Genomic DNA, 57,671 nt, shown 5'->3' on the forward strand with positions numbered 1-57,671 from the left:
GTCCGGAGCCTGCGGCCGCCGCCGGGGCGCCGCCCGCCCCCGCCACGGTGAGGGCGGCCACGGCGGCCACCACCGGGCAGCGGGCGCGCCGTATCCCGCCCGGACGCCGCTTCCGCCTCGGACCTGTCGTCGGTGTGGGTGTGCCGTACCCGGCGGACATGGATCACCCCCGTGATCGTCCGTTGTGGACCGGTCGGTACGTCATGACCGGCTGTTCCCGCATTCAGGACGCTTGTCCTGCCGCGGGTGGTTCCGGGGCGGGCGCGCGCGGGGCGTGCCGGGTCCGGAAGTCGTGCGCCAGATGGTCCTGGAGGCTGGCGTGACGGAACTGGTAGACCGGACCGGCCCGGCGCAGCACGCCCCGGCTGCGGGCGTCGTCCAGGAAGGCGATCAGGGCCCAGGGCAGGCGGCGGGTGAGCGGCAGCCAGATCCGGGCGAGGGCCACCCACTGGCCCCACGCGGTGAAGCTCAGCCCGTATCCGAGGCCGCCGCCGATGGCGCCCTCGATGCCGAAGACCAGCCCGGTCAGCACCCCGCGGACCGGCCCCTCCGTGAGTCCTGCGGCGAACCCGCCGGGGATTCCGAACAGCAGCAGCCAGACCAGCAGATGGGCGACGACGTTCCGGCGGTTGGTGTGCAGCAGGTCCGCGGCGCTGACCGCCGTATCGGTGGCGAGGGGGACCTCCAGGCGGGTCATGATGCCGAGCACCAGCCCGGCGCCCAGCCCGACCTGGAGCGGGAACAGGAGCACGCCCCGCAGCCCGCCGTCGAGTCCGTCGTGGAACCCGAGCGGCGCCACCACGCACCGGTCGACCAGTACCAGCGCCAGCCCGGCCGGCACTCCGAACGCGACGCCCAGCAGGAAGCGGCGGCCGAACGGCACGCACCGCTCCCGGTCCCCGCCGAAGAGCTGTATCCGCAGGTGCGAGGGGGTGGCCGGGGTTCCCCGGGCGAGGCGTCCGTACACGATGCCGAAGACCAGGCCGGCGATGGCGCCGTGCAGCAGGCCGACCAGGATGCCGCGGGTGACGGCGAACCCGGGGCCGTACCCGGTGGCGACGAGGTCCACCGGGATGTTGCCGATGCCGGTGGTCAGGCCGAAGGCGAGCGCGGCGAGGAAGCCGATCACGCGCGTACGGGCGGCGCGGGACATGGTGGTGCCCACCTCCCACCAGGCGAGATCGTGGGTGCCGCGGGCGTTCAGGTGGGCGGCGAGGTGGCCGAGCCAGTGCCGGGCGCGGTCCGCCCGCCAGCGGCGTCCGGTGGTCGCGCGGCCGTCCGGTACGCGGTCGTAGACGGCGGGGAGGAAGGCGGCGATGAGGTGGGCCCGCAGGGCCGCGGGGCCGGTGAAGCGCGCAGTGTCCAGGAGTTCGGCGGGGTCGCGTCCGGGGGCGTCGCTGTAGACGGCGCGGGCGAGGGAGACCATCAGCGGGGTGGTGAGGACCTCCTTGAGGCGGGCCGCGCCGGGGTCGGGCCGCGCCGCCCGGAGCCGCCGCAGGACCGGCCCCCATCCCTGGTCGTCCGGGGCGTCGCGGGCGGACGGCCGGGTGGCCCGGCTCAGGTAGTGGCCGTAGTCGTCGACGGTGAGGGGGCACAGCTCGACGACGGCGGCCCGGCCGAGGACTCCGGTGGCCTCCACCGCCGCGCGGTACTCGTCGGGGCGGCTGGTGAGCAGCAGGGGCAGATCGGTGTGGCGCAGCACGTCGAGCGCCCGGGGCCGCAGCCCCTCGGCCAGTTCGTCGAAACCGTCGAGCACGGGCAGGATGCGGCGCGCGTCGACCAGGGCATCGGCGAGCGTGCCGCCGTGCGTGGCCGGGGAGGCCAGAAAGGGGTGGTCGCGCACGAGTTGGCCGCTCATCCAGTCGCGCAGCGGGACGGCGGACGGGTCCCACGCCCCCAGGCCGAAAAGCACCGGTACGGGTGCGCCGGGCTCCCGCGCGGCCAGCCGGTCGAGGACGAAGCGCAGGGTGAGGACCGACTTCCCGGCCCCGGCCTCGCCGAGCACCACCAGGCGGCCGGACGGCAGCGACGCGTGCACCGCCGCGATCTGCCCGAGCCCGCCGTCCAGCGGGAGCGGCCCCGCGGCCCGCGCGGAGGAGATGCCGCGGATGGTCTCCCAGTGGTCGTACAGGTCCCGGGCCGGGGTGCAGCGGAAGCGCACGTCCAGCGGGAAGGGATGGTGCACCTTCCGCAGTTCCTGTTCCTTCCGCCACTGCCGGTCCAGGTCGCGGACGAGCCGCCCGGCGGCCTCGCGCACCTCCGGCGGTTCGTCCGGTCCGGGTGCGTCCGGTCCGCCGCCCGGCGGCAGGGCGGTGAGCGCCTCGCGGCCGGACGGCAGTCCGATCAGGTCGCACAGCGCGTCGCGCCGGTCGCCGGGCAGCCGGTACCAGCCCGCCACCGGGCTCGCCACGAGGCGGCCGGGGCCGTCGGCCGCGGGCTGTTCGCTGACCACGCCGATCAGCCGGCCGCCGCTCCACACCGCGGCGCCCGACATGCCCTCCCACGGCGAGTGCCCCGGATCGCTCCCCGGCCCGTCCACGGTGATCTCCAGCAGTCCGGCGCGGAGATACGACAGCGGGGTCGCCGAGCCGCGGGCGTGGTGGGTGTCGCGGTAGCGGGACGGGGCGCCTTCGGCGGCCGCGGGGTCGCGGCGCAGCCGGAAGCGGGGGAACCCCAGCGCCTCGCACGGCACGGGCGCCGTGAGACGGGCGAACCGTACCGGCGGCGCCCAGGGGCCGCCCGGCAACTCCGCTCCGTCCGCGATCCGCAGGACCGCGACATCGGTGCGGGCGTCCGTCCAGACCGGCTCGGCGGGCAGTTCGGCCGCGCCGCCGTCCTCGGTGAGGAAGCGCAGCCGGATCGCCGCCGCACCGCTGACCACGTGGGCGGCGGTGAGCACGGCGTCGCCGCTGACCCGGTAGCCGGAGCCGCGCCACCGGGTCCCCGCGCTCCGTTCGGTGAGGATCTGGACCACCCGCCGGGGGTCGGGGCCGCCCGGCGCGTACGTCCCGGAGGTCACGACTCGTCGGGCGCCGCGGTTCCGGCCACGTAGGCCGGGCGTTCCGAGGCGTCCGGGCCGGTGAGGGCCGGCCGCAGGGCGAGGGTGAGGCGCTGGGTCGAGGTGGCGGTGGCGGTGGCTTCCGCGCCGGTCTCCACCACCCAGAACTTGACCTTCGCCCCCGCGTTCCCGGTGCGCTCCAGCGCCACCGAGACCTCCAGCTCGATCGTTCCCAGCTCGAAGCGGAGGGTTTCCCCCTCGGCCGCGGTGACCGCCCGTTCCAGCTCGTCCCGCAGATCCTTGATCACGCTCGACAGCTCGATCACGCCGTTCCCCTTCGCCGAGCACCGGTGGGCCAGGACTGTAGCGGGGCGGCGGGGCGGCGCACAGCGCTCCTTCGGCCGCTTCGGGGGCGGGGCGGCGCGACGGAGCGCAGGGGGCGCACGCCGGGCGCGGCACCCCACCCCTCCATGACACCGAGTGCACTGCGATCCCCCGCCATCCGGCACTCGGTGTCGTACATACGTCCACTTCGTCTTCATCGGACCTTCACCATCAGCCCCGGCGGCCGTGAGAGAAAGCCAGGCATGTGCGACGACGAACTGATCCCGCCGCGGGCGGACATGACCGAGGACCAGTGGCTGCGGGACGAGGCCGTGCGGCCCGCGGAGGGGGCGGCGGCGCCGCGGACGACCGGACGCACCGTGCCGTGGGTGAACCGCCGGACGCTGCTGGGCGGTGCCGTGGCGGGCGCCGCGCTCGGGGTGTTGCCGCTCGGCGCGGCGGGCCGGACGGCCGCCGCCGCGTCCCCCGCCGGCGAGGACGGCGCGTTCCCGTTCCCCGAACGCCCGGGCCGTGAGGGGGAGTTCGCCGTGCTGGTGACGGGCGACGCGGGCACCGGCGACGAGGCGCAGTACGCGGTGGCCGCCGCGGCGCGCGATGTGTGCCGGGCCGAGGGCGTGGGGCTGGCCGTCGGGCTCGGGGACAACATCTACGAGAACGGGCCGGAGTCCGACCACGACTCGGAGTTCCAGGACAAGTTCGAGAAGCCGAACGCCGGTATCGACGTGCCGTGGCTGATGGTCCTCGGCAACCACGACTGCTCCGGACTGATCCCGGGCAGCGGCGGCGATCCGTCCCGTGGCGACCGCGAGGTGGCGTACGCGGCGACGTCGCGCCGCTGGTACATGCCGGAGCGCTACTACAGCGTGCCGGTGCCGGCCGACCGGCCGCTGGTGGAGTTCTTCGCGATCGACACCATCCCGTGGTCGTCCTACGTCGCCCAGACCGACCCGGAGTACCGCTGGGACGGCCCGTACATGCGCGGGCAGCGGGAGTGGCTGGACGGCGCGCTGCGCGCCTCGCGGGCCCGCTGGAAGATCGTCCTGGGCCATCACCCGTACCTCAACAACGGTAAGCACGGCAGCGCCGGCGCGTACGACGGCTTCACCATCGGGCACTACACCAGCGGCGTCCACCTCAAGGAGATGTACGAGGAGGTCGTCCTCGGGCGCGCCGATCTGATCCTCTCCGGGCACGACCACACCTCGCAGCTTCTGGAGCCGACGGCACGGACCGGCGGCACCCGGCAGGTGGTGTGCGGCGCGTCCGGCAAGACCGGCGACGGCAAGGCCCACTTCGGCCACCCGGCCGCCTGGCAGAACTTCTCCGACCACGGCTTCATGCTGCTGAAGGTGTCGGGCGCGGCGCTGACGCTCGACGCGTACACCGTCGACGTCGCCACCCGCAAGGCCACCCGGGCCCACCGGATCCGCACCACGACGCCGGTGGGCGGGGCGCGGGTGGGGGCGCCGGTGTGACGCACGCGCCCGCACCCGCCGGGTGCGGGCGGACGGTCCGGCACGGCACGGCAGCCCCGGCGGTGCGCCTGCCGGAAGCCTGTAGCGGCGTAGCGGCCCTGTCCGCCACGGCAGTTCACCGTCCGGTCCGCGCGGCGGCGCCCCGGGCCGGCCAGACGAAGGTGACCGACGCGCGGGCCGGGAGGCGGTAGACCGCGTGGTGGCCGTGCCAGGTGAGGACGGTGCGGCGGGGCGTGTCGGTGGCGTTGTAGGCGATCACGGCGGTGGAGCCGTCGGGGTTGCGCCAGGCCACGTCGGGGACCTCGGCGCTGGTGGTGGAGGCGATGCGGCGGGCGCCCGGCCGGACGAACTTCGTCAGATGGCCCATCGTGTAGTACTCGACGGTGCGGTCGACGCTGCCGTGGGCGGCGTCACCGCGGTGGACGGTGACCAGGCCGGTGCAGGTGGCGCAACCGCCGTGGTGCGGACCGCCGTTCTGGTCCACCGCGAGGGACCACTTGACCCAACTGCTGCTCCAGTTGCGGGTGGCGGCGATGAGGTCGCGCAGGTCCTCGCGGTGCTGGTCGGCGACCCACGCCCCGCCGGAGTTCTCGGTGCCGAACGCCGCGAGGCGCGGATGGCGGTCGTGGACCCGGCTCTGCTCGGCGACGTCCCCCGCGTAGCCGTGCCAGGCCACGCCGCCGAAGTTGGGGTGCCCGCGGATCGCCGGGTCACCGACGACGGGCGCGCCGAAGCGTGCGTAGCGGTCCCAGTTCCAGTCCAGCGCGAGGACCTTGGTGCGCAGCCCGGCGCCGCGCAGCGCGGGCAGCAGCGCGTCCCGGGTGAAGCGTGCGAGCCCGGCGCCGGTCCAGCGCATCGACGGCAGACCGGCGCAGCAGGTGGGTTCGTTCTGCGCGGAGACGTACGCCACCGGGACACCGTGGGCCCTGTACGCCTGGAGGTACTTGACGAAGTAACGGGCGTAGGTGCCGTGGTACCGCGCCCGCAGCCGTCCCTGGTCGAGGCTGCCGTTGTCCTTCATCCAGGCGGGCGCGGTCCAGGGGGAGGCCATGACCGTGAGCGCCGGGTTGAGGGCGCGGGCGCGGGCGGTGAGCGGGAGGATGTCGGCGAGGTCGTGGCCGACGGAGAAGTGGCGCAGGTCCGGGTCGGTGCGGCCGGCGGGCAGATCGTCGTAGGTGTAGCCGTAGCGGGCGAGGTCGGAGGCGCCCATGGGGTTGCGGAGGAAGCTGAGGCCGATGCCGTGGCGGCGGTCGAAGAGGGCGCGCAGCGTCGCCTCGCGGGTCGCGTCGTCGAGGGTGCGGCTGCTGCCCAGCAGCCACGCCGCGGTGTCGGTGAAGGACGCGCCGCCGCCCCGGAACGTCTGGTACGTCCGCGACGGATCAACGGTGATCCCGCCGCCGGGCCCGGGCCGGAAGGTCAGCGGGCGCTGCCGCTCCAGGCCCTTGCCGACGGTGCGGCCGCCGGGGTCGGTGGTGGTCGTCAGGTAGACCTGGACCCGCGGCGGGGCGGCGGGACGGCGCGGTCCCGGGTCCTGGCCGGCCGCGACCAGGGCGGTCGCCCCGGCGAGCGCGGCGACCGTGGTGGCGGCGAGGAGGCGGCGGAGGCGTCCGGGGGGCATGGGCGTGCCTTCCTGGGGCGGGCGGCGGCCCGCCGGGGTGCGCCGTCGCCCTGAGGGCGCCGGGGAGACGGGCCGGGCCGTTCCATGGTTCGAGATCTGACGGGCCCACGTCAAGAATGCCCTGGGCGGGGCAGCGGGACATGCGGCCCGGCCCGGCCCGGCCTAGGGTTGAGCGCATGTCCTGCTGGATATCGGCCCTGGTCAACGGCGCGCGGCCGGGGGCCCGGGGGCCGCTCGCCCGCGCGGCGCCGCACCGCCCGGAGCGGGCGGCGGTGTCGTCCGTCCCCCCGTCCTGTACGCCCGCGCCGGCCGGGCCACGGGCGCTTCGGTGACCGCCGGGAGCGGCGGCGGTCACGGTCGCCGCTACGATCCGCTGGCCGCCCCGGGGGTGCGCACGGTGCCCGAGGAGGTGCCGGACGTCTCGCACCACGAGCCGATCGGGCTGCGCCGCCGCCTCGACCTCAACCTCATGGGCACCTTCGACTGGGATCTGTCCGCCGGCCGGATGGACCTCGACGAGGGCGCGCTGCGCCTGTACGACCTGCGGGCCGACGAGTGGGACGGCGAGCCGCTGTCGCTGGCCGCGCGGGTCCCGCCGGAGGAGGGCGCGCGGCTGGACCGGGCGGTGTCGCTGGCGCTCCAGGACGGCGCCTCCTCGTACGGCGCGTACTTCCGGGTGCGGTTCCGTGACGGGACGATGCACTGGGCGCACTCCCAGGGCCGGATCCTGCACGACGCGGGCGGTATGCCGTACCGGGTCATCGGGGTGGTGCGCGAGGCGTCGAACGAGCTGGCGGACTCGGCGCTGCTGCGCTCGCTCCAGCAGGAGCGGCAGCGGCAGACGGTGATGGTGCAGCAGACCACGGCGGCGCTGGCGCGGGCGATGTCGGTGGCCGATGTGACGCGGGTGCTGACCGGTCCGGGCGGGGCGCGGCGGTTCGGGGCGGACGCGCTGATCCTGGGGCTGGTGGCGGGCGGCCGGTTCGAGGTGATCGCGGCCACCGGACTGGAGGGCGACGTGCCCGAGGACATGCTGCGCTCCCGGCTGGACGACACCCTGCCGCTGTCGGACACCGTGTCGTCGCGGCGCCCCAGCTTCCTGCGCACCCGCGGCGAGCTGCTCGCGCGCTTCCCGCGGCTGCGGCCGTACGGGGAGATGCTGCCGCCGGGCAGCGCGTCGTTCCTGCCGCTGGTGGCGCAGGACACCGTCATCGGCGCGCTGGGGCTCTTCGGCAACGAGCCGTCGGGGCAGTCCGCCGAGGCACGGAACCTCGCGCTGGCGCTGGCCGGGGTGGTGGCGCAGTCGTTGCAGCGGGCGACCCTCTTCGACCAGGAGCGGGAGTTCGCGACGGGCCTCCAGGCGACGATGCTGCCGCGCCGGGTGCCGGAGATCCCCGGCGGCGAGGTGACGGTGCGCTACCACCCGGCGAGCGTGGGCCGCGACATCGGCGGCGACTGGTACGACGTGATCGCCCTGCCGCAGGGCCGTACCGGGCTGGTGGTCGGTGACGTCGAGGGGCACGACACCCACGCGGCGGCGGTGATGGGGCAGTTGCGGATCGCGCTGCGGGCGTACGCGAGCGAGGGGCATCCGCCGGAGACGGTGCTGGTGCGGGCGTCGCGGTTCCTGGCGGAGCTGGAGACCGACCGGTTCGCGACGTGCACATATGTGCAGGCGGATCTGGACTCGGGGGCGCTGCACGTGGCGCGGGCCGGGCATCTGGGGCCGTTGGTCCGGGACGGCTCGGGGCATGTGGACTGGCCGGAGATCCGCGGCGGGCTGCCGCTGGGTGTGGCGACCGCGTTCGGGCACGACCACTTCCCCGAGACGCAGTTGTTCCTGGAGCCCGGCTCGACGCTGCTGCTGTGCAGCGACGGGCTCGTGGAACAGCCCGGACAGGACATCTCCCTCGGCATCGACGCGCTGACGGCGGCGGTGCGGGCCGGTCCCGAGGAGCTGGGACCGCTCGCCGACCAGCTCGCGGAGCTGCTGTGGTCGGCGCCCGGGTCGGAGGACGATCTGGCGCTGCTGTTGCTGCGGCGGCTGCCGGAGCCGGGCACCAGCGCGGTGCCCCGGCTGCGGCTCCACGTCCACCAGGCCGATCCGGCGGGCGCCGCCGACGTCCGCTCGGCGCTGCGGCGCACCGTGGACCAGTGGCGGGCCGGGCCGGTGATGCACGACGTCGAGGTGGCGGCGAGCGAGCTGATCGCCAACGCGCTGACGCACACGGACAGCGGGGCGCTGGTGACGATGGAGCTGCTGCCGGAGGAGCCGCGGCGGATCCGGCTGGAGGTCGAGGACCGCTCCAGCCAGTGGCCCCGGCGGCGCAGCCCCGGTGAGACGGCGACGTCCGGGCGGGGCCTGATGCTGGTGGAGGCGCTGGCGGACTCCTGGGGCGCCGAACCGCGCGGCTCCGGCAAGGCCCTGTGGTGCGAGTTCGTGGTGCCGGACGGGGAAAATCCTCCGGACGGGGAGGCCCCCGCGGACGGCGGGTGAGCGCCCGCACCGCCCGGCCCGCGGGTCAGTTGCGGCGGCCGAGCGCCTTGGCCTGGTCGTGGGCCCAGCCGGCCAGCAGGACGGCGAGCGCGGTCCCGGCGAGGTAGAGGCCGAGGGTCACCCCGAATCCGGCGTCCAGAGCGCCGAGGATCCCGGTGTGGCCGTGGTCGATGAGCAGCCGGATGGCGCCCTGCCCGAAGATCACCACGGCCACCGCCCCGATGATCTGCAACACGTCGTACTTCACGTCGCTCTCCCCCTCCTGCGTGGCACCGGCGGCGCGCGCACCGCGCCGCCGCACCGACCTGCCGGACGCCTCTGCGCCCCGGTCGGCGACGTTACGAACGTATCAGTGGGAGATCCCGGAAAATGGGCCCGAGAGGCCATTACGTCACACATTTTCACCGGGTACTGTGGCGATCGTGCGTGACGAAATTACGGAGGCCGCGGGGCGGGGCTGCGGGGAGTGCGGGGAGTGCGGGGCCGCGTTGCCGGGGGGCGGGCGGGGTCGGCCGGCCCGGTACTGCTCCCGGAACTGCCAGGCGCGGGCCTACCGGCGGCGCCGGAATCCGCCGCTGCCCCGGCCGGTGGCGGCACCCGCGGCGGACTCCCCGCGGCGGCGGCAGATCGCCGGGGCGGTGTGGCGGATCGCCGCCGCGCGGGGGCTGCACGCGGCGAGCATGCGGGAGATCGCCGCCGAGGCCGGGGTGTCGCTGCGGACCGTGCAGTACCACTTCAGCGGCAAACACCAACTCCTCGTCGACGCGCTGCGGTTGCTGCACGACGACAACGAGCGGCGGGCCCGCGCCCGTATCCGCCACGGCCCCGGGGACCCGCGCGGGCTGCTGCGGGCCGTGCTGGAGGAGTTCTTGCCGCTGGACGAGGAGCGGCGCACGGCGCTGCGGGTGCTCGCCGCGTACTACTCCCGCAGCCTGACCGATCCGGCGCTGGCCGCGGTCTTCCTCGGTCCGGAGCATCCGCTGGAGGATCTGGTCGCCGGGTTGCTGGAGCACGCGCGCGCCCAGGGGCGGTGCGCCCCCGGGGTGGACCCGCGGCACGAGGCCGATCTGCTGGTCTCCGGTGTGACGGGGCTCGGCGGCGACCTGCTGCACGGCCGCCGCTCGCCCGAGGCGGTGCTGCGCGTCCTCGACTACCACCTCGACCGGCTCGTCCCGCCGGACGGGCCCCGGGACTCCGCCTGACCGGACATGTGCCCCGGGCCGGCGCCCCCTACGGGCCGTACCCGGTCGCGGCCGGCCTACGGCCCGTACCAGAGGGTGGTGACGTTGCAGAACTCGCGGATGCCGTGGCCGGACAGTTCGCGGCCGTAGCCGGAGCGTTCGGTGCCGCCGAAGGGCAGGCCGGGGTGGGAGGCGGTCATGCCGTTGAAGAAGACGCCGCCGGCGCGCAGATCGCGGGCGAGGCGGTCCTGTTCGGCCTCGTCGCGGGTCCAGGCGTTGGAGCTGAGGCCGAACGGTGTGTCGTTGGCGACGGCGATCGCCTCGTCGAGGTCGGCGACGCGGTAGACCGAGGCGACCGGGCCGAACGCCTCCTCGTGGTGGATGCGCATCTCGGGGGTGAGGCCGGTGAGCACCGTCGGCTCGTAGAACCAGCCCGCGTGGCGGTCCGGCGGGCGGCGGGCGCCGCAGAGGGCGGTGGCGCCGCGGTGCACCGCGTCGTCGACCAGTTCCTCCAGGTCGGAGCGGCCCTGTTCGCTGGCGAGCGGGCCGACGTCGGTGTTCTCGTCCATCGGGTCGCCGACCGTCAGCGCGGCCATCGCGGCGGTGAACCGCTCGGCGAACGCGTCGTGGACGGCGGTGTGCAGGATGAAGCGTTTGGCGGCGATGCAGGACTGGCCGTTGTTCTGGACCCGGGCGGTCACCGCGGTGCGGACCGCGGCGTCGAGGTCGGCGGAGGGCAGCACCACGTACGGGTCGCTGCCGCCGAGTTCCAGCACGGTCTTCTTGATCTCGTCGCCGGCGACGGAGGAGACCGCGCGGCCGGCCGGTTCGCTGCCGGTGAGGGTGGCGGCCGCGATCCGCGGATCGCGCAGGACGCCCTCCACCGCGCCGGAGCCGATCAGCAGGGTCTGGAAGCAACCGGCCGGGAACCCGGCCCGGCGGAACAGTTCCTCCAGGTAGAGGGCGGTCTGCGGGACGTTGGACGCATGTTTGAGCAGTCCGGTGTTACCGGCCATCAGGGTCGGCGCGGCGAACCGTACGACCTGCCAGAGCGGGAAGTTCCACGGCATCACGGCGAGGACGACGCCCAGCGGGCGGTAGCGGACCACGGCGCGCGCGGCGCCGGAGTCACGGACGTCGGCGGGGTCGGGGTGTTCGTCGGCGAGGAGGGCGGCGGCGTGGTCGGCGTACCACCGCATGGTCTTGGCGCACTTGGCGGCCTCGGCGCGGGCCTGCGCGAGCGGTTTGCCCATCTCGGTGGTCATGGTGCGGGCGATGGCGTCGCGGTCCGCGTCCAGCAGTCCGGCGGCCTTGTGCAGCCATCCGGCGCGCGTGGCGAAGGAGGTGCGCCGGTGCGTGTCGTACGCCTGCTCGGCGAGGACCAGACGGTCTTCGAGTTCGCCCGGGTTGAGCGGTTCGAAGGTTTTCAGTGTCTCGCCGGTGGCCGGGTTGACCGTGGCGATGGCCATGGAGCGCCTCCTCGGTGGGGCGGGACGGGGCGGGGCGGGCCCGCGGCGGGACCCGGCCGCCGGGCCGCCGTCCGCGCGGTGGCTCAGCTCAGCGGCGACGGGGCCGGTGAGGGGTCCGGTACGGGATCGGGCCCCGGCGGGCGCGGGATCGGCGACGGTTCGGGACCGGGCGGTCCCGGGGCGGGCCCCGGTGGTGGTCCCGGCGGCGGTTGGGGGGCGGGGCCGGGCGGCGGACCGCCGGGCTCCGGGGCCGGGCCGTCCGGATCGGGCGGCGGACCACCGGGATCGGGCGGCAGCGGCACGGGCGGCTCCGGCACCGGCGCGGGACCGCCGGGGTCGGGCGGGGTGACCGCACCGGGCGCGGCGGACCCGCACCGCCCGTGGCCCGGAACACCGGACGTCTCCCGGCCGCGGCCCCGGTACGGGATCGGTTGCGGCTGCACGGCGTGCCTTTCGCAGGGGGACGGGGCTTGCGCCAGGGGTGAGGCACCGCGCGCCCGGGCGGACGCCGCGGACCTGCCCTGGGCCCCGTATCCGAGTCTGGCCCGTTCCCGGCCTGCCCGCACGCCCGGCCGGGACCGGGGCCCGGGGCGGGCGGCCGGCGGGTGCGGGGCTGTGCGGGGCTCTCCCCTACGGCCGGTCCCGGCTCCCCGACGGCCGGTCCCCGGCGGCCCCGCGCCCGCTCCGGCCGCATCCGCCGGGCGGCCCCCATCCGCCCGGCGGCCCGCTCCGTACGGCACGCCCGTCCGCTACGGCACGCCCGTCCGCTACGGCTGCGGGTCCCGGGCGTCGTAGCGGGCGAAGGCGCGGCGGCCCAGGCCGAGGGCGGTGACGGCCAGGACGCAGGCGAGGCCGCCGCCGATGACGGCGACCGCCGGGGAGGTCAGGTCGGCGGCCGAACCGGCGAGGAAGTCGCCCAGGCGCGGGCCGCCCGCGACGACCACGATGAAGACGCCCTGGAGGCGGCCGCGCATCCGGTCCGGGGTCGCGGCCTGGAGCATGGTGGAGCGGAAGACCATCGAGACGGTGTCGGCGCAGCCCGCGACGGCCAGGAAGAGCAGGCCGAGCCAGAGGTCGCGGGCCAGGCCGAAGGCGGCGACGGCCGCGCCCCAGGCGGCGACGGCCAGCAAGATCGCCAGACCGTGGCGGCGGATACCGCCGAGCCAGCCGGAGAACAGCCCGCCGAGGACGGCGCCGACGGCGGGCGCGGCGACCAGCAGCCCCACCGTCTTCGCGTCACCCGCGAACCACAGCACCGCGACGGCGGGGAACAGCGCCCGCGGCTGCGCCAGCACCATCGCGGCGAGGTCGGCGAAGAACGTCATCCGCAGGTTGGGGCGGGTGGCGAGGAACCGCAGCCCGTCCAGGACGGAGGCACGCCGCCGCGTACCGCCCCCGGCGTCGTCCGGTTCGGGCCGCATCGAGGGCAGCCGCCACATCGCGTACAGGGAGGCGCCGAAGGCGGCGACATCGATGAGGTACGCGGCCTGGTAGCCCCACAGCCCGACGATGACGCCGCCCAGCATCGGGCCGCCCATCAGGCCGAGGTTGCTGGTCAGGGAGTTGAGGGCGTTGGCGGCCGGGAGCTGCTCGACGGGCAGCAGCCGCGGGATCATCGACGAGCGGGCCGGGGAGTTCATCGCGAAACACACGGCCTGGAGCGCGACGACGCCGTAGAGCAGCGCCACATGATGGCGGCCGGTGAGCGCGGCGGCGGCCAGCACGACGGAGAGGACGGTGGCGCCGGACGCGCTGTAGAGGCCGAGTTTGCGGCGGTCGACGGTGTCGGCGATGGCGCCGCCGTAGAGACCGAAGACGACGAGGGGGACGAGGGAGCACAGGCCCACCAGGCCGACCGCGAAGGTGGAGTGGGTGAGGTCGTAGACCTGGAGGGAGACCGCGAGGGCGGTCATCTGCTGGCCCATCCAGGAGATCGTGTTGCCGCACCACAGCCGCCGGTAGTCCGGTGAGGTACGCAGCGGGGTGAGGTCGGCGAATATTCGCGAGCGCGGCGGCACGGGGTCCGTGGGGGATTTCGTTGCATCGGGCACGCGGAAGTAAAACACGGGCGGCCCGGCCTCTCCGGGGGCGGGCGGCGGGGCCGTTCTCCGGGGAGAGCTGTGGCCCGGCGGCCTTCCCGCGCGGGCGGGGCGGCCCGGTCCGGCGGCGCCCGGGGGACGTACACCGGTGCTCCTCCTCCGCGGACCGGGCGGCCGACTCGGGCCGCCCTCGGCGCCGCCGGGCCGCACCGGCTCTCCCGCGCGGGCGGTCCGGGGCGCCGTGCCCGCCGGGTCCGGGTCCGGCCCCCGGGGCGTCCGCCTGCCGTGTCCGTCCGCCGGGCCGTTCTCCACCGCCCGGCTCAGCCGGGCGGTGCCCCCTCCGCCACGAGCCGGGCGACGCCGTCGAGGAGGGCCCGCAGCCCCGTCTCGAAGAGACCGTCGAGCCGCAGGTCGTAGCCGTCCTCCCCCACCTCGTCGAGGAGCCGGGCGAGCGTCGGGTACGCGCCGGAGCCCAGCAGTGCGGACATCGCGGGCTCCTGGGCGTCCAGCCACTCCTCGTCCGTCAGCCCGGTCTGCCCGGCGGCGTGCGCCTCGCGTTCGGCGTGTACCGCCAGCCCCTGGATGTGGCTGTAGAGGAGGGCGTTGAGGTCGAGGACGGTCGCGGCGTCCAGCCCGTGGCCGTCGAGGGCGGCGAGCATCCACTCCGAGTAGTCGAGCAGCCGGGGCAGCAGTTGGGGGCGGGTCAGCGGGCCGGTCTGGGCGAGCCAGGGGTGCGCGCGGTGCACCCGCCACAGGGCACGGGCGCCCTCCTCCAGCCGGGTCCGCCAGGGCGCCGGGGTGCGCGGAGGGTCCAGTTCGCCGAGGACGGTGTCGGTCATCAGCGCGACGAGTTCGTCCTTGCCCCGCACATGGCGGTACGGCGACATCGCGGAGACCCCGACGCGGGCGGCCAGCGCCCGCATGGAGAGGGCGGGCAGCCCTTCGGCGTCGGCGAGTTCGATGGCGGCACGGACGAGACGGTCCCGCCCGAGGTCCCCGGCGGGCCCGGCGTCCCGGGGCGGCGCGGGTGCGGGGCGGCGGGGCGCGTCCCGGGGCGCGACGAGGGTCCCGGTGCGCCCCTCGGCGTGGATCAGGCCCTCCTGCCGGAGGACGGCGAGCGCCTTGGTGGCGGTGGCGAGCGCGACGCCGTGCTCCTGGGCGAGGCGGCGGGTGGCCGGTACCCGGTCGCCCGGGGCCAGTTCGCCGCTCTCGATCCGGCGGCGCAGCGTGGCGGCGATCCTCAGGTACGGCGGGTCGGGGCGCTCGGCCACGTCCTGCTCCTTCCGTGTGCGGCGCGCCGCCCGGTACGGCCGCGCCACCGCAATCTTTCCGGAAAACCCGCCCGGCCGCCGCTTCTGTACTAGCACAGCAGCCACCTGCGAAGACGGCCGCACCGACGCCGATGTCCTAGTACACAGAGGCGAGTTGAGGAATGAAAGCGCAGTTCACAGAGGTGGCGAACGACCTCGCGTACGCCGTACATTCTTCCTGCGTACACGGCGGTCCCGCCGCGTACACCTGATGAAGGGGGAACCCCATGCCGTCCGTCCTGATCTCCGGAGCGAGTGTCGCCGGGCTCGCCGCCGCCCACTGGCTGCGCCGTGGCGGCTGCGCGGTGACCGTCGTCGAGCGCGCCCCGGCGCCGCGTCCGGGCGGGCAGGCGGTGGACGTCCGCGGGGTCGCGCTCGATGTCCTGGAGCGCGGCGGTCAGTTGGCCGGGGCGCGGGAGCTGCGGACCACGATGCGCGGGATGTCGATGCTGGACGGCACCGGCGCCGAGCAGTGGCGCTCGACCGAGGCGACCTGGAGCGCCGGACGCCTGGACGGCCCGGACATCGAAATCTTCCGCGACGACCTCACGGAGCTGCTGCACCGGCACGCCCGGAACGGTGTGGATTACCTCTTCGACGACTCCGCGACCGCCCTGGAGCAGGACGCGGACGGCGTACGGGTCGACTTCCTCAGCGGGCGGCGGCGCACGTTCGACCTGGTGGTGGGCGCGGACGGCCTCCATTCGACGGTCCGGCGGCTGGCCTTCGGCCCGGAGGAGGCGTACCTCCGTCACCTGGGCGCGTACCTCGGCGTCTTCCGCACCGGCAACTTCCTCGGTCTGGAGGACTGGCAGGTGTGGCTGCGGGAGGGCGACGCGAGCCTGTGCCTCTACCCGGCGCGCGGCAACACCGAACTCCGCGCCCTCCTCGGCTTCCGCTCCGGCCCGCTCCCCCACGACCGGCGCGACACCGCCGCCCAGCAGGCGCTGCTCGCCGAGAAGCTGGGCCACCTGGGCGGCCCTGTACCGCGGTTGCTGGCGGCGATGCGGCAGGCACCGGACTTCTTCTTCGACGCGATGGCGCAGATCCACATGGACCGCTGGTCGGCGGGGCGGGTCGTGCTGATCGGCGACGCGGCGCACTGCCCGTCCCCGCTGTCCGGGCAGGGCAGCAGCCTGGCGCTGGCCGGGGCGTACGTCCTCGCCGACGAGGTGGGCCGGGCCGGCGGCGACCACCGTGCCGCGTTCGCCGGGTACGAGCGGCGGATGCGCCCGTTCGTCACCCTCAACCAGGCACTGGCCACGGAGAACATGGACGGCCCGGCCCCGGAGGAGTCCGTGGCGCACGCCAAGAACGCGCTGCGGCTGGACGGTTGAGCCGGGGCCGGTGACGCCGGTGCGCTCCCCGGCGAGAGGGTGCGGGCGCTGTCGGCGGGTACGGGCCGCCGGTTCCCCGCCGGGGGGGGACCGGCGCGCTCCGGACGGGACGCTCTAGACGCCGTCCCCCAGCCCGTACACCCGCCGCGCGTTGCCCGCCGCGATCAGCGCCGCGACGCGGGCGGCGTCCTCGTACGACCAGGCGCCGGAGTGCGTCCAGCCGCCGAGGACGGTGCGCAGCGCGGTGCGGAAGACGGCGCTGCCGACGGTGTACAGCTCGGGCAGACCGTAGGCGTCGGTGGAGAAGAGGAGCTTGCCGAACGGGGTCAGTTCCAGGAACTCGGCGAGCACGGCGGCGGCTTGGGCGCCGGTGTGGCCGAGGGTGAGGCCGACGTCGGCGTAGACGTGCGGGTACACCGCCGCGAGGTAGGCGGCCTGGCGGTGGTAGGGGTAGCAGTGCAGCAGGACGAGCGGGGTGCCGGTGTCGGCGGTGGCGCGGACGAAGTCGGTGAGCAGGGCCGGATCGGCGTGGTGCAGGCGCAGATCGGGGTCGCCGAAGCCGGTGTGGATCTGGAGCGGCAGCCCGGTGGCGACGGCGAGTTCGGTCAGATGGCGCAGCAGGACCGGGTCGGTGAGCCGGTCCTGGCCGGAGGCGAGCCAGGCGCGGGCGGCGGTGTGCACCGCGTCCCGGTCCGGCGGGCGGGCCGCCAGGGCGAGGCCGTGGCGGTAGGCGGCGACGGTCTTGAAGGCGACGGCGTGCGTGGCGGCGTCGCGTACCGCGCGGGCGAGGGCGCCGGTGAACTCCTCGGCGTCCGCGGCCTGCCGGGCGGTGCGCTCGGCGAGGTGTTCCAGGCGGACGACCTCGTGGCCGGTGCCGCCGCCGGACGCGGCGGTCTCGGCGGGGCCGGTGAGATCGCCGGGCAGTCCGGTGTCGACGAGGTAGGTGCCGATGCCCGCCGCGGTGAGCAGCCGGCGGCGGGCCTCGTCGGGGCCGAGTTCGGCGCGGCGGGCGAGGTAGTCGGCGGGCGGGCAGTGCGGCGGCAGGCCGAGGACCGGCGGGCACCAGCGGCGGACCGCGAACCCGGCCTGGGTGTCGAAGTAGCTGGTGCCCGGGGCGGCCGGCCGGTCGGACTCGGTGAGGAGCCCGGCGAACCCGTCGGCGTCCGGTTGGTGGCGGAGCACGCCGTGGCAGTGGTGGTCGACGAGCGGCGGCAGGCCGTCCGGTCCGGCGGCGGACGTCACCAGCGCCACCGGGTCTCGGCGGCGATCTCCTCGTCCCCCTCGCCCGCGAACCGGGCGGCCTCCGCGCGGCGCACGGCGAGTACCGCGCCGTGCAGCACCTCGCCCATCGCCTCCCGCAGCGGCGCCGACTTCTCCAGCCGGTCGGCGGCGTCGGTGAGGGTGGCGGGAAGCCGGACGATGCCGCGGCGACCGCGCTCGCGGACGCCGAGGACGCCGGGGTCGCCGCTGACCGGGTCGGGGAGGCGGGCGCCGGAGGCCAGTCCGTGCAGCCCGGCGGCGAGGACGGCGCCGACGGCGAGGTAGGGGTTGGCGGCGGCGTCGAAGGGCTTCAGTTCGGCGTGGCCGCCGTCCGGGTCGTCGGGCGCGCCGGTGATCAGCCGCAGTGCGGCCTCGCGGTTCTCCACGCCCCAGCACTGGTAGACGCCCGCCCAGTGGGACGGCTGGAGGCGCAGATAGCTGGCGGGTGAGGGACAGCCGAGGGCGAGGAGGGCGGGCAGCGCCTCCAGGGTGCCGCCGAGGAACGCCGCCGCGTCGGGCGCCAGACCGTGGGCGCCGGCCGGGTCGCGGTGCAGGGAGCGGCCGTCGCGGTGGAGGCTGAGGTGGAGGTGGCAGCCGTTGCCGACCAGTCCGGCGACGACGGTGGGGGCGAAGGAGGCGCGCAGCCCGTGGCGGGCGGAGACCGCGCGGATCGTCTCGCGGACGAGGACGACGTCGTCGGCGGCGCGCACCGGTCCCGCGGCGGCGGTGGAGACCTCGAACTGGCCGGGCGCGTACTCCGGGTGGAGCTGGAGGACGTCGAGGCCCTGGACGGTGAGCGCCTCGGTGACGTCGCGGAGGTAGTCGGAGAGTTCGACGACGCGGGTCATGCCGTAGGCGGGCCCGGCGCAGGGGAAGTCGAGCGGGGCGTCCGGGCCGTCGGCGGCGGGGGCGCCGGGCGCGGGGGCGCGGGTGACGACCCATTCGGTCTCGAAGCCCATCCGCACCTCCAGGCCCTCTTCCGCCGCGCGGTCGGCCATCCGGCGCGCGAACTGCCGCTGGCAGGCGGGGTGCGGGGCGCCGAGCTGGTCGTAGCGGTCGGCGGGCGCCCAGGCCCAGCCGGGCTGTGCGGCGAGCGGGGTGACGCGGTCCAGGTCGGGGAAGAGCCGCAGGTCACCGTCGGGGCCACCGAGGTGGGCGGATTCGGTGATGGCGTCGTCGGAGGTGAAGACGTCGAAGACCGGGGACATGCCGACGCCGCGGCGGGCGACCTGCTCCAGACGGTGCGTCGGGACGGCCTTGACGCGGCTGATGCCCGCGTTGTCGACCCAGGTCAGGGCGGTGTTACGGACCCCTTCGGCGTCCAGCCGCGCCGACAGTGCGCCGGCCTGTGCCAACTGTTGTGCCGACCGCGATTCCATGGTGCGTCCTTACCTCGCGTGTGCCGATGTCTCGGCGTCCGGTGCCCCGGGCCGTGGCGTGGGCGCCGTGCGCGGCCCGCGGACGGGCCGGGCGCGCTCGCCGCGGAGGCCGTACGGCCCTCCGGTCAGGGGCAGTTGAACTCGCACCATACGCACTTGCCGCCACCGCGCGGTTCCACTCCCCAGACATCGGCCAGCCGGTCGACGAGGAGCAGACCGCGTCCGGAGACGCCGGATTCGCCCGGCTCGCGCCGCCGGGGCAGGTTGCTCGATTCGTCCTCGACCTCCAGCCGGAGCCGCCGTCCGGCGCTGTGCGGCATCTCGACGGTGATGACGGCGGATCCCTCGGTGTGCAGCAGGGCGTTGGTGATCAGCTCGTCGGCGACGAGTTCGATCTCCTCGGCGCGGTCCCCGGCGCCCCAGGCGCGGACGGCGGAGCGGACCATGTGGCGGGCGGTACGCAGCCCTTCCGGGTCGGCGGGGGCGATCTGCCGCCGGACGCGGCCCGCGATGTCCTGCCGCGGATCGCCGAGGCGGCGCAGCAGCAGGAAGGCCATGTCGTCCTCGCCGGGGCTGCGGTCGGTGAGGGACCAGAGCCGGTCGGCGAGCCGCTGGACGTCCTGCGGGCCGCGGCGGACCTCGGCGGCCAGTTCGCGGATGCCGTCGCCGAGATCGGTGCCGGGCCGCTCCACGAGACCGTCGGTGCAGAGCAGGAGCGTGTCACCCGGAGCGAGCTGCACCGTGGTGACGGGGTAATCCAGACGGGTGAACTCTGCGGAGATCCCGAGGGGCAGTCCGCCGGCGACGGGCAGCGGCCGGCAGAGCCCCTCGGCGTGCCGCAGCAGCGGGTCGATGTGCCCGGCGCGGACGAAGCGGGCGGCGCCGGTGCTGAGGTCGGCGTCGACGTAGACGCAGGTGGCGAAGCGGTCGGTGTCCAGTTCCTTGAGGAAGGCGGAGGCGCGGGCCATGACGGTGGCGGGGGCGTGGCCCTCGGCGGCGTAGGCGCGCAGCACGATGCGGAGCTGGCCCATGAGGGCGGCGGCCTGGGTGTCGTGGCCCTGGACGTCACCGACGACGGCGGCGACGCGCCCGTGCGGCAGCGCGATGACGTCGTACCAGTCGCCGCCGATGTCGCGGCCGAGGCGGGCCGAGCGGTAGCGGACGGCGATCTGGGCGCCGGGGACGCCGGGGATGCGGCGCGGGAGCATCGCCCGCTGGAGTCCGGCGGCGAGTTCGTGTTCCTGGTCGTGGAGCATGGCGCGGGCCAGGCTCTGGGCGATGCCGGCGCCGAGGGCGACCATGAGGGCGCGTTCTTGCTCGTCGAAGTCCGATTCGCGCGGGAAGAAGATGCCGATGACGCCGATCGGGCGGCCTTGCGCGATGAGCGGGAGGTAGGCGGCGGAGCCCACGTCGAGCGGTTCGACGGCCGGCCAGATGCGGGGGTAGCGGGCCGCGAACTCGGCGCGGCTGCCGATGAAGCGCGGGGTGAGGGTGCGCACCACCTCGCTCATGGGGAACTCGTCGCCGACACGGGTGAGCCCCAGCTCCGGGACGAAGCTGCCGGCCTTGCCCTCGGAGACCAGGCGGATGTGTCCGGATTCGACGAGTCCGAGGATGACGTTCTCGGCGCGCAGGCGGTCCAGCCCCTGTTCGTCGGCGAGGACGGCGATGACGTCCTGGACGGTGCGGGCGTGGGCGAGGGCGGCGGTGGTGCGCTGGACGACGTCGGCGTGGCGGCGGCGCTCCTCGTCGGCGGCGACGCGTTCGGCGGCGTGCCGGTATTCGTCCTCGGCGTCGCGGACCACGCCGATGATGCGGCAGGGGCGGCCGGTCGTGTCGCGGCGGATGCTGCCCTGGCTGTGGATCCAGCGGAGTGTGCCGTCGCGGTGGCGGACGCGGTAGTAGGCGCCGTAGGAGTCGCTGCCGTCCTTCAGGGCGCGGGCGACGAGGGCGTCGAGGCGGGCGGCCTCGCCGGGCGGGACGCGGTCGGTGAGGGTGGCGGGCCGGCCGTCGTACGTCTCCGGGGGCATGTCGAAGAGCCGCAGCGCGGGCGGGTCCATGTGCAGCAGTCCCCGGTCGAGGTCCCAGTCGAAGCCGCCCATGTGGTTGAGGGCAAGGGTGAGGTCCGGGTGGGCGGGCCAGTCGTCCGGCACCGACACGGTGGGCCGTTTCGCTCCCCGGTCAGCCATGCCGCCACTCTCCCACAACCCCATGTATCAGGGCTTTTCGACCACCTCACCCGCCCCTGCCGCCCCACTGCCCCCACGCCCTGACTTTCGCATCAGTCAGTAAGCGCAACGCGAGAGAAATCCCAGCTCACAGCGGGTTTAGTTGAGAAGCTGGATGCTCTTCGTTGCGATGGTCTCAACATGGCTGCTACGGTCCCGGACCATGACGGACGACCCCTCAGCCCGGGTGGCCGATGAGGCCGGGGCGCTCACGGAACGTGTCCGGCAGGCGATCGACGGGCTGGGATGCAGCCGCCGCGAGATCGCCCGCCGGATCGTGATGGACCCCTCGAAGCTCTCCCGGTCGCTGAGCGGCGCCCGCCGCTTCACCGTCGCCGAGATCGTCCGGATCGCCGACATCACCGGTGTCGACGCGGGCCGCCTCCTCGGCCCGGCGCAGCGCCCCGCCCCGCCGCCCGCGGCCGGTCCGGCGGCGGTGCCCGACGGCGGACGGCCGCTCCAGATCGTCCGCGAGACGGTCCGGCTCATCGCCGAGCACGGCTTCCACGGCGTACGGGTCGCCGATATCGCGGCGGCCTGCGGCACCAGCACCGCGGCCGTGCACTACCACTTCCCCGGCCGCGACGAGCTGCTGGAGGCCGCGGTGCGCTGGTGCATGGACGAGGACACCGCCCGCCGCGCCGCGGGCCTGGCCGCGGCGTCCGACGCCCGCGCCGAACTGCTGCATCTGATCGCCCTCCAGACGCCCCGCACCGACCAGCAGCGCCGCCAGTGGCTGGTCTGGCTGGACCTGTGGGCGCAGGCCGCCCGCTCCACCGCGATCGGCCGCCTCCACGAGCACTACTACCGGCAGTGGCGCACCACCGTCGCCGACGTGCTGCGCCGCGGCATCGCGCAGGGTGTCTTCCGCGACCTGGACCCGGAGTTCACCGCGCTGCGGCTGACCGCGCTGATCGACGGCCTGGCCACCCAGGTCCTGGCCACCGCGCCGGACAGCACCGGCCCCGACACCATGCACGACGCCCTGCTCGCCTTCGTCGCGAGCGAGGTCACCGCGGACTGAGTCCGCAAGGCCCCTCCCCCGGCCGCCACCGCCCGGCGGCGGCTCTCCCCCGCCCCGAAGGGAATCCCGTGAACAACGAGGTCATCATCACCTGCGCACTGACCGGCGCGGGCGACACCGTCGGCCGCTCCCCGCACGTCCCGGTGACGCCGGAGCAGATCGCCGCCTCCGCCGTCGAGGCGGCCGCGGCGGGCGCCGCCGTCGTCCACATCCACGTCCGCGACCCCGGGACCGGCGCGCCCTCGCGCGATCCGAAGCTGTACGCGGAGACCGTCGCGCGGATCAAGGACACCGGCACCGACGTCATCATCAACCTCACCGCCGGGATGGGCGGCGACCTCGTGCTCGACGCCGACCGGCCGCTGGAGAAGGGCGCGCTGCCCGGCACCGACCTGGTCGGCGGGCTGGCGCGGCTGCCGCACGTCGAGGACCTGCTGCCCGACATCTGCACCCTGGACTGCGGTTCCCTCAACTTCGGCGACGACCTCTACATCTCCACCCCGGAGATGCTGCGCAAGGGCGCCCGGCGCATCCAGGAGCTGGGCGTGCGGCCGGAGCTGGAGATCTTCGACACCGGTCAGTTGTGGTTCGCCAAGCAGTTGCTGGCCGAGGGGCTGCTCGACGACCCGACCGTCTTCCAGCTCTGCATGGGCATCCCGTGGGGCGCGCCCGCCGACCCCGGTGTGCTCCAGTCGATGGTGAACATGCTGCCCGAGGGCGCCCAGTGGGCCAGCTTCGCGCTGGGCCGGATGCAGATGCCGTGGGTGGCGCAGTCGATCCTGCTCGGCGGCAACGTCCGGGTCGGCCTGGAGGACAACCTCTACCTCGCCAAGGGTGTGAAGGCCACCAACGCCCAGCTCGTCGAACGTGCCGTGCGGATCACCGAGTTGCTGGGCGCCTCCGTCGCCACGCCCGACCAGGCCCGCGCCCGCCTCGGCCTCAAGCCCCGCGGCTGACCCGGCCGCCCCGCAGCCGACCCGCCCACCGGAACACCTGGAGAACCCTCATGACCACCACGCCTCCCGCCCCCTGCGCCCCCGAGGACGTCCGCCGCGTCGCCTGCATCGGCGCGGGCGTCATCGGCGGCGGCTGGGCCGCCCACTTCCTCGCCCGCGGCTACGACGTGACCGCCTGGGACCCGGCGCCCGACGCCGAGGAGAAGCTGCGGCGCCTGGTCGCCGCCGCCTGGCCCGCCCTGGAGCAGCTCGGTCTGGCCGAGGGCGCCTCGCCGGACCGGCTGACGGTCACCGCGACGCTCGCCGAGGCCGTCGCCGACGCGCAGTTCGTCCAGGAGAGCGCGCCGGAGAAGCTGGAGCTGAAGCGCTCCCTCCTCGCCGAGCTGGACGCCGCGACCCCGCCCGGCGTGGTCATCGCCTCGTCGACCTCCGGCTACCCGATGACCGACATGCAGACCGAGGCGGCCGACCCGGGCCGGCTCGTCGTCGGCCACCCCTTCAACCCGCCGTACCTGATCCCGCTGGTCGAGGTCGTCGGCGGCGAGCGCACCGCCGCGGACGCCGTCGCCTGGTCGTCGCGCTTCTACGACGTGGCGGGCAAGTCCGTCATCACCATGGACCGCGAGCTGCCCGGCTTCATCGCCAACCGCCTCCAGGAGGCGCTGTGGCGCGAAGCGCTGCACATGGTCGCCAACGGCGAGGCGACCGTGCGGGACATCGACGACTCGATCACCGAGGGGCCGGGCCTGCGCTGGGCGTTCATGGGCCCCTGCCTGACCTTCGCGCTGGCCGGCGGCGAAGGCGGGATGGGCCACATGCTCGACCACTTCGGCCCGTCGCTGAAGTCGCCGTGGACCCGTCTGGAGGCCCCCGAGCTGGACCGGAAGCTGCGCGACGCGATGGTCGAGGGCTGCGAGGAGGCCGCCGGCGAGCGGACGTACGCGGACCTCGTCGCCGAGCGCGACCAGGGCGTCATCGACGTGCTGCGCGCCACCGGCCGCCTGGGAGGCACCGCCCGATGACGACCGCGCTCCCCCTCTTCCGGCAGACCGTCCGGGACGAGTGGATCGACTACAACGGCCACCTCAGCGAGGCGTACTACGTCCTCGTCTTCGGCTTCGCGACGGACGCGCTGATGGCGGAGGCCGGGCTGGACGACGCCTACCGGAAGCGGTCGGGCTGCTCGCTGTACACGGTCGAGGCGCATGTCCGCTATCTCGACGAGGTGGCGCGCGGCAGCGAACTGACCGTCCGTACGACGGTGTTGGGCGCGGACGCGAAGAAGGTGCGGTTCGCGCACGAGATGTTCACGGGTGAGCCGGACGGCGCGCCGGTGGCGACGGAGGAGCTGTTCGCACTCCACGTCGACCAGGGCACGGGCCGCTCCGCACCACTGCCACAGACGGCGCAGCGGACCCTCGGCGGGCTCGTGGCCCCCGCCCCCGACTGGGCGGGGCGCGGCATCCGCGCGGTCTGACGCTCCGCCGCCGGGCCCCCGGAGGGCATCCTCCGGGGGCCCCGGCGTCCCCGCACACCCCTGGCGCACGACCGGGCGCACACGCCCCCGCGCACGCCTCGCCGCCCGAAGTCCCGTCACCACAAGGGGGTTTGGGACCTCGGCGTCCCCGCCCAAGGCAAGTAGGAAACTTTCCTAACAATGACGGGACGGCATCTTGACCCGTACATGACCCGGCGCCAGGATTCCTCGGGAACGGCTCCCCGTGCCGACCCAGGAGACGCACATGACGCCCACCCCCCGCGCCAAGAAGCCCCTCCACAAGAACCCCCGCATCGGCATCCCGGCGGCCGGCGCCGCCGCCCTCGCGCTCGCCGGCGGCGTGCTGATGTGGTCCCCCGCCGGACGCGCCGACGCCTCCCCGCACCGCGCGGCGGGCGGCTTCACCGTCGTCGCCGCCGGTGACATCGCCGAACAGTGCACCGCGGACAGCGGCGACTGCGAACACCCCAAGACCGCCGCGCTGGTGAAGAAGATCAACCCGAAGTTCATCATGACCATGGGCGACAACCAGTACGACGACGCCCGCCTCAAGGACTTCACCCGCTACTACGACAAGACCTGGGGCGCCTTCAAGAACAAGACCCACCCCATCCCGGGCAACCACGAGACCTACGACCCGGACGGCGAGTTCAAGGGCTACAAGTCCTACTTCGGCAAGATCGCCTACCCCGAGGGCAAGCCGTACTACAGCTACGACGAGGGCAACTGGCACTTCATCGCCCTCGACACCAACAACCTCACCTCCGCCCAGCTGAAGTGGTTCAAGGCCGATCTCAAGGCCACCACCAAGAAGTGCGTCGCCACCTACTTCCACCACCCGCTCTTCTCCTCCGGCGAGCACGGCAACGACCCGGTCAGCCGCCCCGTGTGGAAGGCGCTCTACGACGCCAAGGCGGAACTGGTCCTCAACGGCCACGACCACCACTACGAGCGGTTCGCCCCGCAGACGCCGGACGGCGAGCGGGACGACGAGAACGGCATCGTCGAACTCCTCGGCGGCATGGGCGGCGCCCACCCGTACAAGATCGAGGAGGTGCAGCCCAACAGCGAGAAGCGGCTGACCAACACCTTCGGGGTGGTGAAACTCGACTTCACCGACGACGGGTACTCCTGGGACCTGATCGGCACCGACGGCAAGACCAAGGACAGCAGCCCGTCCTACACCTGCCACTGACCGGCGAAGGCGGGCACCGGGCACCATGTATCTCGCGACCACGGACGCGGCCACCACGGCGACCAAGGTGACGCGGGGCCGCGTCGGAGGGCCGGTTCTGGCCCTCGGCGCGGTCAGCCTCGTCACCGACATCTCCTCGGAGATGGTCACCGCCGTGCTGCCGCTGTACTTCGTCATCCAACTGGGTCTCTCCCCCCTCCAGTTCGGCTTCCTCGACGGCCTCTACAACGGCGCCACCGCCCTCGTCCGGCTGCTCGGCGGGCACGCCGCCGACCGCGGCGGGCGCCACAAACTCGTCGCCGGCTGGGGCTACGCCCTCTCCGCGCTCTCCCGCCTGGGACTGCTGCTCTCCGGCGGCGCCACCCTCGGCATCGGCGCCGCCCTCGCCGCCGACCGCCTCGGCAAGGGCGTGCGCACCGCACCGCGCGACGCGCTGATCTCGCTCAGTGCCCCGCCGAACGCGCTCGGCCGCGCCTTCGGCGTGCACCGCGCGATGGACACCACCGGCGCGCTGCTCGGCCCGCTCGCCGCGTTCGCCCTGCTGTGGGCCACCGCCGACGCCTACGACGCGGTCTTCGTCGTCAGCTTCTGCGTGGGGCTGCTGGGCGTGCTGATGCTCATCGTCCTCGTCCCGGACCGCGCGGCGGCGCCCGCACCGCAGCCCGCCGCGCCCCGGCCACGCGCCGCGCTGCTGGCCCCGCTGCGCGACGCGGCGTTCCGGCGGATCTTCGCCGCCGCCGCGCTGCTGGGCGCCGCCACCATCGGCGACTCGTTCCTCTACCTGCTGCTGCAACGACGGCTGGAGTTCGCGGTCAGCTGGTTCCCGCTGCTGCCGCTGGGCGCCGCGGCGGTCTATCTGCTGCTGGCGGTGCCCGCCGGACGGCTCGGCGACCGCATCGGCCGCCGGGTGCCGTTCCTCATCGGCCACGCCGCCCTCCTCGGCGGCTACGTCCTGATGCTGACGACCGGCGCCGGACTCCCGCTGCTCGCCGCCGTCCTGCTGCTCCTGGGCGTCTTCTACGCGGCGACCGACGGTGTCCTGATGGCGCTCGCCGGACCGGTCCTGGCGGCCGAACGCCGGGCGAGCGGTATGGCGTTGCTCCAGACCGGCCAGGCGCTGTGCCGGCTGCTGGCCGCCGCCGGCTTCGGCGCCGCCTGGACGCTGTGGGGCACCCGCCCGGCGCTGATCGCCGCGGTCACCGCCCTGGCCGTGGCCCTGCTCGCCGCCGCCCTCCTCCTCCCCCGCACGGAAAGGCACCTCACCCCCGCATGAATCCACCGCCACGCCCGCCCCGGGCCCCCGAGCCCGCTGCCTCCGACGCGCCCGCCGCCTCCGACGGGGGGCGGCGGGAGACGGCCGGGGGCCCCGCGTCCACCGCGCCGGATGCCGTGCCGGGCGGGGCGGCCCGGGAGGGCCGGGGCACCGACGACCGGCAGCCGGACGCCACCTCCCCCGGTGTCCGGCCCGCCCCCGCGGGAGCGGCGGCCCGGTTCGCCGCGCTGCCGCTGCGGGTGCGGGTCCTCGCGCTGACCGTCACGGGCGCCCTGCTGGCCGGGGTCGCCGTGGCGTACACCGTGGGCGCGGCCCGCCGGGCCGAACCGGCCGACCCGGTCTCGGCGTTCGGCCTCGACCACGGGCGGCTGTACTTCCGCTCCACCGGCGCCGGCGAGGGCCGCGTCGCCCGGCTGCCCGCCACCGGCCGCCCCGGCGCCTCCCCCGCCGCCGGCCACGAGCCGCGGCGCACCACCGGCGGCCCGCGCTGCGACCGCTTCTACGCCGCGGCCGGAACCGGACTCTGCCTCCAGCAACGCCCCGGCATCCCGCCGCGCTCGTACGCCGTCGTCCTCGACAAGAACCTGCGCGAGAAGCGCCGCATCGGGCTGACCGGCATCCCCAACCGGGCACGGGTCTCGGCGTCCGGCCGGATGCTGTCCTGGACGATGTTCGCCACCGGCGACTCGTACGCCACCACGTCCTTCTCCACCCGTACGTCGATCCTCGACACCCGCACCGGCTATCTGATCAAGAACATGGAGGGCGTCCCCCTCACCCTCGGCGGCCGCCGCTACCACGCCCCCGACGTCAACTACTGGGGCGTCACCTTCGCCCGCGACGACAACACCTTCTACGCGACGGTCTCCACCGCGGGCAAGACCTACCTGGTAAAGGGTGACCTGCGCAAATGGCGGGCCCGCACCCTCCGCGAGAACGTCGAGTGCCCGTCGCTCTCCCCCGACAACACCCGCCTCGCGTTCAAGAAACGGGTCCGCGAAGGCGCCCGCGACCCGTGGCGGCTGTACGTCCTCGACCTGCGCACCTTCGAGGAACACCCGGTCGCCGAGACCCGCAGCGTCGACGACCAGGCCGCCTGGCTGGACAACTCCACCCTCGCCTACGCGCTGCCCGGCGAGGAGACCGGCTCCAGCGACATCTGGACCGTCCCCGCCGACGGCCACGGCGCCCCCGCCCTCCGCGTCCCCGACGCCTCCTCCCCGGCCCAGGTCCCCTGACCCGGACACGTACCGCCCGCCTCCCCGGCGCACAATCGAAGGGTGAGTGACACGGAGAGCGACACCGGACGGCCCACCCCCGCCGCCCCGCGCACCGGCCCCACCGAGGGCGGCGACCCGGCCTGCTGGCTCGACCAGGTCTGCGAGATCTGCGGCCGCATCGACGACCGCCCCGGCCCCGCCCCCGACGGCTGCCGCTTCTGCGCCGAGGAAGCGGCGGAGGCGGAGGCGGCCGGGGCGGGGAGACCGGACGGGCCGGAGGCCGGGGCCGGGACGGGCGGCGGGCCGGGAACGCCCGGAGCCGGAGCCGCCGCGCCGCAGGCCGGTCCGGGCCGCTCGCCGGGCCCGCCCGGCTCCGGGGCGGACGGTCCCGAGGCCGCTGTGCCGGAGGCCGGTGGCGGGGCTGCCGTGCCGGAGGCCGGTGGCGGGGCCGGGGCCGGGCACGGGACCGGCAGCTCCGTCTCCGCCGGGCCCGAAACCGCTGGTCCCGAAGCCGCTGGTCCCGAAGCCGCCGCCCGGGCAGCCGCGTCCCGGCCCCCGCGGCGGCGGGACCGGGATGCCGAGGGCCGGGCCCGTAACGCGCGGCCCCGGGACGGACTCGGGCGGCCGTTGCCGTACGGCGCCCCGGGCGTGGCCCGCCAGCCCGAGGGCGTCGTCCGCACACCGGACGCGACGCTGACCGAGGCGCAGCGGCTGCTCGACGCCGGGATGCCGTTCCACGCGCACGAGGTGCTGGAGGACGCCTGGAAGACCGCCCCGCAGCCGGAACGCGCGCTCTGGCGCGGCCTGGCACAGCTCGCCGTCGGCCTCACCCACGCGGCACGCGCCAACACGACCGGCGCCGTCGCCCTCCTCGACCGCGGCGCGGCGGCCCTCACCCCGTACGCGGACGCCGCGCCCCACGGCATCGACGTCCCGGCCCTCACCGCCTGGGCCCACACCCTGACCACGCGACTGCGCGACCACCCGGCGGCCCCGGTCCCGGCAGCCGGTTCCGCACCCCGGCTACGCCCCTGAGCCACAGCCGGACGGCGGTGGCGCGCGGAAGAGGGCGGGGTGACGGCCGGGACAGCGGCACGGACCATCGGCGGGGTTTCGGCCCCGGCCACCCGGCGGACGGGCCGCACAACCGCCGCGAGGCCCACGCCCATCCGTCTCCTGCCCCCCGCCTGATGAAGGGGCCACGCTCCACCGTGGACTCCGGCGGCGAACCCGCGCGCGGCGGGCCCGCCGCGTCGGGCCCGTCACCGCCCCCGCGGCCCGCCCGTTTCGTCCGTCCGGCGGCGGGTGTGCTGCCGACGGGCCAGTGCCGCGCCCATCGCGAGGATCGCGGCGCCGACCCCGCCGCCCCACAGCGCGAGCGCGTCCCGCCACGGCGAGTTGCCCTGCGCGTCGGTACGGGTGGTGTGACCGGCGGGCTCCACCGCGGGGCCCTGCGCCACCGCGCGGTTCATCGAACTGATCGGCTCCGCCGTGCCGACGCTCTCGAAGCCCCAGTCCAGCAGCGCGGCGGCCTCCTTGTAGACGCCGTTGGCCTCGCCGGACTGCGGATTCATGACCGTCACCAGCAGCGTGTGGCCACCCCGCCGGGCCGCGGCGATCAGCGTGTTCCCGGCATGCGTGGTGTAGCCGTTCTTCACCCCGATGATCCCCGGGTAGCGGGGCATCCCGTTCGCGCCGGACAGCAGCCGGTTGGTGTTCTCGATACGCGTGACGCCCTGGGACGTCGGGAAGTCGGCCCGCGCGGTGGAGCAGTAGCGCGCGAAGTCGGCGTTGGCGAGCCCCGCCCGGGCGAAGACCGTCAGGTCGTACGCGGACGACACCTGGCCCGGGGCGTCGTAACCGTCCGGGGACTTCACGGTCGTGTCCTCGGCGCCCAGCGCCCGGGCCTTCGCCTGCATCTCGCGGGCGGTGCTCTCCCAGCCGCCGTTCATCGAGGCCAGGACGTGTACGGCGTCGTTGCCCGACCGCAGGAACACCCCGCGCCACAGGTCGGCCACCGAGTAGCTGCCGCCCTCCTCGACGCCGACGAGGCTGCTGCCGGAGCCGACACCGTCGAGTTCGGCGGGCTCGACCCGGTGCACCGTGTCCGCCGCGAACTTCGGCAGCGCGGTGACCGCGAAGAGCGTCTTGAGGGTGCTGGCCGGGGGCAGCTTGCGGTGCAGGTCCTTCGCGGCCAGGACGCTGCCGGAGTCGGCGTCGGTGACCGCCCACGACAGGGCGGACAGGTTCTTCGGCAGCTCGGGCACTCCGGGTGCGTCGGCCACCTGCACCCCGGCGGCGACCGGGGCGGGGCGGCGGTGCGCGTCGGCCGCGAGGGCCGGGGCCGGTATACAGGCCGACGAGACGCCGGTGACGACGAGCACCGCCAGTGCACCGGCCTTCCGGGACAGGAACGCATCGAGTGACATGACGATCACGCTATGGAGGTGCCGCGCGCCTCGCAGGACGGCTGGGCCAGTCGGACGACAAGGACGGTCCGTGCCCGCGCGCCCCCCTACACAGAACGACCCGCCCGGTGCGACGGGGGATGCACACCGGGCGGGTCTCAACACCTTTCTACCGCATCGCTGAACACTTATGCCTCGGAAAGCGTGTTCGCCGTCGGCTCACCAGGTCACAGGCAGCGAGATCAGGCCACGCGCGCGCAGCGTCCGGCGGTGGGTCAGCCCCTCGCGCGGGACGTCCAGCCGGAGCCCGGGGAACCGTTCGAGGAGCGCGCCCAGCGCCACCGCCGTCTCCATCCGGGCCAGCGGCGCTCCCAGGCAGTAGTGGATGCCGTGACCGAGGGTGAGGTGGCCGGAGAGATCGCGGGCGATGTCCAGACGGTCCGGGGCGGGGAAACGGGCCTCGTCGCGGTTGGCGGAGGCGACGGAGAGCAGGACGCAGTCGCCCGCAGGGACGCGGACACCGCCGATGTCCAGGTCCTCGCGGGCGAAGCGCCGGATGGCGAGCGGGGCCGGCGGATCGAACCGCATGAACTCCTCGACCGCGTTCGGCAGTTCGGCCGGATTCCGGCGCAGTGCGCGTAGCTGTTCGGGGTGGTCGAGCAGGGCGAGTACGGCATTGCCGACGAGGTGGACGGTGTTCTCGTATCCGCCGAAGAGGATGAGGAAGGCGAGAGAGGTCAGTTCGTCCTCGGAGAGCCGGTCGTCACCGGGCGCGGCGCCGTCCGCCGCGGTGCCGTCCGGTGTGTCGCGCACGGCGATGAGTTCGGAAAGCAGGTCGTCGCCGGGGTGGGCGCGCTTGGTGGCGATGAGGCCGGTGAAGTAGGCGAGCAGCTGGCCGATGGACTGCTTCATCAGCTCCGGGCGGGACGGGTCGGGGGTGATCAGCCGGTCGGTCCAGGCGCGGAAGTCGTGCCGGTCGGCGGCGGGCACACCGAGCAGGTCGCAGATGACGATGATCGGCAGATGGCCCGCGTAGTCGGCGATGAGATCGGCCCGCCCGGCCGGTTCGACGGCGTCGAGGAGGCTGTCCGCGACGCGGCGTACGGCGGGGCGCAGCGCCTCGACGCGGCCCGGGGTGAAGGCGCGGACGACCAGGCGGCGTACCCGGGTGTGGTCCGGCGGGTCCATGTTGAGGAGGTTGGCGTCGAGCGCCGGGGGCAGTGCGAAGCCGCGGTAACCGCCGGGCGTGGCATGGCGTTTGTCGAGCGAGAGCCGCGGGTCGGCGAGCCCGGCGCGGACGTCGTCGTAGCGGGTGACGAGCCAGGCGGGCTGTCCGTCCGGTCCGGTGATGCGGTGGACGGGGCCGCTCGTGCGCAGCGCGGCGTACGCGGCGTGCGGATCGTCGAGGAGAGGCGTCACATCGAGGGGGGCTGCGGGGCCGGTCTCGGCGGTGTTCTGCATGGTGTCCGACTCTAGGCGGTGCCGGACCACCGTACGGGCCGGGGCCGGTGGCATGCGGGCAGGTGGGCGGCGCGGCACGGCGCGGAGACCGGCGCCCGTCTCTCGACGGGCAACTCACCCACGGGAAGCGGCGGATGATGCCCGCCGGACAGACAGGGCGGGCTCCGACGCCCCGTCGCACCGGCACCCCGTCGCACCGGCACCCCGTCGCACCGGCACCCCGGCACCCCGGCACCCCGGCACCCCGGCACCCCGGCACCCCGGCACCCCGGCACCCCGGCACCCCGGCACCCCGGCGGAAACGCGGAAGGCTCCGTCGGCGCTCCGTCATGTCCGGGCACGGCGGCGGGCCGTGGGGGCCGTCGCCGTGCCCGGGTGTCCGTCATTCCGCGGGGCAGACCTTCATCACCACCTGCACGGATTGGATGTTCTCCCGCAGCCCCTTCGAGCTGAGGAGGGCGGCCCGGACGTCGGGATGGACGTCGGGGCCAAGACCGTCGCCGTCGCGTTGCTGGGTGTCGGCCAGGCTCCGCAGTTCGTCCGCCCGGCCGCGGAGCGCCGAGGCGATCTTTGTGTCGGTGGCTTCGGTGGCCGCGGCGTCCAGCTCCGTCGCGCTCTCCCGGTAGCTGGTGGCGAGGTCGTCGGAGGTGCGGACGGATGAGGAGCTGTACTTCTCGGTGGCCGCGCGGGCCTCGTCGCACCCCGCGGGGGTGCTGTTGCTCGCGACCACGGCCACGCCGGTGGCGGCGACCGCGGCGACGCTCACCGCGGCCACCGTGGCGCCGGCCTTGGTGGTGAGAGTGGCGGTGAACTTGCCGATGAGACCGGCGAGTTTGCCGCCCTCGGCGACGACCTGGCCCGCGGCCGGGGCGAGGACCAGCAGCGCGGCGGCCGCGGCGGCCTTGTCGCCCTCCAGGAGGTTGCGGGTCAGCCCCTCCTCGCGGGTGTAGCGCTCGGCCTCCTGGCGCCGTCCGCCGCGGGTGGCGGCGGCCTTGCCCAGGGCATAGAGCTGGAGCGCGATCCGGCCGCGGCCCGCGGCGAGCGCGACGGGAACGGCGACGTTGACGAAGCGGAGGGCGAGCGCCCATTCCCCGGCGTCGCGCAGCCGCTGGGCGACGGCAAGGAGGAGGTGGGCGTCCGGGGGCGGCGGTGTGCCCTCGGCGGCGAACGCCGTCAGCAGCCCCTTTGCCGCGGCGACCGGGTCGGCGGGCGGCCACTCCTGGCGCCGGACGGCCTCGGCGGCGTCGCCGGTGAGGTGGTAGGTGTCGCCGTGGCGGACGACCAGCCGGCGAGCGTGCAGCTCCGCCGCGCAGTCGCCGTCCCCGGGACTGCCGGTGACCGGGGCGAACCACACGGCGGGCAGCGGGGTGCCGAAGGTCTCCAGGGCCGACAGGACCCGGCGCGCCGGTTCGCTCAGGGCGACCACGAGCGCCTCGGCCTGGTGCACCGGGGTGAGCTGCGCCGGATCGACGGGCGGCGGCCGGTCGTGGGAGTCCTCATCGACCCGGGCGCGCCAGTCGTCAAAACCCTTGATGAACGCCGCGTACTGGAAGAGGCGTTGAGGCAGGCGCCCGGTCACCCGGCAGACGTGGTCGAACTGGAGGTTCTGGAGTCCGACCGGGCCGAGCGGCAACCCCAGCTCGGCACTGAGCAGCTCCTTCGCGGCGTCCTCGGAGAGCGGCCGGACGTGATGGACGGCCGAGGAGTCCGGCAGGGTCGCGTACCGGGAGGTGATCAGGAAGGTGCAGCCGGGGAAGGTCTGCCGCAGCCGGGCCAGGTCGGCGCGGCCCAACGGGCAGTCGAGGAGCGTGATGTGGGCGTCGAGCTGGGCGACACCGGCGCGCAGCGCCGGCTCGTCGACCTCGCGCAGGAATTTCTTGCCGAAGAACGCGCTGGTCAACTGCTGGTACACGGAGTCCAGCGTGGTGTCGGCGCCGGTGCGTGGCCACAGGACGTGGCCACGCGTGCCGCGTGCGGCGAGGGCGGTGTGCACCGCCTCGGCGACGGCCTTCTTGCCGACGCCCGGGTCGCCGTGGAGCTGGACGGCTCCCTTGTCCGCGAGGTCGGCGAGGACCTGCGCCACCAGCGCGTCCCGGCCGAAGATCCGCGAGGTCGGTTCGGTGGTCAGCGGCGGGACGGGCAGGAGCTCCCCCAGGCCGGTGGTGACGGCGTAATCGCCCTCCTGGAAGACGATGTTGTTGCCGTCACCGACGACGACCAGGCCCTTGTTCTCCTCGATCACGACCGCCGGCGGCGGAGTGCCCGGCGGGTGGGGCGGCAGGGGCGGGGTGGCGGGCCGCTCCGGGGGCCGGGGCATCACGGCCGCCCGGAGCACGGTGCGGCGATGGCTTCCCCTGGCGGGAAGGGGCTTTCCGGGCAGGACGGCATCTGGACCCCCGTGGTCGCATGGTCGACGGGCCGCCGCGGCGGTGCGCATACGCGCGGAACCGGTGGGCGGAGCGGTGCGCCGGGGCACCGCCGGGATCAGTACAGCCCGGCCCCGCGTGGGCGGCAAGGCTTTTGCCGGGGCTGACATCCGAAAGGGTGTACGCACCCAAGGGAGCGCCGAGAAGGGGGAGTTGGGGAAGATCAAGAGGCGGGCGGCGGTCCGCTTTCCGCAGCCGCGAGGGGGCACGGAACACCGCCGCGCGGCGGGCTGCGGCGGAGCCTCGGTGTTTCCCGCAGCCGCGGGCGGCGCCTTCCGTCCCCGAGGGACGGAGCCAGGCGCCGCCCGTGGCGGCGGTGGTGCGGGCGGCCCGGACCCCCGTACCGGGCCACCCCGTCGGTGTGCCGCCGGTCAGCGGCGGGCCTCCGTGCCGCGTTGGCGCAGCTCGGTGAGGACGGTGTCGATCAGCGGTGAGTGGTAGACGTCGGCGACGAGGGCGAGATGTTCGTACTCGGCGGCGAGCAGACCGTCCGCGCCGGAGTCGCTGACGACGACGGTGTCGGCGCTGTGAAGCGGCACATGGCCCACCGCGCGGTTCTCCAGGCCGCGGCGGAGCGCGGCGGCCTCGGCGACCGCCGCGCGCTGGCGCTCGTCCGGCACCACGGCGCGGGCGCGTTCCCCGGCGATGTCGAGGGTGTCGGACTCGACGTGGCGGCGCAGGGAGCGCTGGACGTCGCGGATCTCGGCCATCCGGCGGTTGGCCCGCCACTCCAGGTCGGCGAAGGGCCAGCGTCCGGGCCAGGATTCCTGTTCCATCGTGACCTCCGGGCTCTGCTCGGTGACCTGCCGCCACAGCGGGGTGAGGCGGCGCAGACGGCGCCAGGCCGTCACCCGGGGCCCGGCGGCGGGGAGGGCGAAACCGGCGAGGACGAGGAGCGCCGCGACCGAGGCGCTGAGCGGGGCGACGCCGTTGGAGAGCCAGGGGGCGGGGCGGCCGGCCCAGGAGAGGGCGAAGCCGAGGAGTTTCGCGGCGCAGTAGACCAGGCCGAGGCGGCATCCGGCGGACATCACCCGCAGGCCCCGGGTGAGCCAGGACGTGCCGAGGGTGGCGGCGTAGCGCAGGCAGAGGCTTCCCAGGGCGGCCAGGCTGGCGCCGAAGATGGCCAGGTAGAGACCGAGGAAGACCATCACCCCGGGGGCGTCGGTGTAGGCGGTGCTGAAGTCACGGGGGTGCTCGACGGCATCGGGGCGGCCGACGGCGAAGCCGGTGACGGCCACCGCCCAGAGCACCGCGACGGCGGCGACGGTGGCGCGGGCCCGGGTGCGGGCGCGGCGGCGGGCGGCCTCGCCCTCGCCCGCCGCCCAGCGGGCGAGCATCACCTGCGCGCCGACGGCGAAGACCATGACGGCGGAGTAGAGGAAGACCATCGCGAGGTTGGCGACGCCCAGCAGGCGGTCGAAACCGCGGTAGAGGCTGGGCGCGGAGAAGACGAAGACGGTGGCGACGCCGCCGGTCATCACGCAGGCCAGGCCCAGGTCGGCGTTGGCGCGGTCGCGGAGCCAGGCGGTGGTCTTGTAGCCGACGATCGTCCAGGCGACGGCGGCGAAGCAGAGGTAGACGACGTCGAAGAGGTCAGGCACGCGGGTCACCGCCGTCGTCGCGGGCGGGTCCGTCCGGTCCGGGGTCGGCGCCTCCGGTGGCCGGGCCCGTGCCCGCGCCGTCCGTGGTCCGCCCGGAGCCGTCCCCGGCGGCGCCGTCCGGGGCGTGCGGCGCGTCCGCGCGGCGGAGGTGCTGGAGGGCGGGGCCGAGGGCGGCGGCGAGTTCGGCGGCGCGGCCGTGCGGCGGGGGCGCGGGCTCCTGCGCGGGCGGGGCGAGGCGTTCCATCAGGAGGGTGCCCAGGACCTCGGTCTCGCGTTCGGCGGGGTTGTCGTAGCCGTGGTGGCGGGCGAGACCGGGGGCCAGGCCCATCCGGCGCAGGGCCGTCGCCGCGTCGACGGAGGGGGTCCACACCCGCAGGGCGTCCTCGGTGAGGGACGGGTCCCGGTCGTGGCCGAGCAGGAGGTGGCCGAGTTCGTGCAGCACGATGTGGGCCTGGTGCCAGGGGGAGGTGCGGCTCTCGTAGAAGACCCAGTAGGCGTCGTCGGTGACGGCGGTCATGCCGGACGCGGCGCCGTCGAGGCTCATCGGCACCAGGTGGACGGGGGCTCCCACGCGCGCGCCCACGAGGTCGCACAGGCCCCGCAGATCGACCGTCGCGGGCAGCGCCAGCTCCTTGACGAGCCGCTTGCACCGCCTGCGTATCCGCCCCACTCGCATGGTCATCCCGTCGTCGTGCGCCCGCCGCCAGACGGCGAAGAGCCGGTCCGGTCGGTCGGTCCGCGGCAGATCAACTGTCATCGCCGCCGCCTCTGCCCGGCAGGTCCATCTGTCGGCGGAACTGGTCGATGATGGTGGTCAGGCTCTCCTGGACGTCCGGCGGCAGGCCCACCGAGCGCAGGGCGATGGCGCGGACCCGCTGATCGCGCATGGCGGCGAGGAAGCGGACCTCCTCCTCCACCCGTTCGGCCTGCGGCTGCGAGAGGTCGCCCAGGAGGTAGCCGGCGGGGACGCCGAAGAACTTCGCGAGCGCGCGCAGCACTTCGGGCGAGGGGTTGGTCCGCCGGCCGTTGCGCAGCATGGAGAGGTACTGCTCGGTCAGGCGCACCCCGCCGTACTGTGCCGCGTCGCCGCTGATCTCCTCGGCGACATGGGCGTTGGTGTACGGCGCGCCGGGCGGGTGCATGTGCGTGAAGAGGCGGCCCAGCCGGTCGGCGAGGGTGCCGGTGTCCTGCCGTGCCGCGTCGTGTCCCGCGCCGCCCGGCGTGTCCTTCCGCTCCACGTTCTCCGCGTTCCCGCTTCCCGTGTTCTCCGTGTGGTCCGCAGCCATGCCGCCGCCCTTCCCCCGTGTCCGTTCCGTGGCGGGGGCGGCGCGTGCCGTCGCCCGGCCCGCGCGCGGCCCTTCTCCACGGGCCCAACGGCGAGTTAAGTCCGCCGCCGGAACTCCCGGGCACATACTGTCACGGCCCGATCACCCGAGGCCAGTGGGTGGGGGCACGGAAGGCGGAAATACCGGTGTCTCGTGGGGGATTGATCTGTGCCGCCGCCGGTCGGTAGGGTCCCCTCACGCCGTCGCTCCTCTCCTTAACGGGGAGTTGAGCCGCCGCTCCACCCAGGGCGGGGAGCCGGGCTCCGCCGTAGCGTGCGAGGTGTCAAGGGCCCCGGAGATCCCCCCGTCCGGGGGTACCCAGTAGGGGGTGCCCGCGCCGCGGCGGGGCGGGTTTCATGACGGGCAGTCGCCGCGGCAGATCTGCCGTCCGGCGTCGGCCGGCGCCCCTTCGTGAGTCCTGTCCGGCCCTCCCCGCTTCCCCCCGCCTGACGGAGAGGACCTGCCCGTGTTGTCCCCTGCCTTCGTACGCCCCGCCCGGCCCGCGCCCGCCGCCCGTGTCTCCGTCCCGGCCCGCGCCGCACGCCGCAGCGGAGGTGCCGCGTGCCCGGCATGACGCTGAACGTGTACCGGATCGATCCCGAGACGTCCGCCAGGACCGAAGTCCGTTACGTGGACGTGCCGTTGGGCACGAACCCGCCGCATCCCGCGGTCAGCGCCGCGTTCCCGCCGTGCCGGTGCGCACGCTGCCCCCGGGAGCCCCGGCCCGCGGCGGCGCCGCGCGGCGCGTCCCGCCGCTGACCCCCATGACAGCCCCGCGGCAACCCTCACGGCCGCGTCCCGGGACGTTCCTCCCCCGCCCGGGCCGCGCCGCTGCCGCGGGGCCTCCCCGTCGGCCGCCCCGGAAGGCGGCCGGCCAGGAGGGGGCGGGCCCGGGAGTTACCCCGCTCCGCCCTGCGGGCCCGCCCCCTCCGCCTCTCCCCCGGCTCCCACAGCACCGGACGGTCCGCCGTCCGGTGCTTCCTGCTGTTCGGCGCGGTGCGCGGTTTCCCCCATCAGCCGTCCGTTAACAGCGAGTTGATGGTTCGTTACGCCGGAACTGATCTACGCCCCGGACTCTGGTCCGCGTGCAACCACTACGGCAGAGCGGCCCAGGACCGGACACCGTCCACGGTGTCCTGCGGCGACATGCCCGGACCCGTCCGGACCGTCCCTTCCTCTCCTTCCTGGACGAGTCCGGTGCGGTCACGACGATCAGCTACGGGGAGATGGACCGCCGCGCCGAGCGGATGGCCGATCTCCTGGCCGACCGGGGCATCGGGCCCGGCGACCGCTTCCACGTCCATCTGACCAACCGTCCCGAGTTCTTCGACGCGTGGTTCGGCGCGGCGAAGGCGGGCGCCGTGATGGTCCCCACCAACCCCCTCTCGACCGCCGAGGAACTGGCCCACGTCCTCGCGCACGCCGAGTGCCGGCTGAGCCTGACCCAGCCGGAGCTGCTCACCACCGCGCAGGTCGCCGCGATCGACTCGCCCCGCTGCGAGCAGTTGCTGGTGGTGGGCACCCCGTCGCTGGAGCGGGCGCTCGCCACCGTCCCGGCGCGACCGGCGCGCCCCGAGGCCGGGCCGGCCACGCCGCTCGGGGTGCTGTACACCTCAGGCACCGCCGGCCGCCCCAAGGGCGTCGTCGTCCCGCACGCGGCGTATCTGCACTCCGGCGAGGTCGTGGCCCGGCAGCTACGGCTGCGGCGGGAGGACCGGCAGTTGATCGTGCTGCCGCTGTTCCACGGCAACGCGCAGTTCTACTCCGCGATGTCCGCGCTGGTCTCCGGCGCGTCGGTCGCCCTGGCCCCGCGGTTCAGCGCCTCGCGCTGGTCCGAGCAGGCGGCGCGGCTGGGCGCGACGGTGGCGAGCCTGTTCGCCGCGCCGGTCCGGATGATCCTGGCGCAGCGCCCGTCACCGCACGACGCCGCGCACCGGCTGCGGGCGGTGCTCTTCGCGCAGAACCTCACCGACGCCCAGTTGGCGGATTTCGAGGCCAGGTTCCGGGTGCCGCTGCTCCAGTTGTACGGGATGACCGAGACCGTCGCCCCGCCGCTGATGAACCCGCTGCACGGGCGGCGCCGCAACCAGAGCATGGGCCGCCCGGTTGCGGGGGCGCGGCTGCGGGTCGTCGACGAGCGGCTGCGTGACGTCCCCCGCGGGCGGACCGGTGAGCTGCTGGTGGGCGGCGTGCCGGGGCGCACGCTGATGGCCGGTTACCTGCGGGACCCGGAGGCGACCGCCGCGGCGCTGGGCGGCGGCTGGCTGCGCACCGGGGACCAGGTCCGGGTGGACGCCGACGGGTTCGTCCACTTCGTGGACCGCGGCAGGGACGTCATCAAGCGGGCGGGCGAGAACGTGTCGTCGAGCGAGATCGAGCGGGTCGTCAACGCGCACCCGGCGGTCTTCGATTCGGCGGCCGTCGGGGTCCCGGACCCGATCCGGGACGAGTCGGTGAAGGTCTTCGTCGTACCGAACGGTCAACACTCCCTTGTGGAAAGGGAGTTGATCGAGTGGTGTGCGGCGCGGCTGGCGCCGTTCAAGGTTCCGGGGTGTGTGGAGGTCGTCGAAGGACTGCCGCGCACCCCGGTAGGCAAGATCCGCAAAGCTCTGCTTCGCGGTCGCTGAGCCCGGTGCGGGCGGTGACGACGCCCGCACCGGTGGATATCCATCCATCAACATGAGGAGTATCCATGGAATTCAAGCGCGCCGTCGGTACGCGCCGCACCACCCGCTACTACCAGGCATGGCGCCCGGTGGAGAAGGCGAAGATCCAGAAGATCCTGCACGCCGCGCGGCTCCAGTCGCACCACGGCAACGCGCAGGAGGTCCGTAAGGCCGTCGTCATCACCAAGGGCGAGACCCCGGACGCGGTACGCGACGGTCTGATCGACGCGGTCTACAACCAGCCGCAGGCCCACCAGGCGCCGGTCGCCATCGTGTGGTGCATCGACATGGCCGGCTGGGAGCCGCTGCGTCCCGCGCTGCTGAAGCTGATGGAGTCGGGCTCCCTCACCTCCAGCTACGGCTGGTCCGAGGAGTTCGTCGACAGCGTCGTGATGAAGACGCCGGACTTCAACGTGCTCGCCGGTGACGTCGAGTTCGCGAAGTGGCTCAGCGCCTTCGAGTGCGGTCTCGGTGTCGGTTCGGCGCTGCTCGCCGCGACGGACGAGGGCCTGGGCACCGGCCTGGTCACCGGCCGCCGGGAGCAGATCCGTGAGCTGCTGAAGATGCCCGAGAGCGTCATTCCGACGCAGATCCAGCTCATCGGCTACTCCGCCGAGGGCACCGAGGCGGGTGGCCAGCGGCCGCGTCCCGACTTCGAGGACCTGTACTTCGACGGCACCTGGGGCGCCAGCTACGGCAACGACGAGGCGGTCGTCGCCGAGCTGGCCGACGCCGGGATGATCCAGGCACCCGCGCCGCTGCCGCACCGCAAGGCGGAGCTGCGTGCCCTGGCGGGGATGTTCGGTCTCCCCGAGTGAGATCCGAGCTGATGTCGGAGGCTGCGGTGGCGCCCGGTTCCCGGGTGCCGCCGCGGCCTTCGGCCCACCCCGACGACCGCGCGGAGGTCCGCCGCCTGGCCCAGGCGCGTATCCCGACCGCCCACGGCGAGTTGCGCTGCGTGGCGTACGCGGCGGCGGACGGTACGGAGCATCTGGCGTTCGTGGCGGGCGAGGTGTCCGGGGCGGCCGACGCGCTGGTACGGCTGCACAGCGAGTGCGCCACCGGGGATCTCATGGGGTCGCTGCGGTGCGACTGCGGTGCGCAGCTCGACGAGGCGCTGCGGCGGGTCGCGACGGAGGGCACCGGCGCCGTGGTCTACCTCCGCGGCCACGAGGGCCGCGGTATCGGCATCGCCGCCAAACTGCGCGCCTATCAGCTCCAGGACACCGGTCTGGACACGGTGGACGCCAATGTCGCCCTGGGGCTGCCGGTCGACGGCCGGGACTACGGCGCGGGCGCGGCGATCCTGCACGACCTGGGGATCACCGGCGTACGGCTGCTGACCAACAACCCCGACAAGGTCGCGGCGCTCGCCCGGCACGGGGTGCGGGTGGCCGGCCGGGTGCCGCTGCTCGCCCCGGCTCAGGGCGAGAGCCTGCGCTATCTGCGCACGAAGCGGTCCCGGATGGGGCACCTCCTCGACGGGCTCGAATCCCCCGCCGGGCCCGACACCTTTGACCAGCCACGAACCACTGACGACGGCGCCGGCGGCGCCTGCTGAGGAAAGACCATGACCGACACCGACTTTCACGATCTGATCACCGTCCGGCGGTATGCGGCGCAGCTCTCCGATCTCGACGCGAAGGAGCGCGCGGAGCGGCTCGGCACCGTCGCGGAGTTCGCCGAGTTCGTCGGCCGCACGCCGGACGAGATGATCGCGGAGATCTTCAACGAGAAGACCCGCAAGTACCGCAAGCGCGGCTTCTACAGCGACCGGGTCAAGGAGTTCTCCGCGGCGCTCGACGGTCCGCGCAACCGCCAGTTGTTCCGCGGCAACGTCATCCGGTCGTTCTTCATCGCCAACGGCCGCCGGATCCCCCCGGAGCAGCCGGACTGGATCTGAGCGCCGGTGCGGGCCCGTGACCGGCCCGCACCGCCCGGCCGCCGGGCCCCGCGCACGGGGCGGCGGCCGGGCGGACGTGTGTGATCCGCCGACCCCCGTGCAGCGGCGCCCGCCCGCGGTGCCGGCCCACCCGAAGGGAGCAGTCCCTTGCTGCCCATCCCAAGGCATCCACTCGACGACCTGCTCGGCATCCGCTACGAGGAGGTGTCCGCGGGGCGGGTGCTCGCCTCGCTGGCGCTGTCCCCGCGCATACACGGCGCGACGGGGACGGTGCACGGCGGTGTGCTGGCGGCGCTCGCGGAGAGCGCGGCGGTGGCGGGCGGTTCCCTCAGCACCGGGGAGGGCGAGACGGCGGTCTGCGCGGACACCCAGATGCACCATGTGCGCCCGGCGGTCAGCGGCACCCTGCACCTCTGCGCGGTCCCCGTCCACCGCGGTTTCTCCCAGCAACTCTGGTCGGCGGAGGTCTTCGACGACCGCAACCGGCTGGTGAGCTGCGCCACGGTGCAACTGCTGCACGTGGCGCGGGAGCGGTCGGGGGCGGGGGCGGGCCGGCCTGCCGGCTGACGGGACGTCACCAGCGGAACGGCCGGCCCCCGGATCTCCTCCGGGGGCCGGCCGCGTCGTGCCGGGTCAGGCGCCGGCGGTGTCCGGCCGGCGTCCCCAGGCGCTGACCATCAGCGGGCCGAAGCCGAGGGTGTCGCCGTCGCGCCAGAGGCGGTGGAAGGCGTCGAGGTCGTCCTCGTCGACGAGACCGGCGGCCAGCAGCCGGGGGGCGAGCTGGTCGACCAGCAGCTCCCAGGCCGGCTGTCCGGCCACCGGGTCGGCGGGCAGCGGCAGCGACACGGCGCGCACCGAGACGTCCCGCAGCCCGGCGGCGCGCAGCAGCCGCGGCACCTTGCGGCCGAAGCACTGGTCGTAGGGGCCGGCCGCGAGGGCGGTGAGCAGGGCGGTGACCACGCGCTCGTGGGCGGGTGAGGGCGGGTCGACGGCGCGCACCGTGGACCAGTCGAGGTCCTCCAGGAGCACCCAGCCGCCGGGCCGGGCCGCCCGCGCCATGGACCGCACCACCGGCTCCGGGGATGCGAGGTGTTCCAGCACCAGCCGGGAGTGGACGAGGTCGAAGCGGCCCTCGGGCAGCGGTTCGGCCGTGATGTCCATGCGGCGTACGCTCAGCGGCCCCCCGGCGAGCGGTTCCAGGAAGCGGGTGTCGGCGTCGACGGCCAGCACCTCACCGTCCGGGCCGACGCGTTCGGCGAACATCCGGGCCACCCCGCCGGTCCCGGCGCCGGCGTCCAGGCAGCGCCACCCCGGGGCGAGGCCGAGGCGGTCGCAGAGTTCGGCGGTGCCGGGGTCGTAGAGCGCGGAGATGTTCTCCAGCCGGGCGCGTTCCGCGTGCCACGCCGGGTCGAGCACATAGGTCATGCGGGGTCCTGTCGTTCGAAGGTGAGGGCCAGCCAGGGACAGATCGCCTCGGCGCGGGCCAGGTCGCCGGGGTCGGCCGCGTCCAGGTCGGCGTCCGGCCGCAGCCAGGCCCGGCGGTCCGCGACGCGGAAGATGCCGGGGACGGTCTCCGCGCAGTGGCCGGTGCCGCTGCACAGGGCGTGGTCCACGCTCACCCTGCGGGTCGCGGTGGCCAGTTCGACGGGGCCGCTCACGCGTGGTCCGTGCGGGGCAGGACCGGGCCGTCGTGGACCATCTCCAGGGAGGTCCAGGAGCGGAACATCGGCCCGGGCACCTGCTCCGGGGTGAAACCGGGGCGCAGCCGCAGACCGGGCAGGCGGCGGTAGAGCGTCGACAGGGCGACCTCGGCCTGGAGACGGCCGAGGTTCATGCCGATGCAGTGGTGGACGCCGTAGCCGAACGCCATGGAGGCGGGGAGGTCCTTCCAGTCCCGGTCGAGGACGAGTTCGTCGGGCCGGTCGAAGACCGCCGGGTCGTGGCTGGCCGCGCCCAGCGAGAAGTAGATCCGCTCGCCGGGCCGGGAGACGTGCCCGCCGGGGATCTCGGCCTCCTTGAGGGTGCGGCGGTACAGGCCGAGGATCGGCCCGTCGTAGCGCAGGCCCTCCTCGACGAGGGCGTCGGTCAGCCCGTCGATGTCACCGAGGTACTTCGTCTTCTGGTCGGGGTGCTGCTCCAGGGCGCAGGCGATGTTGCCGATGGCGACGCCGGTGGAGGCGTTGCCGGCGATCAGGCCGAGGATGATCAGGCCGATCTCCCGCTCGTCGAAGCGGTCGCCGTCCTCCTCGGCGAAGCAGAGCGCGGTGGTGAGGTCGTCGGCGCCGGGCCCGGCGTCCCGCCGGGCGCGCACCGTCTCCCGGAGGTAGTTGCTCCACGCCTCCATCTCGGGTGAGGCGAGGCCCTCGTTGTTGGCCAGGCCGGTGGATTCCGGCAGCAGCGCGGTGCGCAGGACGTACTCACGGTCCGCGTCGGGAATGCCGAGGAGTTCGGCGATGTGGATCTCGCTCACCGGGGCGGCGAAGTCGGCGAGGAGGTCGAAGGAGCCGCCTCGTTCGGCGAGGTTGTCGATGAGGTCGTTGACGGTCTTCTCGGTGAACGGCCGCATGCGGTTGATGCGGGACGCGGACAGGGCCCGGACGACCAGGCGGCGCTGGCGGGTGTGGCGCGGCGGGTCGGCGAGCGCGAAGACCTGCATCTCCTCGGGCACCGGCTCCTCCAGCGGCCAGGCGGCGCTGTAGGTGCAGGAGAACGCCTCGTGGTTACGGCCCACCTCCTTCACCGCCTCGTACGAGGTGACCTGCACGGAGTCGAGTTCCGGGGAGTGGACGACGGGGCAGCGGGCGCGGTCGGCGGCCAGTTGCTCCCAGGGGTGGGCGGCCTTGCCGTCGTACGGCTTGAAGGCGGGGACGGGCTGCTCGGACATACCGGCTCTTTTCTTCCGGGGGAGGATCGGGCGGAGAGGGTCAGTTGACCGCGCGGTCGCGGTCGGCCCAGAACTGCTCGCGCAGGGTGCGGCGGAGGATCTTGCCGCTGGGGTTGCGGGGGATCGCGTCGATGACGGTGTAGCGGCTGGGGATCTTGAAGTCGGCGAGCCGGCCGCGCAGGAAGGTACGGAGTTCGTACGGGGCGGCGGACGCGCCGGGGCGCAGGGCGAGGAAGGCGTGGACGGCCTCGCCCCAGCGGTCGTCGGGGACGCCGATGACGGCGGCGTCCAGGACGGCGGGGTGGGCGCCGAGGGCGTTCTCCACCTCGGCGGGGAAGATGTTCTCCCCGGCGCGGACGATCATCTCCTTGATGCGGTCCTGGATGAAGAGGTAGCCGTCCGCGTCGAGGTAGCCGGCGTCGCCGGTGTGGATCCAGCCGTCGCGCAGGGTGGCGGTGGTCGCGTCGGGCAGCCGCCAGTACTCCAGCATCCGGGCGGGCGTCCTGATACAGACCTCGCCGACCTCACCGGGCGGCAGGGTCCGGCCCTCGGGGTCGATGATCCGCAGCTCGATGCCGGGGTAGGCGCGTCCGGCGGCACGCAGGCGGGGGCTGCCGGGGACGTGGTCGGCGGGCGGCAGGCAGACGGCGGTGTTGCCGGTCTCGGTGAGGCCGTAGATCTGCGCGAGGTCGCACCGCAGAACGGTGATGCACTGCTGGAGGAGGGATTCGGAGATCGGGGAGCCGCCGTAGACGACCTTTCGCAGCGTCGCGAAGTCGGCGTCCGCGGCGTCGGGTTCGGACAGCAGCATCAGCAGCATGGCGGGGACCAGGAAGGCGGTGGTGACGCCGGATTCCCGGATGAGGTTCAGCACGTCGCTGCCGCCGAAGGAGCGCAGGGCGACGTTGGTGACGCCGGCGTTGAAGCCCTGGGTGGCGTACCACAGGCCGCCGATGTGGGAGCCGGAGATGCCGATGAGGCTGATGTCGTCGGGGCGGAAGTCGATCCAGTCGAGCCCGGCGCCGTCGAGCAGCCCGCGGACGGCGAAGAAGCTGCGGTGGGCGAGGACGACGCCCTTGGGCAGGCCGGTGGTGCCGCTGGTGTACATCTGGGCGACGGCGTCGTCGGTGGCGGACGGGGCGGGCTCCGGGGCGCCCCGCCCGGCGTCCTTCCAGTCCCTGAAGGCGCGGGCCGACGCGTCGATGCCGTCGAGAAATACCAGCTCCCGCAGGTCGGGCAGGTCGGGGCGGATCTTGTGGGCGGTGGGCAGGAACTCGGCCTCGATGAAGAGGAGTTCGGCGCGGGAGTCGCGCAGGATGTACTCGACCTCGGTGGGCGCGAGGCGCCAGTTGACGGGGACGAGGACCGCGCCGGCCGCCGCGCAGGCGTACAGCAGCTCGTAGAAGCGCGCCGACTCCTTGCCGAGATAGCCGACGCGGGAGCCCTTGGTGAGACCGGAGGCGGAGAGGGCGAGGGCGCCGCGGGCGCTCTCGGCGTACAGCCGTCCGTACGTGACCTCGACGCCGGCGCAGCGGAGCGCGGGGTGTTCGGGCCGGTGGGTGGCGTGGTGGGCGAGCCGGGCGTCGAGGGTGCGCTGCGACGGCGGGGGCACGGTGGGTGCGGTCATGGCGGATCAGCCCTTCAGATACGTGCGGCGCGCAGCCAGTGGCGGCGGCGCCGGAAGGCGTAGGTGGGCAGCTCGGTCAGGCGGGCCCCGGTACCGGCGAATACGGCGTCCCAGTCGGGCCGTTCGCCGCGGCAGTGGGCCTCGGCGAGGGCGGTGTCCGGACCGGGGGCCGGGGCCGTGCCGGGGGTGGTGCGGTGGCCGGGGCGGAGCAGGCCGGGGGCGTCGGTGCCGTCGGCGAGGGCGGTCAGGGCGCGCAGTCTGGCCGCCCGGTCGCCACCCAGGACAGCGGCGCGGCACGGCTGTCCGGCGTGGGCGGCGGCGAGGGTCCGGGCCACGTCGAGCACGGTGGCCGCGGGGTGTGCGGTGAGATGCGCGGCGAGGCGGGCGGCCTGGGCCCGCAGCCCCGCTTCGTCGGCGGCGGAGAGCGGCCAGGGCGGGACGGGGGCAGGGTCCGCAGCCGCGGGGGCCGGGGGTTTCCCGGTGCGGGCTCCGGCGGCCGGGGCGTGGCCGGGCGCAGGCTCCCCGGGCGTGGCCTCGTCCGGGGCCGGGCCCGCGGGGGCCGGGCTCTCCCCGGCGGGGGCTTCGGCCACGGTCCGGCCGCCCGCGTCCTCGACGGTCACGGTCTCCCCGGGCCCGTCGGCGGGTGCCTCCTCCAGGATCACGTGGACGTTGGTGCCGCTGATACCGAACGAGGAGACGGCGGCGCGGCGGGGGCGGCCGGGGGTGGCCGGCCAGGGCACGGCGCGGGTCAGCAGACGGACGGTGCCGGCGGACCAGTCGAGGTGCGGTGACGGGTCGTCGGCGTGCAAGGTGCGGGGCAGTTGTCCGTTCCGCAGGGCGAGGACCATCTTGATCAGGCCGCCGATGCCGCCGGCGGCCTGGGTGTGGCCGATGTTGGATTTCAGCGAGCCCAGCCACAGGGGGCGTTCCGCCTCGCGCTCGGCGCCGTAGGTGTCGAACAGGGCCTGGGCCTCGATGGGGTCGCCCAGCGGGGTACCGGTGCCGTGCGCCTCCACCGCGTCGACGGAGTGCGCGGGCACACGGGCGGCGGCCAGCGCCTGCCGGATCATCCGCCGGTGGGCCCGGCCGTTGGGCGCCGTCAGCCCGTGCGAGGCGCCGTCCTGGACGACGGCGGAGCCGCGGATCACGGCGAGGACGGTGCGGCCGTGGCGCCGGGCGTCCGACAGGCGCTCCAGTGCCACCAGAGCGGCGCCCTCGGCGACGCCCCAGCCGTCCGCCCGCGCGGCGAAGGACTTGCAGCGGCCGTCCGGTGCCAGCAGTCCCTGGGCGCCGAACGCGGTGAGCGCGGTGGGTGTCGCCATCACCGACGCGCCGCCGACCAGTGCGAGGTCGGTCTCCCCGGCGCGCAGGGCGTGGAGCGCGGTGTGCAGGGCGACCAGCGCGGAGGAGCAGGCGGTGTCGACGGTGACGGCGGGGCCCTGGAGGCCGAGGGTGTAGGCGATGCGGCCGGAGGCGACGCTCGGGGCGCTGCCGACCAGGAGGGCGCCGACGGTGCCGTCCGGCGCGTCGCGGACCCGTCCGCCGTAGTCGTTGTAGATCACCCCGGCGTAGACCCCGGTGCGGCTGCCGCGCAGGGCGGTGGGGTCGATGCCTGCGCGCTGCAGCGCCTCCCAGGCGGTCTCCAGCAGCAGGCGCTGCTGGGGGTCGCAGAGGTCGGCCTCCTCGTCGGTCATCCGGAACGGCGCGGGGTCGAAGTCGGCCGCGCCGTGCAGGAATCCGCCGCGCGTGGCGCCTGCCGTCGCGTCCCAGTCGCGGTCGTCGGGGAGGCCGGAGGTGGCGTCGCGGCCCTCGTCCAGCAGGTGCCACAGGTCGTCGGGGGTCTCGACGCCGCCGGGGTAGCGGCAGGCCATCCCGACGACGGCGACCGGCTCGTGCCACCGCTCCTCGGCCTCGGCCAGCTCCCGCCGGGTGCGGCGCAGTTCCAGCGTGACGCGTTTGAGGTACTCCCGCAGTTGGCGTTCGTCTGCCATGGATGCCTCCTTGGGCGGGTCGGAGCGGGTACGGACGGGGCACGGGCCGTCAGCGGGTGCCGAGTTCCTCGTCGATGAGGCCGAAGAGCTGTTCGTCGGTGGCGGTGTCCAGCCCGGCGTCCGGGTCGGTGGCGGTGCCGCGTACCCCGGCGAGCAGCGCCGCCAACCGGGCCCCGGCGTCCGCCCGTTCGTCCGGGGTGGCGCTCTCCAGTGCGGTGGCGAGCCGGTCGAGGGCGCCGGTCAGCGCGCCGGGGGGCTCCCCGGTGGCGGGGGGCGGCGGCGTGGCGGCCCCGTCGGGGGTCAGCCGGGTGCCGAGGTCCGTGGCGAGCGCGGCGGGGGTGGGGTGGTCGAAGACGAGGGTGGCGGGCAGGCGCAGGCCGGTCGCCTCGTCGAGGGCGTTGCGCAGCGCCATCGCGGTGAGCGAGTCGAACCCGAGGTCGGTCAGGTGGTGTTCGGCGGGGACGGTCCGCGCCGCCTGTCCGGCTGGGTGGCCCAGGACGGCGGCGACGCGTTCCTGGACGAGGGTGAGCAGCGCGGCGGCGCGTCCGTCGGCGTCGAGTGCGGCCAGCCGGGCGCGGAGCGCGTCGGGGCCGGTGCCGGGCGGGGCGGGGCGGTGTGCGGCGGGTAGCAGGGTGGTCAGGAGCGGCGGCGGGCCGCCGGGCCGCTTCCGCAGGGCGGCGAGGTCGAACCGTACGGCCGCCAGGACGGGTTCGGCGGTGGCCAGCGCGGTGTCGAGGAGGGCCAGGCCCTGGTCGGTGGGGAGCGGGCGGATGCCGGTGCGGCGCAGTTGGGCGGCGAGGCCGTCGCGGTCCAGCTCTTCCTCGCGGGTGGCGGTGCGTTCCCAGTAGCCCCAGGCGAGGGCGGTGGCGGGGAGTCCGGCGGCGTGCCGGTGGCGGGCGAGGGCCTCCAGCAGGGTGTTGGCGGCGGCGTAGTTGGCCTGCCCGGGGGCGCCGAGCATCCCGGCGGTGGAGGAGAAGAGCAGGAAGCGGCGGAGCGGCAGGTGTGCGGTGAGGTCGTGGAGGTGGAGCGCGGCGTCGGCCTTCGGCCGCAGCACGCGGGCGAGCCGGCCGGCGTCGAGGGCGGTGAGCACGCCGTCGTCGAGGGTGACGGCGGCGTGCACGACGGCGGTCAGCGGCCGGTCCCGGGGTACCGCGTCGAGGAGGGCGGCGAGCGCTTCCCGGTCCCCGGCGTCGCAGGCGGCGAGGGTGACCGTGGCGGCGCCGAGACCGCGCAGGTCGCGGGCGAGGGCGGCGGCGCCGGGCGCGTCGGGCCCCCGGCGGCCGGTGAGAAGGAGGTGGCGGGCGCCGTGCGCGGTGACGAGGTGGCGGGCGACGAGGGTGCCGAGGACGCCGGTGCCGCCGGTGATCAGGACGGTGCCGTCCGGGTCGAGGGGCGCGTCGTCCGCCGGGGCCGGTGTCCCGGCGCGTTCCAGGCGGGGGGCGAGGACGGTGCCGTGGCGCAGCGCGAGTTCGGGTTCGCCGGTGGCGACGGCCGTGGGCAGGGCGCGCGGTGACGCGGGGTCGGTGTCGGTGTCGAGCAGGACGAGGCGGCCGGGGTGTTCCTGCTGCGCGGAGCGGACCAGGCCCCACAGGGCGGCGTGGGCGAGGTCGGGGACGCCGTCGCCGGCGGAGGCTGCCACGGCGCCGCGGGTGACGAGCACCAGCCGGCCGGCCGGGCGGGGGTCGGCCAGCCAGGTCTGGAGCAGGGTCAGCGCTTCGGTGGTGGCGGTGCGGGTCCGGTCGGCGAGGTTCCCGGCGGGCGCGGCGCTCTCCGGTCCGGGCAGCGGCACCACGAGGACGTCGGGCGGCGCCTGGCCCGCCGCCGTCGCGGCCCGCAGGTCGGCCATCCGGTCGTAGCGGCGGGCGCCGGGGACGGGCAGGCCGGGGCCGAGGACGGCCCAGGTGCCGGTGGCCGGGCCCGTGGCGGGCCGGGGCTGCCAGACGGTGCGGAACAGCGCGTCGCGGTGGGCGCCGCCGGACGCGGCGACGGCCTCCGGGTCGACGGGGCGCAGGGTGAGGGCGTCGGCGGTGAACACCGGTCGGCCGGTGGGATCGGTGGCGGTCACCGCGACGGTGCCGGTGCCCTCGGGGGTGAGGGTGACCCGTAGCGCGGTGGCGCCCGGGGTGTGGAGGCGGGCGCCGCGCCAGACGAACGGCAGACGCAGCCCGGGACCGGTCAGCCCGAGCGGGTGGAGCGCCGCGTCGAGGAGGGCGGGGTGCAGGGCGAACCGTGCGTCGCCGGCGTCCTCGGGCAGGGCGAGTTCGGCGTGGAGGGTGTCGCCGTGGCGCCAGGCGGCGCGCAGTCCGCGGAAGGCGGGGCCGTAGTCGGCGCCGATGGCCTCGAGGCGGGTGTACAGCTCCTCGGGCGGGACGGGTACGGCGCCGGGCGGCGGCCAGGCGGCGGGGGCGGGTTCCGGGGCGGGGTGTCCGGCGGTGAGGGTGCCCTTGGCATGCCGGGTCCAGGGGGTGTCCGGGTCGTCGCCGGTGGCGGCGTGGACGGTGACGGCACGGTCGCCGTTCCCGTCGGGCGCGTCGACGGCGATCTGGAGGCGGACGGACTCCTCGTCGGGGAGGAACAGTGGTGTTTCCAGGATGAGTTCGGCGAGCTGCGGGCAGCCGGTCTCCTGACCGGCGCGGAGCAGCAGGTCGACGAAGGCGGTGCCCGGCAGCAGCACCCTGCCGCCCACGGCGTGATCGGCGAGCCAGGGCTGCGCCGCCGGGGAGATCCGGCCGGTGAGGACCGTGCCGCCGGTGCCGGGGAGGTGGACGGCGGCGCCCAGCAGCGGGTGGTCCACCGCGCCGACGCCGAGGCGGGCGGGGTCCCCGGCGGTGGCGGCGGGCGGCACCGGCCAGAACCGTTCGTGCCGGAAGGCGTAGGTCGGCAGTGCGGTGCGGACCATGGCCGCCTGCCGGGGGTCGGCGCCGAGGACGGCGGGCCAGTCCAGGTCGACGCCGCGGACGTACGCCTGCGCCAGCGACCGGGCGAGACGGTCCGCGCCGCCGTCGTCACGGTGCAGCGACTCCAGCGCCACACAGCGGCGCCCGGCGTCCTCGGCGATCTGCTCGACCGCCACCGTCAGGACGGGCCGCGGGCCGACCTCGATGAAGGTACGGATCCCGCCGTCCAGGAGGTGGGTGACGGCGCCCTGGAAGTCGACGGTCTCGCGGAGGTTGCGGTACCAGTACGCGGCGTCCAGCGTCGCCGGGTCCTCCTCCCGGCCGGTGACCGTGGAGCAGAACGCGGTGCCGTTGCCGGGCAGCGGCGTCACGTCCGCGAGGGCCGTGCGCAGCCGGTCCTCCACCTCCGCCATGTCTGCGGAGTGTCCGGCGCGTTCCGCGGGGACGCGCCGGGCGCGGACGCCGTCGGCGGCGAGGGCGGCGAGGAGCGCCTCGACGGCGGCGGGCTCGCCGGAGACCGTGGTGGCGGACGGGGAGTTGACGGCGGCGACGGTGATCCGGCCGCCCTGGGCGGCGATCCGTTCCTCGACGGCGGCGCGGCCGAGCAGCACGGAGGCCATCGCGCCGGGTGTGGTGAGGGCGTTGAGGCAGTCGGCGCGGAGCACGACGATCTTCGCCGCGTCGTCGAGGGTGAGGGCCCCGGCGACGTACGCGGCGGCGATCTCGCCCTGCGAGTGCCCGACGACCGCCGCCGGCAGTACTCCGCAGCGTCGCCACAGTGCGGCGAGCCCCGTCATGACGGTGAAGAGCGCGGGCTGTACGGCGGCCAGGTCCTCGTAGGCGGCCGGATCGTCGGCCGCGCCGCGCAGGAACGCCGTCAGCGGCGCGTCCAGGTAGGGGGCGAAGGCGGTTTCGCAGCGGGCCACCCATGCGGCGAACTCCGGTGAGGAATCGAGGAGTTCGCGGCCCATGCCGATCCATTGGGAGCCCTGGCCGGGGAAGACCAGCGCGATGCCCTCGCCGGTGTGCTCCGCGGCGGTGCCGGTGACGGTGGCGGGGTCCTCGACCCCGGCGGCGAGCGCGTCGAACGCCGCGGCGGCCGCGGTCCGGTCGGCGGCCCGCACCACGGCGCGGTGCTCGAAGCCGGTACGCCCGGCGAGCGCGCCGGCCACCGCCGCGTCGGGCAGCTCCGCCGCCCGGCCGGTGCGCAGGAACTCCGCGACCCGTCCCGCCTGGGCGCGCAGCGCGGCGTCGCCGCGTCCGGAGACCGGCCACAGCAGCGGGGTCACGGCGGGGGCCGTCGCCGCGGTGTCCGGGGCGGGCTCCGCGGGCGGTGCCTGCTCGATGATCACGTGGGCGTTGGTGCCGCTGACGCCGAAGGAGGAGATGCCCGCCCGGCGGGGGCGGCCGGTGGCCGGCCAGGGCACGGCCTCCCGTACGACCTCGACGGCGCCCGCCGCCCAGTCGACGTGCGAGGACACCTCGTCGACGTGCAACGACGCCGGGACGACACCGTGTTCCATCGCCAGCACCGCCTTGATCACCCCGGCGACACCGGCGGCGGCCTGGGTGTGCCCGATGTTGGACTTCACCGAACCCAGCAGCAGCGGAGCCACGTCCGGCGTGCGCTGCCCGTACGTCGCGAGCAGCGCCTGTGCCTCGATCGGATCGCCCAGCGCGGTCCCCGTACCGTGCGCCTCGACCACGTCCACATCGGCCGCCGACAGCCCCGCCGACGCCAGCGCCTGACGGATCACCCGCTGCTGCGCCGGGCCGCTCGGCGCCGTCAGACCGTTCGACGCACCGTCCTGATTCACCGCCGAACCCCGCACCACACCCAGAATCCGGCGCCCGGCCCGCACCGCGTCCGACAACCGCTCCAGGACGAGGACGCCGACGCCCTCGCTGAGGGAGGTGCCGTCGGCGGCGTCCGCGAAGGGCTTGCAGTGGCCTTGGGGGGAGAGCGCGCGCTGGCGGCTGAACTCGATGAAGACGGTGGGGGTGGGCATCACGGTGACGCCGCCGGCCAGCGCCAGCGCGCACTCGCCGCGGCGCAGCGCCTGCGCCGCCAGATGCAGCGTCACCAGCGACGACGAGCACGCCGTGTCGAGGGCGAGGGTCGGGCCCTCCAGACCGAGGACGTAGGCGATGCGGCCGGCCGCGACGCTGGAGGTGGTGCCGAGGTCGAAGTACCCCTCGACCTGGTCGAACACCGGCTGGAGAAGGAGGGAGTAGTTGGACGGGAAGGCGCCGGTGAACACGCCGGTGCGGCTGCCCTTGACGGTGACCGGGTCGAGCCCGGCACGCTCCAGCGCCTCCCACGAGGTCTCCAGCAGCAGCCGCTGGATCGGGTCCATCGCCAGCGCCTCGCGGGGCGAGATACCGAAGAACGCGGCGTCGAACCCGGTGGTGGCGTCGAGGAAACCGCCCTCCCGCACGTAGCTGGTGCCGGGGTGGTCGGGGTCCGGGTCGTACAGCCCGTCCAGGTCCCAGCCCCGGTCGCCGGGGAACGGGCCCTGGGTGCGGCCTTCTGCGGTGACCACGTCCCACAGGTCTTCGGGCGAGTCGATGCCGCCGGGGTAGTGGCAGGCCATGCCGACGACGGCGATCGGCTCGTCGGCGGCGTCGCGCAGCCGCCGGTTCTCCTGGCGGAGCTGCCGCGCCTCGGTCAAGGACGCCCGCAGCGCCTCGACGACCTTGGCGTCGGGTGCCTGCGGCGTACCGGGGGTGTCGGGGGTTTCCATTGCGGACCTCGCTGTTGCCGTGCCGTCAGGAGTGGTCGTCGAGGGCGAGCCGGACCAGGGCGTCCACGTCCATCGCGGCGATGTCGGCGGTGTCCTCGGGGCCGCCGGGGCGGTGGACGGTGGTGGGCCCGGCCGGGGGCGTGGGGTGCGGTGCGCTGTCGTCCGGGAGCAGCCGTTCGCGCAGGTACCCGGCGATGTCGGCGGGGGTGGGGTGGTCGAAGACCAGGGTGGACGGCAGGCGCAGGCCGGTGACGCGGGAGAGGCGGTTGCGGAGTTCGACGGTGGTGAGGGAGTCGAAGCCGAGGTCGCCCAGGCGCCGGTCGGGTGCCGCGTCCCGGTCCTGGGCGCCGAGGACGGCGCGGACCTCCGTCTGGACCAGCCGGCGCAGGAGGCGGTCGCGTTCGGCCGGTGCGGCGGCCCGCAGCCGCTGCGCCAGGCCGTCCGGTTCCGCGCCGGTCCGCGCGGAGGCGGCGCGGCGCGGGGCGGCCGGTGCCGTGGAGCGCAGCAGGGCGGGCGGTTCGGCGCCGTGGGCGTGCGCGGCGGCCGGGGCCGGCGGGAGGGGGGCCAGCAGGGGTTCGGCGGTGGCGGTCGCGGTGTCGAAGAGGGCGAGGCCCTGCTCCGTGCCGAGGGTGCCGACGCCGAGGCGGGCGAGGCGGGCGGTGAGTCCGTCCTGGTCGAGGTGGCGGGTGAGGCCGGTCGATTCCTCCCACAGGCTCCAGGCGAGGGAGGTGGCGGGCAGGCCGTGGGCGGCGCGGTGCGCGGCGAGGGCGTCGAGGAAGGTGTTGGCGGCGGCGTAGTTGGCCTGTCCGGCGGTGCCCAGGAGTCCGGCGGCGGACGAGAACAGGGCGAACAGCCCCAGGTCGTGGCCGCGGGTCAGCTCGTGGAGGTGCCAGGCGGCCCGCACCTTGGGGTCGAGGACGCGGGCGGTGCGCTCGGCGGTGAGCGAGGGGACGACGCCGTCGTCCAGGACTCCGGCGGCGTGCACGACGGCGGTCAGCGGGTGGGCGGCGGGCACGGTGGCGAGGAGGTCGGCGAGTGCGGCGCGGTCGGTGGTGTCGCAGGCGGCGACGGTCACCGCGGCGCCCAGGGCGGTCAGTTCCGTCACGAGGTCCGCGGCGCCCGGCGCGTCGGGGCCGCGGCGGGAGGCGAGGACGACGTGGGCGAAGCCGTGGCGGCGCACCAGGTGGCGGGCGAGGGCGCCGCCGAGGGTGCCGGTGCCGCCGGTGATCAGCAGGGTGCCGTCCGGGTCGGGGGCGGCGGGTGCGGTGTGCGGTACGGGGCCGTCCGCCGGGCGGTACGGCGTCAGGCGCAGCCGTGCGGCGTGTCCGGCGCGCAGGGTGAGCTGCGGTTCCCCGGCGGCGCGCGCGGCGGCCACGGCGGCGGGCAGGGCGCGGCGGGAGGCGTCGGTGCCGTCGCTGTCCACGAGGAGGAACCGGCCGGGGTTCTCGGTCTGCGCCGAGCGCACCAGGCCCCACAGGGGTGCCGCGGCGAGGTCAGTGACGTCCTCCCCCGGTCCGGCGGCGACGGCACCGGAGGTGATGATCACCAGTTGGGCGGCGGCGCAGCGGTCGTCGGCGAGCCACTGCTGGAGGGTTTCGAGGAGCGTGGTGGTGGCGGTCCGCGCCGCGCCGGGCAGGTCGGGGCCGGACGGGCCGGTGCACGGCAGCAGGACGGTGGCGGGCGCCGGTTCCCCGGCGTCGAGGCGGGCGCGGAGCGCCGGGAGGCCGGGGTGGGCGGGCAGGCCCGGCGGGCAGGTGGCGGTGGCTGTGCCGAGCACCGCCCAGGTGGCGTCGGGGCCGGCCGCGGCGGGCGGGTCCCAGGGCTGCCACACGGGCCGGTGCAGGGCGCGGCCGTCGGCGGCGGGACGGAGCCGGTCGGCGGGGACGGGCCGGGTGACCAGGGAGCGGGCGGTGGCGACGGGGGTGCCTGTGGCGTCGGCCAGGTCGACGGCGACGGTGCCGGTGCCCCGCGGGGTCAGCCGGACCCGCAGATGGTCGGCGCCGGTGGCGTGGACGTGGACGCCGCTCCAGGTGAACGGCAGCCAGGGCCCGTCGGCGCAATCGTCGAGCCCGCCGTTCAGCAGCATCGGGTGGACCGCCGCGTCGAGGAGGGCGGGGTGCAGGGCGAACCGTCCGGCGTCGGGGACGGAGCCGGGCAGCTCGACCTCGGCGAGGAGGGTGTCGCCGTGGCGCCAGGCGGCGCGCAGCCCGCGGAAGGCGGGACCGTAGCCGAAGCCGCGGGCGGCGGTCCGGTCGTGGAAGTTGTCGAGGGGGACGGGGCGGGCGCCGGGCGGGGGCCAGGGGGCGGGGAGGGCGGCGCCGTCGGGACCGGCCCCGTCCGGCGGGGCCCCGTCCGCCGTGAGCGTTCCCGTCGCGTGCCGGGTCCAGGGTGCGTCCCCGTCGCCGCCGGGGCGGGCGTGGACGGTGACGGGGCGGTCGCCGTCCCCGTCGGGCGCGTCGACGGTGACCTGGAGGTGGACGGCGCCGCGCTCGGGGAGGAGGAGCGGGGTTTCCAGGACGAGTTCGGCGATCTGCGGGCAGCCGGTCTCCCGGCCGGCGCGCAGCAGCAGGTCGACGAAGGCGGTGCCCGGGAGCAGGACGGCTCCGCCCACGGCGTGGTCGGCGAGCCAGGGCTGCGCCGCCAGGGAGATCCGGCCGGTCATCACGGTGCCGCCGGTGGCGGGCAGGTCGAGGGCCGCTCCCAGGAAGGGGTGGTCCGCGGCGGTGACGCCGAGGGCCTCCGGGTCGCCGCGGCCGGCCGGCGGGGCGGGCCAGAACCGTTCGTGCCGGAACGCGTAGGTCGGCAGTTCGGTGCGGAGCGTCCGGGCGCGGGCCGGGTCGGCGCCGAGGACGGCGGGCCAGTCCAGGTCGACACCGCTGACGTACGCCTGCGCCAGCGACCGGGCGAGACGGTCCGCGCCGCCCTCGCCGCGGCGCAGCGTCTCCAGCACCACGCCCTCGTACTCGCCCTCCTCCAGGATCCGGTCCACCGCCGTCGTCAGGACGGGGTGGGCGCTCGCCTCGGCGAAGACCCGGAAGCCGCGCGCCAGGAGGTGGGTGACGGCGCCCTGGAAGTCGACGGTCTCGCGGAGGTTGCGGTACCAGTACGCGGCGTCCAGCGTCGCCGGGTCCTCCTCCCGGCCGGTCACCGTCGAGCAGAACAGCACGCCGTTGCCGGGCAGCGGCGTCACGTCCGCGAGGAGGGTGTGCAGCCGGTCGGCGAGGACCTCGGTCTGGGCGGAGTGGGAGGCGTAGTCGATGGGGATGCGGCGGGCCCAGATGCCGTCGGCGGCCATCCCGTCGAGGAACCGCGTCACCGCGGCGGCGTCGCCCGACACGGCGGTGGAGGAAGGGGAGTTGACGGCGGCGATGGTGAGGGCGCCGCCCCAGGCGGCGAGCTTCGCCTCGGTCTCGGCGCGGCCGAGCATCACCGTGGC

The 57,671-nt window shown here is 75.3% G+C and carries 39 protein-coding genes and 2 pseudogenes (2 of these 41 cut by a window edge); 17 read left to right on the forward strand and 24 right to left on the reverse strand.

Features of this window, described 5'->3' with window-relative positions; translation table 11 throughout:
• The 3 genes from ACGH2B_RS02075 to ACGH2B_RS02085 all read right to left on the reverse strand — a co-directional run.
• Positions 1 to 61 carry the 5' portion of a DUF6801 domain-containing protein gene (locus ACGH2B_RS02075; RefSeq protein ID WP_399083107.1) on the reverse strand. The gene continues 686 nt to the left of window position 1, outside the view, so the window shows 61 of its 747 coding nt (coding positions 1-61); it begins with the start codon at positions 59 to 61; its stop codon lies off the left edge, out of view.
• 162 nt (positions 62 to 223) lie between these two features.
• The gene (locus ACGH2B_RS02080; RefSeq protein WP_399083110.1) at positions 224 to 3,019 is read right to left on the reverse strand and encodes a trypsin-like peptidase domain-containing protein; all 2,796 of its coding nucleotides are present in this window, start codon (positions 3,017 to 3,019) and stop codon (positions 224 to 226) included.
• Complete coding sequence (locus ACGH2B_RS02085) at positions 3,016 to 3,324, reverse strand: trypco2 family protein (protein WP_399083113.1); 309 nt, start codon at positions 3,322 to 3,324, stop codon at positions 3,016 to 3,018. Before ACGH2B_RS02085 ends, ACGH2B_RS02080 begins: the two co-directional genes overlap by 4 nt.
• A gap of 261 nt (positions 3,325 to 3,585) precedes the next feature.
• Here ACGH2B_RS02085 and ACGH2B_RS02090 point away from each other — a divergent pair, with 261 nt between their 5' ends.
• Positions 3,586 to 4,818 (forward strand): metallophosphoesterase, encoded by a 1,233-nt coding sequence (locus tag ACGH2B_RS02090; protein ID WP_399083116.1) that lies wholly within the window; start codon positions 3,586 to 3,588, stop codon positions 4,816 to 4,818.
• A 115-nt stretch (positions 4,819 to 4,933) separates the two neighbouring features.
• Here ACGH2B_RS02090 and ACGH2B_RS02095 read toward each other — a convergent pair whose 3' ends face one another.
• A complete protein-coding gene (locus ACGH2B_RS02095; RefSeq protein WP_399083119.1) occupies positions 4,934 to 6,436 on the reverse strand; it encodes a glycoside hydrolase family 30 beta sandwich domain-containing protein in 1,503 nt (500 codons plus the stop codon).
• Positions 6,437 to 6,764: 328 nt separating this feature from the next.
• Between ACGH2B_RS02095 and ACGH2B_RS02100 the strand changes: the two genes are divergently transcribed.
• A complete protein-coding gene (locus tag ACGH2B_RS02100; RefSeq protein WP_399083122.1) occupies positions 6,765 to 8,933 on the forward strand; it encodes a SpoIIE family protein phosphatase in 2,169 nt (722 codons plus the stop codon).
• Between the two features lie 25 nt (positions 8,934 to 8,958).
• On the opposite strand, the gene ACGH2B_RS02105 is transcribed toward ACGH2B_RS02100, so the two are convergent.
• Positions 8,959 to 9,180, reverse strand: coding sequence for a hypothetical protein (locus ACGH2B_RS02105; protein ID WP_399083125.1), 222 nt, complete (start codon positions 9,178 to 9,180; stop codon positions 8,959 to 8,961).
• A 340-nt stretch (positions 9,181 to 9,520) separates the two neighbouring features.
• Between ACGH2B_RS02105 and ACGH2B_RS02110 the strand changes: the two genes are divergently transcribed.
• On the forward strand, positions 9,521 to 10,135 hold the full coding sequence (locus ACGH2B_RS02110; RefSeq protein ID WP_399083128.1) for a TetR/AcrR family transcriptional regulator: 615 nt from the start codon (positions 9,521 to 9,523) through the stop codon (positions 10,133 to 10,135).
• A gap of 56 nt (positions 10,136 to 10,191) precedes the next feature.
• On the opposite strand, the gene ACGH2B_RS02115 is transcribed toward ACGH2B_RS02110, so the two are convergent.
• The 3 genes from ACGH2B_RS02115 to ACGH2B_RS02125 all read right to left on the reverse strand — a co-directional run bounded on the left by ACGH2B_RS02115 (position 10,192) and on the right by ACGH2B_RS02125 (position 14,893).
• On the reverse strand, positions 10,192 to 11,583 hold the full coding sequence (locus ACGH2B_RS02115; RefSeq protein WP_399083130.1) for an NADP-dependent succinic semialdehyde dehydrogenase: 1,392 nt from the start codon (positions 11,581 to 11,583) through the stop codon (positions 10,192 to 10,194).
• Positions 11,584 to 12,350: 767 nt separating this feature from the next.
• Positions 12,351 to 13,634, reverse strand: a complete 1,284-nt coding sequence (locus ACGH2B_RS02120) for an MFS transporter (RefSeq protein ID WP_399083133.1) — start codon at positions 13,632 to 13,634, stop codon at positions 12,351 to 12,353.
• A 308-nt stretch (positions 13,635 to 13,942) separates the two neighbouring features.
• Complete coding sequence (locus tag ACGH2B_RS02125) at positions 13,943 to 14,893, reverse strand: GntR family transcriptional regulator (RefSeq protein ID WP_399083136.1); 951 nt, start codon at positions 14,891 to 14,893, stop codon at positions 13,943 to 13,945.
• Between the two features lie 266 nt (positions 14,894 to 15,159).
• Here ACGH2B_RS02125 and ACGH2B_RS02130 point away from each other — a divergent pair, with 266 nt between their 5' ends.
• On the forward strand, positions 15,160 to 16,269 hold the full coding sequence (locus ACGH2B_RS02130; RefSeq protein WP_399083139.1) for an FAD-dependent monooxygenase: 1,110 nt from the start codon (positions 15,160 to 15,162) through the stop codon (positions 16,267 to 16,269).
• Between the two features lie 114 nt (positions 16,270 to 16,383).
• On the opposite strand, the gene ACGH2B_RS02135 is transcribed toward ACGH2B_RS02130, so the two are convergent.
• The 3 genes from ACGH2B_RS02135 to ACGH2B_RS02145 all read right to left on the reverse strand — a co-directional run bounded on the left by ACGH2B_RS02135 (position 16,384) and on the right by ACGH2B_RS02145 (position 21,097).
• The gene (locus ACGH2B_RS02135) at positions 16,384 to 17,511 is read right to left on the reverse strand and encodes an amidohydrolase family protein (RefSeq protein ID WP_399083142.1); all 1,128 of its coding nucleotides are present in this window, start codon (positions 17,509 to 17,511) and stop codon (positions 16,384 to 16,386) included.
• Positions 17,508 to 18,908, reverse strand: a complete 1,401-nt coding sequence (locus tag ACGH2B_RS02140; RefSeq protein WP_399083144.1) for a glutamine synthetase — start codon at positions 18,906 to 18,908, stop codon at positions 17,508 to 17,510. The genes ACGH2B_RS02135 and ACGH2B_RS02140 overlap by 4 nt, the downstream gene beginning before the upstream one ends.
• Positions 18,909 to 19,033: 125 nt before the next feature.
• The gene (locus ACGH2B_RS02145; protein ID WP_399083147.1) at positions 19,034 to 21,097 is read right to left on the reverse strand and encodes a SpoIIE family protein phosphatase; all 2,064 of its coding nucleotides are present in this window, start codon (positions 21,095 to 21,097) and stop codon (positions 19,034 to 19,036) included.
• Between the two features lie 202 nt (positions 21,098 to 21,299).
• Here ACGH2B_RS02145 and ACGH2B_RS02150 point away from each other — a divergent pair, with 202 nt between their 5' ends.
• The 8 genes from ACGH2B_RS02150 to ACGH2B_RS02185 all read left to right on the forward strand — a co-directional run bounded on the left by ACGH2B_RS02150 (position 21,300) and on the right by ACGH2B_RS02185 (position 29,337).
• Positions 21,300 to 22,160: a TetR family transcriptional regulator C-terminal domain-containing protein gene (locus ACGH2B_RS02150; RefSeq protein ID WP_399083150.1), complete on the forward strand. Its 861-nt coding sequence runs from the start codon at positions 21,300 to 21,302 to the stop codon at positions 22,158 to 22,160.
• 68 nt (positions 22,161 to 22,228) lie between these two features.
• On the forward strand, positions 22,229 to 23,116 hold the full coding sequence (locus ACGH2B_RS02155) for a 3-keto-5-aminohexanoate cleavage protein (protein WP_399083153.1): 888 nt from the start codon (positions 22,229 to 22,231) through the stop codon (positions 23,114 to 23,116).
• 50 nt (positions 23,117 to 23,166) lie between these two features.
• Positions 23,167 to 24,138 (forward strand): 3-hydroxyacyl-CoA dehydrogenase NAD-binding domain-containing protein, encoded by a 972-nt coding sequence (locus ACGH2B_RS02160; RefSeq protein WP_399083156.1) that lies wholly within the window; start codon positions 23,167 to 23,169, stop codon positions 24,136 to 24,138.
• The gene (locus ACGH2B_RS02165) at positions 24,135 to 24,593 is read left to right on the forward strand and encodes a thioesterase family protein (RefSeq protein ID WP_399083159.1); all 459 of its coding nucleotides are present in this window, start codon (positions 24,135 to 24,137) and stop codon (positions 24,591 to 24,593) included. The genes ACGH2B_RS02160 and ACGH2B_RS02165 overlap by 4 nt, the downstream gene beginning before the upstream one ends.
• Before the next feature lie 265 nt (positions 24,594 to 24,858).
• Positions 24,859 to 25,809 carry a metallophosphoesterase family protein gene (locus ACGH2B_RS02170; protein ID WP_399083162.1) on the forward strand — a complete coding sequence of 317 codons (951 nt, stop codon included), beginning with the start codon at positions 24,859 to 24,861 and terminating at the stop codon, positions 25,807 to 25,809.
• A gap of 25 nt (positions 25,810 to 25,834) precedes the next feature.
• On the forward strand, positions 25,835 to 27,082 hold the full coding sequence (locus ACGH2B_RS02175; protein WP_399083165.1) for an MFS transporter: 1,248 nt from the start codon (positions 25,835 to 25,837) through the stop codon (positions 27,080 to 27,082).
• Positions 27,079 to 28,320: a hypothetical protein gene (locus tag ACGH2B_RS02180; RefSeq protein ID WP_399083168.1), complete on the forward strand. Its 1,242-nt coding sequence runs from the start codon at positions 27,079 to 27,081 to the stop codon at positions 28,318 to 28,320. Before ACGH2B_RS02175 ends, ACGH2B_RS02180 begins: the two co-directional genes overlap by 4 nt.
• 408 nt (positions 28,321 to 28,728) lie before the next feature.
• Positions 28,729 to 29,337, forward strand: coding sequence for a DUF309 domain-containing protein (locus tag ACGH2B_RS02185; RefSeq protein WP_399096624.1), 609 nt, complete (start codon positions 28,729 to 28,731; stop codon positions 29,335 to 29,337).
• Between the two features lie 227 nt (positions 29,338 to 29,564).
• Here ACGH2B_RS02185 and ACGH2B_RS02190 read toward each other — a convergent pair whose 3' ends face one another.
• The 6 genes from ACGH2B_RS02190 to ACGH2B_RS02215 all read right to left on the reverse strand — a co-directional run bounded on the left by ACGH2B_RS02190 (position 29,565) and on the right by ACGH2B_RS02215 (position 37,484).
• A complete protein-coding gene (locus ACGH2B_RS02190; protein WP_399083172.1) occupies positions 29,565 to 30,731 on the reverse strand; it encodes a D-alanyl-D-alanine carboxypeptidase family protein in 1,167 nt (388 codons plus the stop codon).
• A 198-nt stretch (positions 30,732 to 30,929) separates the two neighbouring features.
• Positions 30,930 to 32,171, reverse strand: a complete 1,242-nt coding sequence (locus tag ACGH2B_RS02195; RefSeq protein WP_399083175.1) for a cytochrome P450 — start codon at positions 32,169 to 32,171, stop codon at positions 30,930 to 30,932.
• Positions 32,172 to 32,553: 382 nt separating this feature from the next.
• Positions 32,554 to 34,488 carry an ATP-binding protein gene (locus ACGH2B_RS02200; RefSeq protein WP_399083177.1) on the reverse strand — a complete coding sequence of 645 codons (1,935 nt, stop codon included), beginning with the start codon at positions 34,486 to 34,488 and terminating at the stop codon, positions 32,554 to 32,556.
• Positions 34,489 to 34,968: 480 nt separating this feature from the next.
• A complete protein-coding gene (locus tag ACGH2B_RS02205; RefSeq protein WP_399083180.1) occupies positions 34,969 to 36,198 on the reverse strand; it encodes an MAB_1171c family putative transporter in 1,230 nt (409 codons plus the stop codon).
• A complete protein-coding gene (locus tag ACGH2B_RS02210) occupies positions 36,191 to 36,955 on the reverse strand; it encodes a hypothetical protein (RefSeq protein ID WP_399083183.1) in 765 nt (254 codons plus the stop codon). The genes ACGH2B_RS02205 and ACGH2B_RS02210 overlap by 8 nt, the downstream gene beginning before the upstream one ends.
• Positions 36,945 to 37,484 (reverse strand): helix-turn-helix domain-containing protein, encoded by a 540-nt coding sequence (locus tag ACGH2B_RS02215; protein WP_399083187.1) that lies wholly within the window; start codon positions 37,482 to 37,484, stop codon positions 36,945 to 36,947. Before ACGH2B_RS02215 ends, ACGH2B_RS02210 begins: the two co-directional genes overlap by 11 nt.
• Positions 37,485 to 38,608: 1,124 nt before the next feature.
• Between ACGH2B_RS02215 and ACGH2B_RS02220 the strand changes: the two genes are divergently transcribed.
• From ACGH2B_RS02220 to ACGH2B_RS02240, 5 genes and pseudogenes are all read left to right on the forward strand, one after another.
• Positions 38,609 to 40,150, forward strand: a complete 1,542-nt coding sequence (locus tag ACGH2B_RS02220; protein WP_399083190.1) for an AMP-binding protein — start codon at positions 38,609 to 38,611, stop codon at positions 40,148 to 40,150.
• A gap of 65 nt (positions 40,151 to 40,215) precedes the next feature.
• On the forward strand, positions 40,216 to 41,007 hold the full coding sequence (locus ACGH2B_RS02225) for a nitroreductase family protein (protein ID WP_399083193.1): 792 nt from the start codon (positions 40,216 to 40,218) through the stop codon (positions 41,005 to 41,007).
• Positions 41,008 to 41,093: 86 nt separating this feature from the next.
• Positions 41,094 to 41,750, forward strand: a pseudogene (gene ribA, locus ACGH2B_RS02230) (GTP cyclohydrolase II); the annotation flags it as partial.
• A gap of 9 nt (positions 41,751 to 41,759) precedes the next feature.
• Positions 41,760 to 42,092, forward strand: a complete 333-nt coding sequence (locus tag ACGH2B_RS02235) for a hypothetical protein (protein ID WP_399083196.1) — start codon at positions 41,760 to 41,762, stop codon at positions 42,090 to 42,092.
• A 147-nt stretch (positions 42,093 to 42,239) separates the two neighbouring features.
• The gene (locus tag ACGH2B_RS02240; protein ID WP_399083199.1) at positions 42,240 to 42,659 is read left to right on the forward strand and encodes a PaaI family thioesterase; all 420 of its coding nucleotides are present in this window, start codon (positions 42,240 to 42,242) and stop codon (positions 42,657 to 42,659) included.
• A gap of 66 nt (positions 42,660 to 42,725) precedes the next feature.
• Here ACGH2B_RS02240 and ACGH2B_RS02245 read toward each other — a convergent pair whose 3' ends face one another.
• From ACGH2B_RS02245 to ACGH2B_RS02275, 7 genes and pseudogenes are all read right to left on the reverse strand, one after another.
• Positions 42,726 to 43,517, reverse strand: coding sequence for a methyltransferase domain-containing protein (locus tag ACGH2B_RS02245; protein ID WP_399083202.1), 792 nt, complete (start codon positions 43,515 to 43,517; stop codon positions 42,726 to 42,728).
• Complete coding sequence (locus tag ACGH2B_RS02250) at positions 43,514 to 43,750, reverse strand: ferredoxin (RefSeq protein WP_399083204.1); 237 nt, start codon at positions 43,748 to 43,750, stop codon at positions 43,514 to 43,516. The genes ACGH2B_RS02245 and ACGH2B_RS02250 overlap by 4 nt, the downstream gene beginning before the upstream one ends.
• On the reverse strand, positions 43,747 to 44,976 hold the full coding sequence (locus ACGH2B_RS02255) for a cytochrome P450 (protein WP_399083207.1): 1,230 nt from the start codon (positions 44,974 to 44,976) through the stop codon (positions 43,747 to 43,749). Before ACGH2B_RS02255 ends, ACGH2B_RS02250 begins: the two co-directional genes overlap by 4 nt.
• 40 nt (positions 44,977 to 45,016) lie before the next feature.
• Entirely contained in the window at positions 45,017 to 46,603 is a 1,587-nt protein-coding gene (locus ACGH2B_RS02260; RefSeq protein ID WP_399083210.1) for a fatty acid--CoA ligase, read from the reverse strand.
• Positions 46,604 to 46,617: 14 nt separating this feature from the next.
• Positions 46,618 to 48,594 carry a beta-ketoacyl synthase N-terminal-like domain-containing protein gene (locus ACGH2B_RS02265; protein WP_399083213.1) on the reverse strand — a complete coding sequence of 659 codons (1,977 nt, stop codon included), beginning with the start codon at positions 48,592 to 48,594 and terminating at the stop codon, positions 46,618 to 46,620.
• A gap of 49 nt (positions 48,595 to 48,643) precedes the next feature.
• Positions 48,644 to 54,163, reverse strand: a complete 5,520-nt coding sequence (locus ACGH2B_RS02270; RefSeq protein WP_399096627.1) for a type I polyketide synthase — start codon at positions 54,161 to 54,163, stop codon at positions 48,644 to 48,646.
• Between the two features lie 97 nt (positions 54,164 to 54,260).
• A pseudogene (locus tag ACGH2B_RS02275) lies at positions 54,261 to 57,671 on the reverse strand (type I polyketide synthase); its annotated part runs 2,379 nt beyond the window's last position; the annotation flags it as partial.

Origin of the sequence: Streptomyces sp. BBFR2 (assembly GCF_044497305.1) — a bacterium.
In the GTDB taxonomy this organism is placed as follows: Bacteria; Actinomycetota; Actinomycetes; order Streptomycetales; family Streptomycetaceae; genus Streptomyces.

Bases quoted from the DNA above. Each gene is read 5' to 3' on its own strand.
- ACGH2B_RS02165 (WP_399083159.1), top strand. From the start codon at position 24,135: ATGACGACCGCGCTCCCCCTCTTCCGGCAGACCGTCCGGGACGAGTGG.
- ACGH2B_RS02170 (WP_399083162.1), top strand. From the start codon at position 24,859: ATGACGCCCACCCCCCGCGCCAAGAAGCCCCTCCACAAGAACCCCCGC.
- ACGH2B_RS02225 (WP_399083193.1), top strand. From the start codon at position 40,216: ATGGAATTCAAGCGCGCCGTCGGTACGCGCCGCACCACCCGCTACTAC.
- ACGH2B_RS02175 (WP_399083165.1), top strand. From the start codon at position 25,835: ATGTATCTCGCGACCACGGACGCGGCCACCACGGCGACCAAGGTGACG.
- ACGH2B_RS02160 (WP_399083156.1), top strand. From the start codon at position 23,167: ATGACCACCACGCCTCCCGCCCCCTGCGCCCCCGAGGACGTCCGCCGC.
- ACGH2B_RS02260 (WP_399083210.1), bottom strand. From the start codon at position 46,603: ATGACCGCACCCACCGTGCCCCCGCCGTCGCAGCGCACCCTCGACGCC.
- ACGH2B_RS02235 (WP_399083196.1), top strand. From the start codon at position 41,760: ATGACCGACACCGACTTTCACGATCTGATCACCGTCCGGCGGTATGCG.
- ACGH2B_RS02195 (WP_399083175.1), bottom strand. From the start codon at position 32,171: ATGCAGAACACCGCCGAGACCGGCCCCGCAGCCCCCCTCGATGTGACG.
- ACGH2B_RS02190 (WP_399083172.1), bottom strand. From the start codon at position 30,731: ATGTCACTCGATGCGTTCCTGTCCCGGAAGGCCGGTGCACTGGCGGTG.
- ACGH2B_RS02255 (WP_399083207.1), bottom strand. From the start codon at position 44,976: ATGTCCGAGCAGCCCGTCCCCGCCTTCAAGCCGTACGACGGCAAGGCC.
- ACGH2B_RS02180 (WP_399083168.1), top strand. From the start codon at position 27,079: ATGAATCCACCGCCACGCCCGCCCCGGGCCCCCGAGCCCGCTGCCTCC.
- ACGH2B_RS02140 (WP_399083144.1), bottom strand. From the start codon at position 18,908: ATGGAATCGCGGTCGGCACAACAGTTGGCACAGGCCGGCGCACTGTCG.
- ACGH2B_RS02210 (WP_399083183.1), bottom strand. From the start codon at position 36,955: ATGACAGTTGATCTGCCGCGGACCGACCGACCGGACCGGCTCTTCGCC.
- ACGH2B_RS02215 (WP_399083187.1), bottom strand. From the start codon at position 37,484: ATGGCTGCGGACCACACGGAGAACACGGGAAGCGGGAACGCGGAGAAC.
- ACGH2B_RS02265 (WP_399083213.1), bottom strand. From the start codon at position 48,594: ATGGCAGACGAACGCCAACTGCGGGAGTACCTCAAACGCGTCACGCTG.
- ACGH2B_RS02115 (WP_399083130.1), bottom strand. From the start codon at position 11,583: ATGGCCATCGCCACGGTCAACCCGGCCACCGGCGAGACACTGAAAACC.
- ACGH2B_RS02090 (WP_399083116.1), top strand. From the start codon at position 3,586: ATGTGCGACGACGAACTGATCCCGCCGCGGGCGGACATGACCGAGGAC.
- ACGH2B_RS02130 (WP_399083139.1), top strand. From the start codon at position 15,160: ATGCCGTCCGTCCTGATCTCCGGAGCGAGTGTCGCCGGGCTCGCCGCC.
- ACGH2B_RS02095 (WP_399083119.1), bottom strand. From the start codon at position 6,436: ATGCCCCCCGGACGCCTCCGCCGCCTCCTCGCCGCCACCACGGTCGCC.
- ACGH2B_RS02150 (WP_399083150.1), top strand. From the start codon at position 21,300: ATGACGGACGACCCCTCAGCCCGGGTGGCCGATGAGGCCGGGGCGCTC.
- ACGH2B_RS02245 (WP_399083202.1), bottom strand. From the start codon at position 43,517: ATGACCTATGTGCTCGACCCGGCGTGGCACGCGGAACGCGCCCGGCTG.
- ACGH2B_RS02200 (WP_399083177.1), bottom strand. From the start codon at position 34,488: ATGCCCCGGCCCCCGGAGCGGCCCGCCACCCCGCCCCTGCCGCCCCAC.
- ACGH2B_RS02145 (WP_399083147.1), bottom strand. From the start codon at position 21,097: ATGGCTGACCGGGGAGCGAAACGGCCCACCGTGTCGGTGCCGGACGAC.